The following is a 57,671-nucleotide window of genomic DNA, read 5'->3' as shown; positions in this document are numbered from 1 at the left end:
ATTTTGTTTGTTAATCCAAGCGTTTTGGGAGCAGCTGGGATGGACAAAGGGGCCGTTTTCGTTGCAACTGGTTTGATTGCTGCGATTGCAACGATCTTCATGGGGGTCTATGCTAAGTATCCATTTGCGATTGCGCCAGGTTTAGGGATTAACGCGTTCTTCTCATATTCTGTTGTTATTGGGATGGGAATTCGCTGGCAAACAGCTTTATCAGGTGTTTTCGTTGCTGGGATTATCTTCTACCTTCTGACAGTGACAAAGATACGTGAGAAAATCATCAACGCGATTCCGGCTGATTTGAAGTCGGCAATTGCCGGTGGAATTGGTTTGTTCATTGCAATGATTGGTTTAGTTGACGGTGGGGTTATTACGGCAAACAAGTCAACAATCATTGGTTTGGGAAACTTGGGCTCGCCAGCAGCATTGTTAACGATTTTTGGTATCTTGGTCACATTAGCTTTGTTTGCTCGTAACTTACCCGGAGCGATTTTTATCGGTTTGGTGGTTACAGCTTTGACGGGAATTGCGACTGGCTTTATTCCATTGCCTGATCAACTAATTGCTGCTGTTCCAAGTCTTAAGCCAACATTTGGGCAAGCCTTCATTGGTTTGAAGGATATTTGGACACCACAGATGGTACCGGTTGTTCTAACGTTCTTATTGGTAGCTTTCTTTGATACAGCTGGCTCATTAATCGGAATTGCTAAGCAAGCTGGTTTCTTGGTAAATAACGAATTGCCAAGAGCTGGACGGACTTTAATGGCCGATTCAATCGGGATGTTGGGTGGTTCAATTCTAGGAACTTCACCTACAACAGCATTCATTGAGTCTTCAACTGGAATTGCAATGGGTGGACGGACTGGTTTGACGTCAGTCTTCACAGGTTTGTTCTTTGTACTTTCTTTGTTCTTCTCGCCATTGTTGTCAGTTGTGACGTCACAAGTAACGGCTCCAGCATTGGTTGTAGTTGGAATCTTGATGGCAAGTAACTTTGCTGATATCGATTGGCAAAACTTCCCAATCGCTGCAGCATCCTTTATTACAATCTTGGCGATGCCATTAACTTATTCAATCTCAGATGGAATCTCACTAGGATTTATTGTGTACCCAATTATGATGATTGTTACAGGTAAGGCTAAGAAGGTTCATCCAATTATGTATGTACTGGCAACAGTCTTCATTCTCTTTATGTTTATCTTGCAACTAGGTACAAAATAATTAAATTAAACAGAGCCGAGGTTTTCTCCTCGGCTCTATTTTTGTTTCACGTGGAACAGAAAAGGCGCTTCGAATTGAGGCGCCTTTTCTAATAGTTATCTTGTGCATATTGAAGCGAAGCGATGAATTTCTCGACCATCCAGTGAAAGGAGTCGTTGGATAGTTGGGATTCAGTGGTGAAATAGCCAAGCTGGCGCATTGTTACATAGCCGTGTAGGATAGAGCGGAACATACGACTAGAGTGGACGGTGTCATTCTTATCAAGGTTATAGTTCGAGATGATCTGGGTAATAAAGTTGAAAATATCAAAATTAACGGCCGATAACTCGGTATTATTAACTCGTGGAACAATGTTCAATAGTTCGTACACTGAAGCGTATTCATTCGCAAAGAGTTCGTAAACTTCTGCATATTTCCGTAGCGCGTCAGCGGGTTGCAAGTCAATCAAGTTGTTCATGAGCCGGTCGAAGAGAATGTTTTCGAGATAGATGGCGGTATGGATACGAACTTGTGCCATATTGTTAAAGTGATTGTAGAGGGATGGTGGTTTAATGTTAAAGTGTTCAGCTAGCCTTGGAAAGCTGACGTTATCGATGCCAATTTCTTTAGCTAGTTCGATCGTTGCAAGAATGATCTTGTTTTTTGAAAGGTCGCGTTTTCCCATGGTGGCCTCCTTTCGTCTTTTTATAATATATACATCTTAACATATTGACTGACTTGTACCGCGACTGACTTGTTTTACAAACGCTCCGAAATAGTTCAAAATAGAGGTCTTAGAAAGAGGATGAATAAATGAAAAATCTAACAATTGATTTAAAGACTACTGCAGTGGTGGTTATTGATTTGCAAAAAGGGATTGCTGAACGAGAAGGTTTGGCTCCCTTGAGCGGCTGGGATGTCATTGAGCGTAATAATGAGCTTCTTGCGAGCCTGAAAAATACGGATGCGTTGATTACGCTGGTCCGTGTTAAGAATCAAGGTACAGAAGGTTTCTTCCCAGTAACGGATAATCAGATAACATCAAAGGCACCGTTTCCGGTTGAAATGACTGAGTTCTCGACAGCAATTGCAAATGATGCGGATGCAAAAAATGTGATCACTGTTGACAAGCACAACTGGGGTGCTTTTTACGGGACTGACTTAGATGTTCAACTACGTCGACGGGGCATTAAAACGATTATTCTCACGGGAATTGCGACTTCAATTGGTGTGGACACCACGGCTCGTGAGGCTGCGCAAGCGGGGTATGATTTGATCTTGGTGCCTGATGCAATGACGGACGTGAATGCGATTGCTCACCAGAGCACGCTTGATTATATCTTCCCACGGCTTGGTAAGGTGCGCTCATTGGCAGAAGTTCAAGCAGCGATTGATCAGGCGAAATAATCAAAGCCGGTAATTTGTGATTGATTCAGCTATAATTAAAGGGACGTAATGTAAATTTTAGTTTAGTAGAAATGGGGTTCGATATGGGAATTAAGCATAGTGACCGGCATGAAAATTTTGAGATGTCGACAGCCAGTTTTGCAATTGCAATGGTACCGATGATTATTTTGTCTAGTGGAATAACCACTTTGATGACGGCTAAAGCCTATCGAAGTATCCGCTTGACGAATGCGAAAGCTAAGCGGATCGAACGCCGTCACCGACTATAAAAACCTTGAAGCTCACCTGAGCTTCAAGGTTTTTATTTTGAAATGCTGACCTGCGTTCCGACGTTGATTGTGGAGGTGATGTTGATTTTGAAGTCTAGCTTCTCAAGAATTAGCTGACTGAGATAAAGTCCAATCCCAGATGATTTTTCTTGAATACGCCCGTTGTATCCAGTGAAGCCGTGGTCGAAAAGTCGTGGTAGGTCCTCGGGCAGAATCCCGATTCCTGTGTCGCTGATTGTAATCTTACCAGGTTGAATCGTGATTGTAACACTGCCACTTGGGGTATATTTAACAGCGTTATTGATGATTTGTTCAAGTGCTAGATTGAACCAGCGCTGGTCAGTTTTTAAAAGCCAATCTGGTTCCGCATTGATATTAACTGATAAATTCTTTTGGATAAAGAAAGAGCTGTATCTCTTGACGAGTGAGCTGGCTACTTTCTTAACTGAAAATTCTTCAAAACTAAAATCATTTGAGAGATTGGTTATTCGTTGATATTCAAGCAATAACGTTAAATAATAATTTAGATTAAAGACCTGATTTTGCAATTCGCGTGGATCAACATGCGTTTGTGACATCATGTCAATCGCTGCCATGGGGACTTTCATCTGGTGACTCCAGATTCGAATGATATCATCAAGATCTTGGCTGGCGGCGGTTAGTTCCGCTAGTTGAGTGCGTAATAATAAATTTTCATCCTCAGATTTTTTAAAGGCAATTTGAGTCTGACGCCATTTGAAGAAACCATAGGCTAGGTAGAATGCAAAGACGACAAGCATGAAGACGGTACTGTTGATAACCAGATCAAGCGATACATGCCATAAGAGGAGCGTTGCTGGTAGGAAGATGGCGATAATCATGAAGGTCAGCAAGAGGATGCTTTGTTCTTGAAAGTATTTAAATAAGCGCATAACCGACTCCTCGTTTTGTGACAATATGACTATCAAAATCAAGTGGTGCAAGTTTCTTGCGCAAACGAGTCATTTTTACATTGAGCGTGTTAATATCTAAAAACTCATCATTGTCCCAGAGCGCCTCTAATAAGAGTTCCTTTGCCACGGTAGTTCCGTTGGCACGAAACAACAAGGAGAGTAGTTTATTTTCTGAGGTAGTGAGTTCAACCGAACTGGTATCGTTTGACAACGTGTTGTCACTTAATTCATAGGTACCAAAGGTGAGCTTCTCTGATCCGGCAAAGTTGTAAGATCGGCGCAAAAGAGCGGAAATCTTGGCTTTGAGTAGTTCAATCGAGAATGGTTTGGTGATGAAATCATCGGCACCCTGGTTCATAGCGGTAATTTGGTTCATCTCATCTGAAGTGCTTGAGATAAAGATGATTGGAATCTGGCTGTTTTTTCTTAGTTCATTTGTCCAATGAAAGCCACTGAAGAAAGGAAGATGAATATCCATTAAGACTAAGTCGGCTTTGTTTTCAGCGATTTCTTGTCGAACGGCGTTGAAATTGTTAACGGAGTGAACACTGAAATCATCACGTAAGGCAAGTTTTAAAGTTTTTACGATGGTTGGGTCGTCTTCTACGATAAAGATTTTTAGCATTAGGTCCCCCAAATAAAATAATAAAAGGGATAAAGCCAGATGGCTCTATCCCTTTTATTTTGACACAATTTTATTTAGAAAGGTACTGATTAACGCTCAACAATTTTGTAGTAAACTCGTGAAGTTGCCTTGTAGATAATCCAGTAGATCAAAGCCACGATCGCAATCACAAGTGCAGATACAGCAATAATTAATATGTTATCTGACATACCAAAAATATTGATTGAGTTTTTTACCATCCGATAGGCAAAGAGGAAGTGGATAATTGTTACAACGATTGGTAAGAAGAATACAAAGCGAACTTGCGCTTTGATGCTACGTGAAATCTCACGCTTTGATAAACCAATTTCTTGTAGAATCCGATAGCTTCGCTTATCTTGGGCGCCTTCTGAGAGTTGCTTGTAATAGATGATTAGAGCAGCTCCAAGGATAAAGCCGATTCCTAATACGAAGCCGATAAACATAAAGCCACCAATGACGGCCTTTTGCATGGCATTAGTCTCACTACGATAACTCGTGTAACCAGTGATCTGCTTGTGTTGCTTTACTTCGGTATTAAAGGCTTTATCAAAGCGCTTAGTATCACTAGGCTTTAAGTCAAAGAGCGTTAAGAATGCCTTATTATTCTTCTCATAAACCCCGGCAGACGTAAGGTATTCCTTTGATGCTTGGTCAAATGTCGTAGCATTTGGAACAACAATTAGGAAAGTGTCTGTATAGACGATACTACCAGGGTAATGCTTCACTTGATCCAAATGCTGAGTAACCTGGAACTTTTGATTAAACCAAGTGACTGTTTTTAGGTCATCGCTAGCGTTACCTTGCAGGTTATAAACGGCGATTTCGCCGTCCTTGAGCTTTGGAACTTTATTTCCTAAAGCCATCAAATCATCGCGGGTGATTAGATTAGCAGTGATCACATTATTTGTCTTGAAGGAAGTATCGGCCTTGTTTGTAGTTAGGTGACCATTTTTATTGCTGGCGACTCTAAACATAAGGTCGTTTGCTACGGCGATGGTTTTAACGTTACGAACATTGACATTCGCCTTGTTAGCCGTTTGAGTGATCTCGTTACTAAGTGTATCTCGAGAGGTTCCCTGTGGGGCAACGAAGGTCGTCTTGGCTTCTTGTGGATATTGATTATTCACGGTGTTCGTTGTGCTAACGAAGATTCCAACAGTGACAACAATCGTGACCAATGCCATCGATAGCAAGATGGTGATGTTGGCTAATCCAACGGCATTTTGCTTCATCCGATATAGCATTGAACTAATCGTGATAAAGTTTTTAGGTTCATAGTACGAGTCGCGCTTTTTACGCCATTTGAGGTACCAAATTGTAAAACTAATGTAGAACGAGTAAGTACCCAAGATTACCAAGAGTACGGCAATCATGAATTTTACTAAGGCTTCAACTGGATTCTGAACAGAAAGTGCAATTCCATAACCGGCAATTAACAAGATGATGCTAATGAATGCCAGCAAGCGATTCGCTTTAGGTTCCTTTTCACCTTTGCTTTCTTCGTGAAGTAGATCAAGGCTAGAACTGCGCTTGATGATGATTGCGCCAATAAAGAAAAGAACAACGAAGTAGGCTAAGAAGATTAGCGAGGTCATTCCGATGATTTGAGGGGTAATAATCAAATTGAAATAGTTGCCACCCATCAAATTAATGAAAATTAGGAACAAGAACTTCGAAAGCGCAAAGCCGATAATTGTGCCTAGAACAATCGTAATGAAGTAGCTAAAGACCAGTTCAAAGGCGGATACGGTAATAATACGTTTTTTGCCGAGTCCTAGAATATCATAGAGACCGAATTCACGTGCGCGTTGCACTTGTAGAAAACGATAGCTATAGATGAGAATGATTGCACCGAAAATCCCGAGGATAAAGACGGCGAAATTCATCAGTAAGGCGACCGATTCGCCACCGACAAGCTTATCAAGTGAAGGTGATGCTCCGATTGAGATCACAATGAATAGCAGTGTGTACATGACAATGGTTGCCATTAGAAAGGGTGCAAAATTGCTGAGCCCTTTCTTTAGGTTACCCCACGCGAGTTTTAAACTTAACATGGATTATTCACCTCCCAAGAATGAATTCATTGAGAGGGTGATCTCCTTGGCAAAGTCAGTCGTTGTTTTATCACCACGGTACAGTTGATGGTAAAGCACACCGTCCTTGATGAAGAGCACACGCTTGGCATGGCTAGCAACTAGGCTAGAATGAGTAACCATCAAGATGGTTTGATTGGTTTGATTGATACTTTCAAATAGCGAAAGTAGGTCTTCTGAATTCTTGAAATCTAGAGCGGCGGTTGGTTCGTCGGCCAAGATTAGATCAGGTTGACTAATTAGTGCTCGAGCAACGGCAACCCGCTGTTTTTGACCACCAGAGAGTTCAAATGGCTGTTTCTCAAGCAGGTCTTGAATATTTAGTTGAGGTGCCAACTTGTCGATGCGTTCCCGCATAACGCTAACGGGTTGTTTGCTAAGCACTAACGGTAGGTAAATGTTGTCACGAACCGAAAGCGTATCGAGCAGGTTGAAATCTTGGAAGACGAAGCCAAGGTGCTCCCGACGGAAATCGGCCACCGCCTTATCGTTTAGGGTGGTGATTTCTTGACCAGCAAGGACAACCTGACCTCGTGTAGGCTTTTCAAGTGTTGATAGGATATTCAACAAAGTTGTCTTACCTGACCCAGATTCACCCATGATTGCGATATATTCGCCCTTCTCAACAGAGAAGTCAACATCAACCAATGCAGTGGTTTCTTCCTTTGAGAAGCGTGTTTTGAAGATTTTTTTGATATGTTTTACTTTTAGTAGCATAATTTTCCCCTTACAATATACGTTTAGTTAATCTACTAACGTTCTATGGTTATTATCTTAGCGGAAAACGCGGGGGATGAATCTTACACTTTTGTAAGGATTGAGTTGATGCGCTATTTATTATCAAAGAAATTTTGTGCGACAGCACAGTAATAATCAGCCATCGCCAAGAAGGTCGACTTCTCAACGTATTCATTTTCCTGATGGGCAGTATCGTTACCGGGGCCAACAATCAAAATCTCCATGTTTGGGTTAGCTTTGGCATAACGCGTGGCGTCAGTACCCATCGAAACAGCAAGCGTCGGCAAAGCATTCTCAGTGGGAAAGGCGAGCTTGGCGTGCTTTTGACCTAAGGTGACAATTTCTGAATCCGGATTTCCAAGCATAGCTTCACCCATATTGTGAACGACAAGTTCCAGTTGAGCTTGTTCTGGGGCTTGACGATTTAAAGTATCAATTAGATCAGTCAAAGCGTCCGCGAGCTTTTTAGGTGATAATTCAGGGATTATTCGCGTTAACTCGGACAATTGTGCTTCGCCAGCGATTGAATTAGGCTGGACACCTCCGTGGAACATATTAGCGCCACGAACGGTCCGACCTAGCATCGGATTGTTGATTGTAAGTTGTTGATAAAGTTCAGTTTCAGCTTGGTAGTAATCTATCAGCCGAGCGATTGCATCAACGCCTAATGCTGGCGTTGATGAATGCGCCGCTTTGCCATGGGCGATAACGTCGTAAACCAGGAAACCTTTGTGTGCATAAACAGCAAAATGCTGTTCGATTTGATGGTTATTTTTGACGGTATTAATTAGTTCATCTGGGTCGGTATTGTTGAGTCTAACGCCTCCAGAATGTAGATAATTCGTTATTTCTGAAGCGCGGACGCCGGTTGGCTCACCAATGATTAGCGCCTCTATGTCATCAACATAACCAAGCTCACATAACTGTTTGGCACCTGCTTGAGCTTTTTCCTCATTCAAGGTAACCATGAATCGGACTCGTCCAGCTAATTCAGTTGCCTGCAAATTCACCATGGCAACTGCAAAGGAAGCGAGTGCGGCCTTCATATCGGTTACACCTCGTCCGTAAAGGCGACCTGATCGGTCAGTTAACGTGAAAGGGTAGTGTTCCCAGTCCTTTCGATTGCCTTCATGAACGGTATCGGCATGCCCGGCAAAGCCTAGGAGTGGACCCTCTGTTCCAACTTCAGCGACCAAATTTGCCCGCCCGTTACTACCTTTAATAATCTCAGTCTTTACATGATGTAGGTTTAGAAAAGTTGCTAAATAAGTTACAAGCGATTCTTCATGTGCGTTGACAGTGTTGATTGCCGTTAGATCAGCTAATAATTTTAATTGGGCTTGATCACTGATAATGTTTTGGGTCATTGCGGGGCTCCTTTAGTTAGTCAAATTTAGCTTTGATATTAAAAATACCTAACCTTATGCAAAAATAGGCTAGGTATATATTGTTAGTTTACACGTTGTGAGACTTTTTGCATTAACTTTGCTACATCCGCTGATGATTCTAATTCATGAATCCGTGCATGACAATTGGGGCAGAGTGCGATTGTATTCTCGATGGTGTCCGTACCGCCTTGTGATAGATATACGATATGGTGAGCATGTAGAAATGGTACACCAGAGTTAGTGATAAATGGTGCGGGTTGCTCGCAGAGTTGGCAAACGCCATGAGCTAACTGTTTAACATAGTCGCTGATAAAACGGCTTCGCGTATAGCGATTTAGTTTAGTATGGGTTACGTGCCTGACGCCTTTATTTTGTTGGCTGATTTGGTGCGCAGTTTTTGACAATTCAGATGCCGATAAATTCGCAATATCCTTTTCGATTAAGTTTTTATTCTTTTGATCGAGATTTATATTTGATGAATCACTGTATTTTTCCTTAAGTGGGAATTTCCAAACTAGGCGGTCACTATTTTGGTTATCTGGTTCTGTTGTGGTGTAGGGTTCAGCAGCTAATTGGACGGGCCCTTTAAAACGATATCTATTGTCGTCAGTTCCTACAAATAAGAAAACGTTAACGCCGTTTGTATCGGAATTATAGAGCACCTTATTGGCAGATTCGAGTTTTTGATCGCCAGTGGCACCCGTACCGGTATAATGTAAAACATTATTAATGTATCGGTCGTTATAAGGGTTGCCTTGGTGGTCTTTGGAGAACAGAAGAAGTGAATTTGTTTCATGAGAACGAGACATGCCACTGAAAATACTACCTCCAAAGATATCTTTTATCTCTTGTTTAGTATGAATATCGCCGATTTTGATTTGATCAAGCCGATTACGCGAACGTGTATTACGCCATTCAACTACCATGTCAAAGTCAAAATCTATTTGATTGTTGTTTAGGGAGGGCATTCCTAATATTAGTAATTCGTTGAAGAATTTCGAAGTGATTTCCGCTTGCTTAATTAATTCATGCTTATTCAATAGATTAACTCCCTACAGTTATTTTATTGTGAATATAACGCTCAAAGAATTAATTGTAAACCCCATTAATAATGGTTGAAGGGTTTTTGGAAATTAAAAGGCGTACTACTTTAAGTAGTACGCCTTTTAAAATTAATAACAATTACTCCCACTCAATAGTAGCAGGTGGCTTAGCTGTAATATCGTAGACGACGCGGTTAATCTTATCGACTTCGTTTACAATTCGACGTGAGATTTCTTCCAAGATATCCCAAGGAAGCTTAGCAAAATCAGCGGTCATACCATCAACAGACGTGATGGCGCGAATTGCCAAAGTGTAGTCATAAGTCCGACCGTCACCCATAACACCAACTGAACGAACGCCGGTCAAGACGGTAAAGTATTGCCAAACCTCGCTGTCCAAACCATGGTTAGCAATTTCTTCACGCAAAATTGCATCAGAGTCGCGGACGATCTGCAACTTTGCTTCAGTAATGTCGCCGAGAACACGGATACCAAGACCTGGTCCAGGGAATGGTTGACGCCAAACTAACTCGTGAGGCATACCAAGCTTCTCACCAAGGGCCCGAACTTCATCTTTGAAGAGGGTATTTAATGGCTCGATTAGTTGGAATTGCATGTCTTCGGGAAGACCACCAACATTGTGATGCGACTTAATCGTTTGTGCGGTATCAGTTCCTGACTCAATCACGTCGGTATAAAGCGTTCCTTGCGCAAGGAAATCAATTCCGTTTAGCTTAGAAGCTTCTTCATCGAAGACTTGAATAAATTCATTACCGATGATTTTACGCTTAGTCTCGGGGTCACTAACGCCGGCAAGTTTGTTTAAGAAACGCTCTTGTGCATCAACTTTAATGATGTTTAGACCGAACTTGCCACCAAGGGCTTCCATAACCTCATTGGCTTCGTTTTTGCGCAAAAGACCATGATCAACGAAGATTGAAGTTAATTGGTCACCAATCGCGCGCTGGAGAAGCACTCCCACAACTGATGAATCAACACCACCAGAAAGCCCAAGTAGGACACGCTTGTCACCAACCTTGGCACGGATTTCGGCGATCTGCTCGTCAATGAAATCATCCATTGACCAATCACGCTTGGCCTTAACGACCTTATCAACGAAGTTGGTTAAGATCTCTTTACCAAACTCAGTGTGTTGCACCTCAGCGTGGAACTGGACACCGTAGAATCCACGTTGAGCATCTTCCATAGCTGCAACTGGTGTACCTTCTGATGTACCAACAACAGAAAAGCCAGCCGGAACTTGAGCAACGTAGTCACCGTGGCTCATTAGGACAGTTTGCTCGGTTGGAGTTCCAGCGAATAATGCTGAATCTTCCTTGACTAATTGCATTTCTGTTTGACCATATTCAGCCGAATTGTTGGCTGGTTCAACCACACCACCAGGTAGTGTGTTGGCCATCAGTTGCATACCGTAACAAACTCCCAAAATAGGGATGTTTAGATTAAATATTTCAGGATCGATTGTGAATGCGTCATCGGCGTAGACGGAATTTGGTCCACCTGAGAAAATTAAACCACTGGGATTAAGTTCTTTAATCTCTTGAGCGGTTAGCTTATGTGATTTAAGCTCAGAGTAAACACCAAGTTCGCGAATGCGGCGGGTAATAAGTTGGTTGTACTGACTACCAAAGTCGAGAACCAAAATACTTTCGTGTTCGTTTGTGTTTGCCATTAGATCCTCCTGAAAATAGTTGTTTATTATTGTACGGGAAATGCCGGCTATTTTCAATAGAAGTCCGGAGATTGTTTCTTTATAACGGATTATTGATGTAAATGCGGTTATAATATTTAAGATATTAGTGATTGAGATTGCGAGGAATATGATGACTTATACACGGAAAGCGACTGCTGATGATATACCAGCAGTAATGGAAATAATTACAGCGGCAATTGCGTATTTGGCAGAACAAGGGTCGCCACAATGGCAGGCAAATCAAGGACCTACAGAATCCATTATTACAGAGGATGTACTTGCAGAACGTGGTTATGTGTTGATTTTTGATCAGACGATTGTTGGCTATGTAGCTTTAGTTGCTGGACCAGATCCAATTTATGAAGCAATTGAGGGTACCTGGTCAGGTGTATCAGGGAAATACATTGCAATTCATCGGGTTGCAGTTAGCCAACAAGTCCGTGGTCAAGGATTGTCACAGACTTTGATGAATGAATCCGTGAAGTGGTCCCAAGAGCTTGGCTATACGGATATTAGGATTGATACATATCCTAAGAATATGATTATGCAAAAAGTGATTCAAAGAGCCGGTTTTAGTTATCAGGGGATGATTCATTTTCCCTTTGAGCATGGAGAACGCTTTGCATATCAACTAATCAAATAATCTTTACACTGTAAAAGAAACTTTTACCAACGCTTACAACATCGTTACATCTTTCCCGCTAATTTTTTACAAAGTTCTTCTAACATATAAATTGTAGTTAGGACGCCAGCGAATCCTATAACTCAACTACTATTAACCACGGCGGCCTAGCTACATTAGTATGCAGATCAGTTACATTTAGAATGGAGTGGGACTTTATGATGGCTAAGCGAGCACTAGTGGGAAGTATTCTAGCAACAATGATGATCGGTGCAACGACTTTGAGTGTTCCGGCAATTGCGTCGGCCAATTCAAATGTATTGGCAGTTGGTTCAACCGCTTTACAACCGTTGGCCGAACAGGCTGGGGCGGCTTTTCAGGATGCCAATCCAGGAACAACTGTCAATGTACAAGGAGGCGGTTCAGGTGCTGGTTTGAGTCAAGTTGGCTCAGGTGGCGTGACAATTGGTAATTCGGATATTTTCGCCGAACAAAAATCGGGGATTGATGCAAAGAAGCTAGCTGACAATAAAGTCGCAGTTGTCGGAATTGCGCCAGTTGTTAATCAAGCGGTAAAGGTAAAGAACTTAACGCATGATCAGTTACAGAAAATCTTCACTGGCGAAATTACGAACTGGCAACAAGTTGGTGGTCAAGATCAAGCAATCGTCTTAGTAACACGAGCTGACGGATCTGGGACACGGCTAACGTTTGACCAGGCGGTCATGGATGGTAAGAATGAGACCCAGGCACAGTCACAAGATCAAAACGGAGCTGTGCAGAAGATTGTTGCACAGACACCAGGAGCGATTTCCTATTTGGCATTTTCTTATACACAAGGGAGTGCCGCAAAGGGACTGAAGACGGTTAAATTAGATAACGTTGCCCCAAATGATAAGAATGTGACTACTAATAAGTGGAAGATTTGGGCTTACGAGCACATGTATACGACTAAGCATCCTGATAAGGGAACCAAGGCTTTTGTTAAATATATGAAGTCAGCACCTGTACAGAAAACCCTCCTAAAGAAGTTGGGTTATATTCAGGTCGATCAGATGAAGGTCCAAAAAGACGCAAGTGGCACTGTTAGCAAGGTAAAGTAAAAAAACGCTTCTTTCAATTTGATGAAAGAAGCGTTTTTCAATTATTTGATTTTCGTTAATTTAACAACGCCTTCCCAGCGAGCAGTTTGTGGGAACATGTCGATTGATTGAATGTATTCGACACGGTAAACTTTCGCCAAGTCAACTAAATCACGCGCCAAAGTAGACGGGTTACAAGAAATATAGACAAACTTCTCTGGCTTGGTAGCCAAGATCGTTTGCCGTAATGGTTCACCCAAACCGGTTCGTGGTGGATCAACAACTAGTGCATCCGCAATCCAGCCTTCACGAGCCCAATTGGGAATTAGACGTTCAGCAGCACCAACGAAATATTCAGCATTGTTTAATCCGTTATCAGCAACGTTCTCGTTTGCATCATCGATTGCTTCAGGAACTGTATCCATACCGCGGACTTCACCGGCAAGATCAGCCAATGAAATACCGATTGTTCCAACACCTGAGTACGCGTCGATCAATTTATCCGCATGGGTTAAGTCAAGTGCCGAGATGGCTTCTTGATATAAACGTGCGGTTTGAGTTGGATTTAACTGCAAAAAGGCGCGTGGTGATAGCTTGAAGTCTTTACCATTAATTGTTTCGGTGATATATTCGTCACCCCACAACAACTTAGTGTCGTCACCCCAAATCAATGAAGATGTACCAGGGTTAATGTTTTGACTAATTGAAACAACTTCGGGTAATTCGGCATTAATAGCTTGGATTAATTCGTCAACACCATAAATATCATTTTGGCTGGTGACGATCGTTAATTGAACAAAGCCAGTTGATGAACTGACACGAGCAATCAGCGTTTTGACCATCCCGCGGTTACGTTTCTCATCATAAATCGATGTTCCGAGATCGGCCATGATGTCTCGAACGGTCCGAACAACTTTTAGGGTGATGGGATTCTGAGTTGAAATTGCGGGCAGATCAATCAACTCATGTGATTGACGGCGATACATTCCGACGCGCAACTTGCCGTTGACCTCGCGGATTGGGAATTGTGCCTTGCTTCGGTAGCCGGTTGGATCATCCATCCCAATGGTTGGACGCAAATCATAATATTTGAAGCCACGAGGTTGATACTTTTCTAGCGCTTGTCTGATTAAATCAGTTTTAAAAACTAACTGTTCGGAATAAGCTAGGTGGGCTAGTTCAACTCCACCGACATCTTGGTTATCAATTGGCTTGATCCGATGTGGCGAACGCTTCTTGATTTTATTGACCTCAGCTTCGATAAACTTATCGGTAATGTTGGTAACTGTTACATCAACAACTTCATCGGGCAAAGCACCTGGAATAAAGGTAATCTTGCGCTTATAGTAGCCGATACCTTCACCGTTGATTCCAAGACGCTTGATTGTAATGAGTAGCTTGTCACCAAGCGAGACCTTTACGTCGTTGCTACGAAAGTTTTTGTTTGTAGGACGTGTTTCATGTGAAACACGTTCCTTTTTTGGTTTACTAGGATATTTTTGACCATTCATATTCTTCCTACAATTGAGATTAAATCTCAGCTCCTTTTCATTAGATAGTTAATTCTAACATGATGCAGGATATAAGCGCTAAATTTATCATAGGACAAGAGAATGAATGGTACAATGAGTGCATACTCACTTGTGAATTGGGTAGGTTTGTAGGTAGGGACAGTTCGGCACGGTTGTTTTTGGAGGCAAGCGAAATGGAAGCAGCGGTTATAGATTTAAAACATTTAGAAAAGAGTTTTGGTAAAAAGCAAGTTTTGCTGGATGTGTCTTTTCAGGTGCAACCTGGCGAAATTGTTGGCTTAATTGGACCTTCTGGTTCGGGTAAGTCTACGATTATCAAGGTAATGTTAGGCATGGAAGTGAGCGATGCTGGAGAAGCAACTGTTTTTGATTTACAAATGCCTCAACGAGCACTTTTGGCCAATATTGGCTACATGGCTCAATCGGATGCCTTATACGAACAGTTGACGGCCAAAGAGAATTTAATTTTTTTCGGGCAGATGAAAGGTCTAAAAAAGCAAGAGCTTAATGCTGAGGTAACTCGTGTGGCTGAAGTTGTTAAGTTAACTGATGATTTAAATAACAAGGTTGAAGGTTTTTCCGGTGGAATGAAGCGCCGGTTATCGCTTGCGCTGGCATTGTTAGGTGATCCGGCATTACTTGTGCTTGATGAACCAACGGTTGGGATTGATCCGGCATTACGCCGACAGGTTTGGGCAGAGTTAAAGCGGCTCAAGGAACTGGATCGAGCAATCTTGGTCACAACTCACGTAATGGATGAGGCAGAATTAACTGATCGAGTTGCATTGCTGTTAGGTGGGCGATTAATCGCAAACGATCAACCAGCCGCACTAAAAGAGCAGTATCAAGTTTCATCAATTGAAGATGTCTTTTTGAAAGCAGAAGGTGAATGATTATGCGGACAATAGCTGTTGCTAAGCGAGTTGTTTTAGAGTTGCTCCGCGATAAACGGACGCTAGCACTAATGTTCATCGCACCGCTGTTGGTTTTAACATTGATGAATTATGTTTTTTCAGTAAATGACACAACCACGGCACGAATTGGGGTGGTCAATGTCAATACTAAAGTGTCTCAAAATTTGAGCGATACCAAACATATTGCTGTAACTGATTTTTCGTCTAATGAAAAGGCGCAACAAGCTCTAAAGGATGACAATTTAGATACTGTGATTGTTAATAAGGACGAGCAATATTATCTAACGAATGCGAATGTTGACGCCGGTAAGACAAATTTAGCTAAGGCGGCCTTACAAGGTGCCATTACCAAAGCAAATGTGAGCGATACACAAACGCACATTGCAACGCTGGCGGCGAACTTGAAAAATGTCCCAGGGATTAATGTTGCTAATTTAGCCGGAAGCACGACTCTGGCAACCATTCATAATAAATATGTCTACGGTGATGCCAACACAACTTTTTTTGCCAAAATTATTCCAATTTTAATGGGGTTCTTTGTATTTTTCTTTGTGTTCTTAATCTCGGGCATGGCGCTGTTACGCGAGCGTACTTCGGGAACGCTTGATCGATTATTGGCAACGCCGGTAAAACGTTCTGATATTGTCTTTGGCTATATGCTGGCGTATGGCGTGCTTGCAATTCTCCAAACGTTATTGATTGTTGTTTATACGGTTTGGATTTTAAAAGTTGAGGTATTAGGATCCTTAGGATTGGTATTGTTAGTTAATATTGTTTTGGCATTAGTCGCCCTGGCATTTGGGATCTTAATGTCAACTTTTGCAAAATCCGAGTTCCAAATGATGCAGTTTATTCCGTTAATTATTGTGCCACAGATTTTCTTTTCAGGGATGATTCCATTGAATACAATGGCGAACTGGGTACAATGGATTGCGGCAATCTTGCCGATGAAATACGCTGGTGACGCAATGACAAATATTGTTATGCGGGGCGTTGGCTTTGGAGAGATTGTTCCTGATTTGCTGGTGTTATTACTTTTCCTTGTTTTGTTAACTTTGATAAATATAGTTGGTTTGAAGCGTTATCGAAAGGTTTAAGATTGTTCAATTCTTAGCAAGTGATTGTTCAGTTGCTAAATAAGATTTATAATTACTTATATAAAGAAAGAAATGGGGTTAAATTACATGAATGAAATGAATAATTTTACTTTCCAGAATAAGACGGATATCCGTTTTGGACGTGATTTGATTGAGGGACAATTGCGTGATGCAATCACACAATTTGGTAACAAAGTCCTATTTGTTTACGGTGGTGGCTCAATCAAGCGTTCAGGCTTGTATGAACAAGTGATGCGCCTTTTGGCAGGGATGGACGTGGTCGAATTGGCTGGCGTTGAACCTAATCCAAAGATTGAAAGTGTTCGTGCCGGACAAAAGTTAGCCAAGGAACACGATGTTGATGTTGTCTTAGCTGTTGGTGGTGGCTCAGTTATTGATGCATCAAAGGTTATTGCCTCAGCAAAGTTCTATGAGGGTGATCCTTGGGAGTTAGTTGAGAATTCTGCCTTGCGTAACGATATTGATCAACTACCATTGGTAGATATCTTAACGCTTTCAGCAACGGGAACTGAGATGAACCGTGGTTCAGTTATCTCTAATATGGCTGAAAACAAGAAGTTGGGAACTTATGGACCTAACACTCCAGCAGTTTCATTCTTGGATCCAGCTAATACGCTAACTGTTTCTAAGTGGCAAACAGCCGCAGGATCAATTGATATCTTCTCTCATTTGACAGAGCAGTACTTTGATCGGGCTTACACACCAGTAACTGATGGAATGATTGAAGGCTTGATGCGGACAGTTATCTCAAATGCGCCGGTTGCTTTGGCGCATCCAGATGATTACAATGCACGTGGTGCTTTGATGCTTGCCTCAACGATGGCTTTGAATGGCTTGGTTGGTTCTGGTAACGAAAACGGTTGGACAGTTCACCCAATTGAACATGAGTTGTCAGCTTACTACGACATTACTCATGGTGTTGGACTAGGTATTTTAACTCCACGTTGGATGAAGCAAGTGCTTGATGAAACATCACAAGCTAAGTTTGCTAAGTTCGCACGAAATGTTTGGGATATTCAAGCAACCGATGATTTGGAAGCTGCTGAACAAGCAATTCAAGCAACGTACAACTGGGTTAAGAGTTTGGATGTTCCAACGGTCTTGCAAGGTGTTGAGATCATGGACAACCAAAAGTTCCAAGTAATGGCTGAATCAGCTGTTGAGGTTGGATCATTAAATACACGTGGTTATAAGAAGCTTGCGCCTGCAGATGTAGTCGCAATGTTTGAGGCTTCAATGACTACGGATGGTTTTGAATAAATAGAAGAAAGGCGTCCGTCTTAAACTAGTTTTAGTTTAAGACGGACGCCTTTTTTGTTTATGTTTCACATGAAACAGTAAATTTCTAGAAATCGGTTGTATCAGGGTCGATGTGGGTTCCAATTGTACCGTTTAGGGCATCCAACGTACTCATATCTGCGTTTGAAAGCTCGAAGTCGAATACTTGTGTATTTTGCTCGATATATTTTCTATGCGTTGACTTAGGCAGTGGTAAAAAGCCATGTTGCAATGACCAGCGAATTGCAATTTGAGCTGGTGATTTACCAAGACGATCAGCAAGATTCAAAATCGCAGGAGTTGCCAAAAGGCGTCCCGTACCAAGTGGTGAATAAGCTTCTGTTAGAATCTCGTGTTGTTGATTTAGTTCAACAATGCTACTCTCCAAGTCAGAAGGGTTAATGAAAAGTTGGTTAACCATTGGTTTGATTTCAGCGGTCTTCAGCAATGCCTCGAGATGTTGAACTTGGAAGTTGGAGATTCCAATTGCGCGAACCTTGCCAGAGCGATAAGCCTCTTCCATTGCACGCCAAGTTTCAGCATTCATTTCCGCCCAGTTCGCACGGTAATCAATGGGATTTGGCCAGTGGATTAGATAAAGGTCTAGGTACTCTAAACCTAGTTTATTTAGTGATTCGTCTAGGGCAGCTAAGGTTTCATCATAGCCGCGAACATTGTTCCATAGTTTAGAAGTTACGAATAGATCTTGACGATCAATTTTACTATCAGCAATTGCACGTCCGACAGAACTTTCATTACCATAAATGGCCGCCGTATCAATGTGACGGTAGCCTGATTTAAGGGCATCTAGGACAGCTTGATACGCTTCGTCACCATCAGCTGATTGCCAAGTACCGAAACCGATCCCTGGAATCTTAACGCCGTTGTTTAATGTATAAGAATCTGTGAGTGAAGAAATTGTCATAATCATTAAGCTCCTTTTAGTAAAAGTATACCTATACTCTAGCGCGTTAATCGAGAATTTGGTAGTACCCACTAAAAGGTGCCTAATGAAAAAAACGACCGTTTTGTATTATGACGCCGATTCTGGTAAAGTAGCATCATTAATAACAGGAGGTCATGTGCAATGGAATATTTTAAATTCATAACATGTGTGGCCGTAGATGATTTAGGACGTTTTTCTTTAAAATAAAATCTTATTTAGGAGTTAAAAATGAAAAACGTCCAGAAAATGGTTCCATCAATTATCTTAATGATTGTTTTGGTGGGATTTCCACAAATCAGTGAATCAATCTTTACACCCACATTACCAGCGATTAGCCAAAATTTGCATGTCACGGCGCGGACTGCTCAATTACTCATGGGCAGTTATTTTATCGCATTTGCCTTTGGCGTCTTATTTTGGGGCTGGTTGTCAGATCAATTTGGTAGACGACAGAGCATGCTTTGGGGTATCTTAGTCTACTTGTTGGGGAATGTTAGTTTGGTGGTTGCCCCAAGTTTTAGTGTTCTATTGACTGCCCGCTTGGTACAGGCTTTTGGGGCAAGTGTTGGATCAGTTGTGACACAAACAATCATGCGTGAATCCTTTACGGGCAAGGACGCAGGAAAAGTCTTCGCCAAAGTTGGAGCGGCGATGTCATTAGCACCGGCTCTCGGACCGCTTATAGGCGGTATTGTACAAACCTATCTAGGTTATCGAAACGTATTTTCTACTCTGGTAATGATGGCAGTTTTGATTATGCTATATACCTGGTTGCGGTTGCCCGAGACTAAAGGTAGTTCGCGGAGTGAGCTTTCAGTATCTGTATGGCGAGTAATGCGTCGATTGCTGGTTGATAAAAATGTTTGGGTATTCGGTATTCTGATCAGCGGAGTTAATGGTGTTTTATTCAGCTACTATGCTGAAGCACCGTTTATTTTCATGAATCATTTTAAATTTACTGCCGTTGCGTATGGTTGTTCGGGATTGATTATTGCAGGTGCTAGCGTTTTAGGTGCACTAATTAGTAATGTAGCCTTAAATTATTGGCGTAACCGCACCATTATGAATGTTGGCTTATTGATTGCGATGATTAGCAGTTTTGGCTTTCTTCTTGGAACGTGGAGTGATAATGTTCTGCTTATCTTGGTAGCGATTTTTGGAATCTTTTTAGGTTTGAACATTGTTTTGCCTCTTGCATTGAGTCAGGCGTTGATTAGTTATGGTGATGTAATCGGCACGGCAAGTGGCATGTTTAGTTTTGCGTACTATTGGTTAATCAGTGGATTAACGTATGGAATCAGCCTTTTGCATAACGGCTCAATCCATATCTTGCCAATCTATATTGTTAGCCTGGTGTTTAGCATGTTGATAGTCTTTAATTTGCGCGAGATAAAGCATTAATTGAAAGAAATGACGGCTCACTAAAATTGTGAGTCGTTTTTGTGTTGTTGTTATCAAGACGTGCGATAATTAAAGGTATAAGTATTTATGAAAGATATAGTTAGAGGGTGGGTTATGCTAATTCGAGCGATAAATACAAATGACTATCAGAGAATCAATGATTTGATTTTTGATGCATTTTCGAACACACAACATGGTTATAATGATGAGAATGAGCTTGTTGAGCGTTTGCGATTAGAAGACAATTATAACCGACAGTTAGAGTTGGTTGTTACTGAGAATGAACGATTACTTGGTCATGGATTGCTAAGCCCAATCCAAGTCGCTGATAATCAGGATGGTTTGGTGATGGCACCGTTAGAAGTGGCAACAGATGCTCAAAGACAGGGAATTGGTGCTCGCTTAATTAAAGCACTTGAATTGAGAGCATGTGCTGCTGGGTATACGTATATTAGCGTGCTGGGGCATGCCGAATACTATCCCAAGTTTGGCTATCTGCCAGCAAGGGAATATGGCATCACAGCGCCGTTTGCAGTTAAAGATGAACTGTTTATGATTAAAGAATTGGTCACAGGTGTCCTAAGTAACGTGCGAGGAACTCTACAATACAGTGATGCGTTTAATCTTTAGATAACGGATTCGAGAAAGTGAGGAAAACAATGGCGAAAGTTAATCAGAGAGAAATATTTTTGGCAGCCCGACGTGCGTTAGCCGAAAAGGGTGCTGATAAAGTACGCTTAGCCGATGTTGCCCGTGAACTTTCGATTACATCAGCCGCTTTATATAAGCATTTTTCAAATAAAGACGATTTGTTTATTTCGATGAATCAGGCATGGTTGGACTCAGTTGATCGTCCAATTCTAAAAGCGGCCACGCGATATGTGCCGAGTGAACGTGTACAAGCCTTGCATGATTGGTTATGGGATTTAGTGATCCAGCGGCGTGAAGCATATAAAAGAGAACATGAGTTGATGACATATTATGAGCAAAGGCTAAGAAATGAAGAACAGCTGATTCCTGCAAGGTTGATGGACTTTGCAAAGGGAGTTGAGACAATTATGGCCTGGAATACTTTTAGAATGCATCGAGGCTTGACGATTATGCAGGCGTTGACGTATTTTTATCATCCTTTTTTTGCTGATAAGTGGGACGATAGTTTGTTCCAAACGTTGTTTGAATCAACTTGGTTAGAGTTACTGCCAATTGTGGAACAGGATATCAAAATCGAGGGAGAAGGTTAATGACGAACCTAAGTGTTAGTCAATTAGGGATGAAGTTTGATGATTGGATATTTCAAGGAATATCCTTTGATCTAGAAGCAGGCGCTTGGTTAACAGTGGTCGGTAAATCTGGTAATGGTAAGAGTTTGATGTTGAAAGTGATTGCCGGTTTGATTGATGCCAGTAAAGGAGCAGTCTATTTAGATGGGAAGTTGCAATCGGAATATGAGATTAGCACTTACCGCCAAGCGGTTTCCTATGTCACTCAGTCGGCGCATTTATTTGGGCAGACCGTCCGAGATAATTTGGACTTACCGTTTATCATCCGTAATCTGACTCCAGATGAATCAACTCAATTAACTGGGCTAGCTCAAATGGATTTACCAGCGGAAATTTTGGACCGCGAGATTAATGAGCTTTCAGGTGGTCAGCGTCAACGGGTAGGATTGTTACGAAACTTACTTTTTCCACCTAAGGTGTTGCTTTTGGATGAGATATCTACAGGTCTCGATGAGGCAACTAAGCGGATTATCTGGCAGGTACTAGCTGAACTTCATGCAAAGACAAACAATATTATGATTTCGGTTACTCATGATAGTGATGAGATTGCCAATGCAAAAATGCTTTTAACAATTGAGAATGGTCGCGGGGTGCTTAGTGATGAAAGTTGATGTTAGTAATTGGTCACTTGCCCTGGCGTTCGTCTTAGTTTTGATTTCTTTGGCAATTAGCTATAAACAAAAGCTTAAATTAGAAAAAGACACAATTATTTCAGTTGTGCGGGCGATTTTACAATTGATTGCCGTTGGTTACCTGTTAACGGCGATCTTTAAAGTTGATAATCTGATCGTGACGTTGATAATGCAATTATTTATTGTGTTTAATGCTGCTTATAATGGTAAGAAGCGTGGTCGTGGGATTCCAGGTGCTTTTGGGATTGCATTGGGAGGATTGTTATTATCAACAACGCTTACCATGGGTATTCTAGTGCTGACGGGCGTGCTGAAAATGGTGCCATATCAAATGATTCCGGTAACCGGAATGGTTGCTGGTAATTCAATGACCGCAGTAGGTTTGGTTTTTCGTAGCCTCAAGCAACAATTCCATGATCAGCAGGATCAGGTCTTTGAACGACTTGCCCTGGGTGCACCACCTAAAACAGCTTCAGGAGAAATCTTCCGTGAGGCAATTAGGATTGGAATGCAACCAACGATTGATTCTGTCAGGACGTATGGCTTAGTTTCCTTGCCAGGAATGATGTCAGGGTTGATTATGGCGGGAGTAGATCCAATCAAGGCAATTAAATATCAGATTATGGTAGTCTTTATGCTATTGGCAGCAACGGGAATTGCCTCAGTCTGGGCATCCTATCAGGCCTATCGTAAATTTTTCAATCAACGTTGGCAGTTGGTTTTGCCAGATGAAGATAAATAAAAAGAACGCCGATTTCTCGGCGTTCTTTTTACTCTGTAAACTTGTAAGCATTTAAGAAATGTTCGATTCGTTCCGTTGGATGATCGAAGAAATCTTCCGGCGAGCCATCGAATTGAATTGACCCATCTTCTAAGAAAATCATGCGATCCGCGGCGGCGCGGGCAAAATCCATATTGTGGGTAACGATAATCATTGTTTGACCGGCTTTGGCAAAGTTATTTAAAATATGCAACACCTGGGCTTCAAGCTCTGGGTCTAGCGCACTGGTTGGCTCATCGAGTAAGAGATACTCAGGATCCATGGCAAGTGCGCGGGCAATTGCAACGCGCTGAGTTTGACCACCAGAAAGCTGGTAGGGATAGCGATTCGCGGTGTCATTCAAGCCGACTTCGTCCAAAAGAACTAGGGCGTGTTTAATCGCGTCCGACTTCTTTTGTTTACGAACCTGAATAGGAGCTTCGATAATGTTCTTCAGGACAGTTAAATGATCAAACATACGTGGTTGTTGGAAAACCATCCCTGTTTTGCGTCGAGTCCAAAGGAGCGTCTCTGTTGTGATGGGCTGACTGAAGTCAATCGTCCGCTCGTCAATTGTATATAGGCCACTATCTGCCTGTTCCAACAGGTTCAAGGAACGGAGTAGAGTTGATTTTCCAGATCCAGAGGGTCCGACAATCACTGTTGTCTCATTTGGCTTGAACGTAACATTGATATCTTTTAGTGCGTGATGATCAGCGTAACGCTTATCAATTTTTTCTAATTTAAGCATTAGTATCACCCTTGAACCTTTATAAAACGGTCCGCCCAGCGTTGGATATAGCGCTGAGGGATTGATAGAATTGTGACAAAAATTGCGTATAATGCGCCAACTAAGGTATACATTTGCAATGTGTTATAACTAACGGCGGCTAGTTGCTGTGAAAGGTAGAACATCTCAACCAAAGTTACGACGGAGGCCAGTGATGTGTCCTTAACTAATGAAATAAAGGAATTAGCAAGTGTTGGAATCGAAACACGAGTCGCCTGTGGCAAGATGATACGGACGAAGATTTGAAGATCGGTCATACCCAAAGCGGCCGCCGCCTCACGTTGTGTGTCCGGGATAGATGATATCGCCGCGCGAATTGCTTCAGAGGCATATGCCCCAGTGTTAAGGGACAGAACCCAGATCGCTGAAGACCATGCAGATGGTGATAACCAACTAATACCAAGCTTAGGTAATCCGTAGAACACGATGAATAGTTGTACCAGCATTGGCGTTGAACGGAAGAGCCAGACGTAAAACCAAGCAATAAATTTGATGATTTGCCAGAAAAGGCGCTTGATCCCGCTAGTATGTGGTTGATATGAACGAATTACAGCAACGATCACAGCGATGATCACCGCTAGAACGAATGAGATCAATGCGAGCGGGATAGTATACTTAATCCCCGCTACAATCAGTTGCGGGGCATAAGTGGCGATGAATGAGAACATAATCAGGACTCCTTTTTGCAAAAAGTGCATAAAAAACCGCGCTAGAGTTATGAGAATAGCCTAACGCGGGATGCTTTTAGTATCGATTTGAAGACCACCAAAACGACCTAACGTGACAAACGCGTTAGGCGTACACAGTATCCAGAATTAAATGGGTTGTGTAGCATGATGGACCTCCTTGTTTAACTAACAATTATTTATAAGTAAGTGTATTGTTTTTAAGACAAACTTGCAAGCTAATTCCAGAAACTTCTAAAAAATTAGTATCTTTGACAAGTGGAATGTTTTCGTGTATTCTGACGACAGAATAATACGGAGGACCGACAAATGCGTAAGGTGTGTAATTGCTAATTTAAAGGGCTTTATTCGATGTTAATCTTGCTAATTTTGGAAGGTTGCTATCGAATAAATTAAAATGGAGAAATACTAATGAGCATGTTCAAAAAAATAGCAGTTGCCACAATGGCGTTTGGGTTAATGGGTTCGAGCTTGCTATCTGTTACAAGCGTATCGGCGGCAAGTTACCAAAGCGAGTTGAAAACCAAGGGGACATTAACAGTTGGGCTGGAAGGTACCTATAGTCCATTCTCTTACGTGGGTAAGGATGGCAAACTGACTGGTTACGATGTTGAAGTGGCGACGAATGTTGCTAAAAAGATGGGTTTGAAGGTCAAATTCGTTGAAACAAAGTTTGATTCATTGCCAGCTGGTTTGGATGCAAATAAATTTGACGTAATTTACAATGATATGGGTGTGAATGCTGAACGTCAAAAGAGCTATACTTTTGCTAGTCAATACCTTTACACCAAAGGGGTGATGATTGTTAAAAAGAACGCGAGTCTGAAGGATCCGAAGAAGGTTAAGGGTCAGAAGATGGCGCAATCAACATCATCGGATTATGGTGAAGTTGCTAAGCAACTAGGTGCTGATATTATTGCATCGCCTGGGTTCACTGAATCACTTGATCTAGTTGAGTCAGGGAAGGCAGTGGCAACGTTTAACTCGGCTGATTCATGGGGTGTCTATAAGAAGGCGAACCCTAAAACTGATTTGAAGGCGATTGATGCATCATCAGTTTTGCCAAAATCTGGTGCGGCACCAATGTTAAGCAAGAAGGATCAAAAACTTGCCAAGGCAATTACAAAGGCTCAAGCAAGTTTGAAAAAAGATGGCACTTTGAAGAAGCTGTCAGTTAAGTATTTTGGCAGTGATCTATCAGTAGATAAGTAATTTTGATGAAAAGTCGACGTAAAACTACGTCGGCTTTTTTTCTTTGCTATAATATGAGTGAAAATATCGAATAATGTGGAGGTGTAGAGATGCGAGCTGTTAAAGTACTTGTGACAGGACGTGTACAGGGTGTCGGATTTCGTTATTTCACACAACTTGAAGCAAAGAAACGTGGGATTACCGGAAGGGCTAGTAATCTACGAAATGGTCAGGTCGAAGTGATCGCACAGGGTGGGGCTGATGCCTTGGCTGAATTCTTGAAAATTTTACGGCAATCACCGTCACCCTATGGGAAGGTAACTGACGTTTCAGTGCTTGAACTAGCGGTTGACCCTGATTTAACAAGCTTTGATACACATTGATTAGTGAATTTCACAAACTTTTTCAACTTATCCACAACCCTGTGGATAAGTTGAAAACAAAACCGCTTTAGCTTTGTCTGAGGCGGTTTTTATTAGCTTTATTTGTTCGTGTTACATTCGTTACCGGTAAAGTTAAACCTAATTCAATAGTGAAATAAATCACTTGGCTTTCTATCAAGGAATGCGCGACTTCTGCTATAATAGAAATTAGTTTATAAGTTTGAAGTGGAGTGAAACTATGTTAAAGAGATTGCAGGACTCAAAGATCCTGTTTTGGACGCTGGAATTACTGGCGTTAGCCATTTTGATTGTAGTAGTCAGTCAAATGACGTTTATCTTAGAGCCAATTGGAAAGTTTATTTCCTCGATTTTCGTGCCAATTATCATTTCGGGTTTTTTGACCTACTTGTTGTTGCCATTTATTCGTTTGCTTAAGAAGATCAAGTTTGGCAACGGTCGACGCATGCCGCATTTGTTGGCAGTTTTTATCGTTCTGATCGTATTCTTAGTAATCGTAATTGCATCATTCATAGTGTTGATTCCTAGTTTGGTTACTCAAATTGCTAAGCTAGTTGAAAATATTCCTGGTTTGGTACAAAGCAGTCAGCATATGATTCTAGAGGCAAGTCATTGGCAATGGGTCCAAGAGATGGGAATTAAGGACCACATGGGGGAGTTACAGAGCCAGTTAGCCAAGTTTATGGGAAGTTTTGTACAGGGAACAGCTAACTCGTTATCAACTTTGATTGGAACTATGACAAGCATTACGATCACTGCAATTACTGTTCCAGTGATGACCTTTTACATGTTAAATGACGGCGATCGTTTGGTTCCTGCCATTCAGCGTTTCTTTCCAGCAAGCCGTCGGGACAATGTTGCAGATGTTTTTAGTCGACTTAATAAAACAATTTCGCAATATATCAGTGGTCAGGCAATTGAAATGCTTTTCGTAGGTGTCTTTACAACAGTTGGGTATTTCACAATTGGTCAAAAATATGCGTTGCTACTAGGTGTGATTGCCGGGATTACCAACCTGATTCCATACGTTGGTCCATATATTGGAATCGTGCCGGCATTGTTTGTGGCGATCTTCCAGGGCCCTTGGCAGGTTGTTTGGACAATCGTAGTGGTCATAATCGTGCAGCAGATTGACGGAAACTTGATCTATCCTAAGATCATTGGAAACTCGTTGAATATCCATCCGTTGACAATCATTATTTTGTTGCTAGCCGCAGGGAATATTGCTGGAATTGGTGGGATGATTCTGGCAATTCCAGCCTATGCAATTGTACGAACATTGACGATTTATGCTTGGGAGTTATGGCATTTTGATGACTCAGAAGTATTAGAATAGGCTGATAATTTAGCTTCAATCTTTATTGGTTGGAGCTTTTTTTGCGCAAAAAAACTGAGACCTTTTACAAGATCTCAGTTAATTATGGCGTACTCACTCGCCGGTATTGTCAATTCGTAGCAGTGCGATCATAACAAAGATGATATTTGAACGATTTGAATAAGCGATATAGTAGGGATGCCAATCTGAGGCGAATTTACTCTTATAGCGTCGAAGGCCATCGAAAGAGTAGATGCTTGAACCGTATTGATAAACCATATTGGCAATTCGCTCACGAATGAAACTTTGGTCGTAGACCCCAACATTGGTCAAGGGCGCCATTCCCAGATTGAAAGTTCGATAACCTTGTGACTTAGCATATTCGAAGGTCTTAACGAACAGCACATCCATTGTTCCGTTAGGCGCTTCCTTGGTAAAGCGCATTAGATCAACCGCCATCTGATTTTCGCTCTCAGAGCGGATCAAAGTGGCGAAGGCTTCAATTGTGCCGGTGGGGCTCTTCAATAGAGCGACTGCATCACGTTGGATATATGATTCTTTGAAATAACCTAGTGAGAAGCCCTTTTCTTCGCGGCCATTTAGCCATTCATCAGAAACTGCCCGTAATTCTGCCATTTGCTCTGCTGAGAAAGGTGGTTGAATGACTTCGTAACGATAACCGGCCTTATCGACTTGGTTGTTGACACTGCGAATATTTGCAAATTTCTTACCAGCTGTTTTGAAGTTTTCTGTATCAACCCAGGCCTCTTCGCCGAGCTTGAAGAAATTGTAACCAAATTCGTGGACGAACATCGCAATGTCTTGTGAGACTTCGTAAAAGACTGGTCGGTAATTAAGACGATCAGCTTCCTCGATAAAGGCGTTTAGAGCGGCATGGAAGTCGCTTGCCAAGCCAAATGGATTACTCATGACGATGGCTTTATCGTTAACCAGGCGGAACTGGATGGCAACAGTATTTGTGCTACCTTCATCAGGTCGGTAATAATAAAAGCGCTTGTCGCCAAGATAGGCTAGGCTACTGTAGTGATTATCGCCGAGTGCAAGAACAGCGGCTAGTTGATATTCATCTAAGGGCTCGCCCAGTGGAATGATCGCTCCCTTTAAGATCCGAAGCATAACTACTAGCACAACACCTAAAAGCATAATTGTAATGAAGCCGGTCAGCCACCAATGAAAGGAGGGAACCAAGAAAATATGATTTTTAGGTAGATGAAGTCGCGCGGAGATTTGAGGTTGTTGTACAACCCCAGTAATAATGTAAGCAACAACTGTTGCTCCAATAACGAGACTATCTAGGGTTAGAGCCTCCCAACCATAGATGAATTGAGCACGGTAGTTGGCCTTATAGGTGACGATTAAGAGTATTAAAAGAATGTAGAAAATCAATAGGATCCGCCAAGAAAAATGATCTAGGCTTACATAGATAATTGTCAAAAGGATTACAGCAATGGCTGGAATCACGGCGCGGCGAACCTTACTTGCAATTCCGCGACCTGAGAATAAGAGTAAAAATCCCAAAACGATAGCTGGGAAATGATTAATTAGATTTTGTGACCAGGGCAATAAATCAGTTGCAAAATCAAATTGATGAACGAAGCCTGGCAGAGTACTAGCTAAAATCAACGCTAAACCGGTCATGTAGAGTAAAAATGATGTAATACTGTGGCCAAGCGATGTTAGAAAGGTCTCAGGCAGACTACTAGGCTTGGCGTTTAGATTAAACAAACTGATTGCCAGGGCGAAAAACAATGGAATGATGTAGACGGCGAGACGATAGATTAGCACCCAAACAAAGGCGCTAGAGCTAGTTAGTCCGAGAATTTGTAGGCCAAAAACGGTCATGACATCGAAGACACCCCAAGCACCAGGAACCATCGTAACTGTGCCATAGGCTTGTGCAATGATAAAGAGGATGGCAATTGGAATTAAGAAGTTATTTGTAATGCCACCAAACCATCCAATCGCCGTGAAAATAAAGGCGTTTAACAACCATTCAAGACTGGAAATACCGGTAATTTTCAATCGTTCTGATAATGAGAAGCCTTCTTTAATTTTTAGTCCACCAAAGAATGGTGCGATGAACCATCCAATGAATGGTAGTAGAATACCGGTAATTAACCAATGTGAATAAGGAAAGTCGGGAAAGCTATTGTAACCAATCCATAAGATCAACAAACTGATTAGACTGAAAATGCTCAAGCCAGTTAGACGCCACCAATACATGTGCCGACTAAGCTGATGTAATTCACTTTTTTCATTGCTAGCATATAAGTTATTTCGCAAAATGGCACTTAAGTACCCAGCAATTCCAATGTTTCGATTGATATTAGATGCGCTCCAAGTTGCAGTCCAAAAGGCCGATTCTGACAGGTTACTGTTCCGGTGGAATCTACGACGTAACAGACCATCATAACCAAGGGGCAATGTTGCTAGAACAAGTCCTAGGAAAAAGATGATGATTAAACTATAGGTCGGAATTGTATTGAAAGTATCGACAAAGGCATTGTTTGGTAGGCGGGTAAACAATAAGCCTAACTCATAGAGTCCAATGAAGGCCATTGCAATAATGAAAAAGCGCCGGAAATAAATTGATTTCTGTTTAATGAAATTAATCATGAATATGGTTCTCCTTATTCAGAAATTGTTTGGTCAATTTTGTGAAATAGTGAGGGGCTGTGAAAATAACCAGATGGCTCCGATGAGGTAGCGTTATTAGTTGGCTGTTTGGTAAATGGTTGGCAATGGTTGCGGTATGACTAGAACTGATAAAGTCATATTGACCAACGATGATTAAAGCCGGTTGTTGAATTGTTTCGAGATCTTGCCAACTTAACATGGGTGTCTCAAACATGATCTTCAAGCGACGCAATTGTCGTCTAACTGGCGGAAGCCAACGAAAGATGGTTAACAACCAAACGGCAAACAAAGCCAAAATTCTGATTGGTAGAATGATGCCGAGAAAGTTCAGATTTGGGGCAGACAGAACTAGCGTACGTGTACGCATTGGATATTGGTAGGTGAAACGCAATGCAACATTTGCGCCATCGCTGTAACCGAGAATGTTCCATATGGGGATTGCTAAATGTTGTCGTAATTCTTCAAGATCGGCGGTTAATTCTACATATGTGATCTTAGTTTGTGTATTCGTGGACGCACCATGACCACGATCATCATAGGTTATTACCCAGTAACGGTCTTGATAATCGGCAACATGTTTTTTGAAATTCTTTTGGGAACCACTATTGCCATGAATGATTACCAAAGGTGGGTTAGTTGGATTGCCATAGGTATTGTAAGCAATTCGGCTATTATCTGCTGTTGTAAACTCCATAAGCCAGCCTCGTAGAAAAATATAAAATCTATTCTTAGTATATCATGCTGTTGTATGTGCGGAAGATGTCAGCAAGTTTGTTGAGTGTACCTGACTAAAAGTAAGTGATGTGTTAAAATGATTTAATAAATTAGGTGAAACGAACGGGAGGAAATGAACATGCGCAAAGAACATCCATTTGATTTTGCTAAGTGGGACGATTTTTTGACCAAAATTGAAGGGCAAACAGTTCGCTGGGAAGTGGGCGTTGGGACGCAAGGGCATCCACAATATGATCCGCAAATGTTTGACCTAGCAAGAGAATTTGAATGGTCTGATTATTATGACCAGAATTATGATCGCACTCTTAAGCAGTATGATCATAGTGAGTTAGCAGAAGAGCAAATTAGTGAACTGGCGCGGACAAGCGATAATTTCCGTGATTTGCGGGCAATTACTTCGGTAGTGATTCACGGTGAACGGCGCCTTGAGGGGATGTGGGCGGCCATGACCGAAAAAGGGATTCTGCGACAGTTGTTACGTCGTTTGCAGGCTTTGACACCTGATGACTTTCCAGAACAGTATTAAATAACCATGAACGAGTTGTTACGTTGCAACTCGTTTTTTTGTTGAGTAATTATTCGTATTAATTAAATTTAGCTCATAAATATCTCATTATATCTTGAAAATCTGCAAAAAAAGCCGTAAGCTAATTGTTACCGAAAGTTTAATGTACTTATTTGAGTATTGAAGGGAGCACGGAGTATGGCTGAAGGCAAGAAGCCAACCCTTGAGCGGGGGCTGTCACCACGACATGTGGAAATGATTGCCCTTGGGGGGACAATTGGGACAGGGCTATTTTTAGGGGCAGGAAGTTCAATTAGTATTGCAGGACCCTCGATCCTGATTGTTTATATGGTTACTGGGTTATTCATGTTTTGGATGATGCGCGCATTGGGTGAGTTGTTGCTAACTGATACGAGCCAGACTACATTTATTGCCTTTATTGAGAAGTATTTGGGTAAGCGAACTGGTTTTGTAATTGGTTGGACTTATTGGATTGGCTGGATCACAATTGCGATGGCGGAGCTAACAGCCGCCGGCCTTTATATGAAATTCTGGTTTCCGTCGGTTCCTGTATGGGTGTGGGAATTGATATTCTTGGCCGTTTTATATGGAGTCAACGTGATTGCAGTTGGTTTGTTTGGAGAAATGGAATTTTGGTTTGCGATGATTAAAATCATTGCAATTATTGCCATGATAATAACTGGAATTATTATGCTACTGGGACATGTTAAGACCAGTGCAGGAGTTACTCAGGTATCAAATTTATGGAATCATGGCTTTGTGGCATTTCATGGACATAAGCTCTTAGCAGCTTTTCAGATGGTATTTTTTGCCTTTTTGGGAATTGAGTTTGTGGGGATGACTGCCGCCGAGGCTAAGAACCCATTGAAGACGATTCCAAAATCAATTAACAATATTATCTATCGAATTTTGATTTTTTATATTGGAGCGCTAATTGCAATTATGTCAATTCAGCCTTGGACTAATTACAGTGCTAATGAGTCACCATTTGTCCAGGTCTTTGCTGGGATTGGGATTACGGCTGCTGCTGGCTTAATTAACTTCGTTGTGTTGACTGCGGCCGCTTCGTCATTAAATTCATCGCTGTTTGCAACCGGTCGGATGCTGTTCGCACTTTCTGGTGCAAAGGGGTATTTCGGAAAGTTGAACCGAAGGAACGTACCGATGAATGCGATTAATATGTCGGTGGTCTTGATTGCCTTGGCGGTTTTGGTGAATTACTTATTCCCAACCAATGCTTTCGAGCTAATTACTTCAGTAGCTTCAGCAGCCTTCATTATTATTTACGGGACGTTGATGTTGGCGCATGTTAAGTATCGGAAATCGACCGACTTTTCTACTGGAGAACAACTATTTAAAATGCCTGGGGCGCCGTTCACAGACTATTTGACAATCCTTTTCCTTGGTGGGATCTTCTTGATCTTGCTTTCAAGGCAGGAGACGCAGATGACCACAATTTTGGCGATTGTTTGGTTTATTGGTATGACGACGATCAGTTTTCGGGTTAAGAAGCTAGCCTAAATAGTGTAAAATATAGGGGTGGAATCAGTTTGATTTCGCCCCTATATTTTTTGGAGGTAGGCCGGATGGAACATTTTATTGACCGACAGGTTGCGTATATCCCAGCTCAGACAGCTGGGGTATTGCATCAATGGCATAATTTAGCCTATATGGACTTGGATCAGCAATATCCAGAGCGCCATCAACTGGACATTTACCTACCAAATGACGGGGCGGGACCTTTTCCGGTGGTTGTTGATGTTTTTGGTGGAGGATTGTACTTCGGTGCGAAAAGCTCCCATAAGTTAGAACCGGCATTGAAATTGCTACAGCAAGGATACGCAGTGATTAGCTTAAACTATTCATTGATTTGGCAGGCTGACTTTCCACAACAAATTTGGGAAATTAAGGCGGCTATTCGTTGGCTTAGAGCGCACGCCGCTGAATATCAATTAGATTCGAAGCGCTTCGCTTTGATGGGTGAGTCATCGGGAGCGCATCTAGCACTATTGGCGGCGACAACTGCTAATACTACCGATTTTGACAAGCGTGTATTTGGTAGTGATGAAACTGAGTCGGAAGCTGTGAATGCGATAATTGCGATGTATGGTCCTTACGAATTTAATCAGTTCCAGGATCAATTTGCAGCGAGTGGTGTTACGCCGAAATATCAAGAAACGGGGCAAGGGATTTCCTTTGAGGGGCAACTCTTTGGTGGAAACGCGCCTAAGGAGCGCCTCGATCTTGTGCGACGCTACAATCCGGTTAATTATTTTAGTGAAAAAACTCCACCAATTTTGGCCTTTGTCGGAACAAAGGATCCAGTAGTACCTTATCAGCAAACAATTAATATGATTACGGCTGCCAAGGCGGTTCTTGGCGAGGAGCGAGCAGATTTAGTAGTTGTTCCGGGTGGCGTACACGGACCGGCTGACTACATGACATTGGAAAATACGATGATTAAAACGAGCTTTTTAGAAGCATGGGTGTAAGCGAGGTGAGGAATGTCGATATTTAAATATTCTTTTTTTAGAGCAAAACCGAGACTGTTGTTTATTCAAATGCTCATCGATTGGATGTGGTGGTTTGTTTTTCAACCGCAAGAACAATGGACGATAATTGTCTTTATTGCCTTTTTACCAGGAATTGATTTGGTTTCTGCAATTGGGTCATTTTGGAACTATCTAAAAGATCATCAGCTTCAGACAAAGTAGTGTTTCACGTGAAACAAAAACGTATCAATGAAAAATGAGGTGGCCCTTAAAAGTTGATTTAACTTTGTGGGTTCACCTCATTTTTCATTGATATTTTTTAATTTAGATTGTTGTATTACTTGCGCTTTGTGTGGCTTTAGCGGCCCATTGACGATCAAACTCATCCAAGACTTCGCGAACCTCTGCAGTGGTTTTAGTCTCCATTAATGCCAAACGTAGGTCTGAAGCATAAGAAAAGTTACGCACATAAATCTTGAAGAAACGCTTTAGTTTTTGGAAGTGCATGGGTCCAAATTCAGCAGTGAACTGATCATATAAATCAAGTTGCAAGCGCAACAGTGCCAATGTTTCGTCAAGTGAATGATCAGTAGTTGTAACCTCGAAAGCAAAGGGGTTCTCGAAGATTCCACGACCAATCATAATACCATCGATACCAGGATGTTGGCGGGCAAGCTCAAGACCGGCTTGACGATCTTTGATATCGCCGTTGAATTGGATTAAGGTATTTGGGGCGATTTCATCACGCATTTTAAGGATTTCATCGATGAACTCATAATGAGGTTCAACCTTCGACATTTCCTTACGTGTTCGTAAATGAACGGTTAAGACTTGAACGTCCTGTTCCAAAAGGAAAGGCAGCCAAGTTCGGAAAGTCTCGAGATCGTTAAAACCAAGACGAGTCTTAACAGAAACTGGTAGTCCAGCTTTTTTGGCACCTGTGATAACCTCTTTAGCTGAATCAAAATGTCGAATTAAATCAGATCCGCCACCGTTCTTGATAACCGTGCTATCTGGGCAGCCCATGTTGATATCAATAGCCTCAAAACCGCGATCGCGGAGTTCAAGAGCGGAACTTTCAAAATCAATTTCGCGATTGCCCCATAGTTGGACAATGGGCTTTTTTTCGTCTGCCACATAGGCTAGACGCCCTTGAACGGTGAATTTTGCCTTCGGATGCGAAATACTACGCGCATTTGTAAACTCAGTATAGTAGGCATCTGGACCGGCAGCCTTCTCAACCACACGCCGAAAGACAGTATCGGTTACAGCCTCCATCGGTGCAAGAGTGAAGAATGGGGTTTGATCTAATCCGGTTGCAGGGTTTGCTTGGGCATCATCGACAACTTTTTGCCAAAATGCAGACTTTGCTTGAATCATTTGATTTCCTCTCTTATCTTTAATACTTATTTTTAGGATGTTACGCACTTAAAAGTTCAGGTACTAATATAAGTCCATTTGAGGCTCAACGCAAGCTTTAGCGTACTGATCAGAAAAACCGTCCATGACATATCATCATGAACGGTTGAAAGATACTTATTTTTTGAAAATATTGTGAGCGATATCTTCAGCGTCCTGGAGATTTTTATCATGAACGCCAGGTCGTGAGGCAAAAGTAGTAAACCAAGACCAACCCTCTGTTGGCACTCCCCAGATATAGAGGCCGGGGATGATTTGATCATCGATATTGACCACTTGTTTCGTTTCACGATCCATCTGAGCACCTTTAACAATTAAGTCAGGGCCTTGTGGACTCGTAAAATGACCAGGTGCCAATATACCGCGTTCACGTAGCTTCATAATCAGTGGATTAGTACTGGTGTTTAGATCCGGTGTTGATAGACGTGCCTCAACAAGACTTTTAGCTGACCAAACACCATCACGATTATCATGAGCGGTGAATGTATCATCAGTAGCTGTGACCGCTAAGCCGGGGCCGGCGATCGTGAGTACCTTTGCTTTGATGAGGGCCCGCATTTGTTCAACACGTAATAATGGCGGACCAACAGATAGTAGTGAATTCCAAGGATTGAAAGTTGCTAAAAACTTTGCATATTCATCGCCTGATAAGTAGCCAGCAGTGATGTTGTAGCGAATAACGCCGCGGACATCCCGTAGGAGGTCAAAAGCGCCGGCATAAGGTGCCTCGATATTTCCTTTGTTAGCATCAGCAATATCCCAGGCTAGATAATCAAGCATGAAACGATCATAATTAACGTCCTTGGTCATTTTTGCAACAGGATTTAGAAGGCTATCCCAATCAATGATATATTGGTCCGCAAGACCAAATGCCTTTGCTGTTAGGTTCAAATCCTCACTATCACGAAGTGCATTCATAAAGTGATTCACATTAAAGGGCCAGGTTACGGCTAAATCGTTGATTGTATTCTGGTAGTGTTTATATTCTAGTTCTTTGCGCACTAATTCTAGAAAACTGTCGAAGGTGGCGTGACCATGATTGGCTTGAGCAGCTTTATCAAGATTTTCTTCTGTGAAAAAGACCGGCTGATAACTCTCAGCGTGCACCTTTTGATTAACGCCTCGAGCATGCATTGGTAATCCAGAACGTGATCCAGCAATCATATGTGGTTCTAGGCCGGATGGTTGATAAGACAGCTCGCCAACGGTATCACGGACGAAATGGCCACCACGACCGAGCGTAAGTTTGGCAATGTAATCAAAAAAGCTCAAACCAAGACCACGTAAGATAACGTCGTCTTTGGCTGGGATTTGTTCCAACTTGGCTTCATTTGGATGCGTAGGTGCCAAATAATTGAGTGAGCTATTAGCATGTGCTGCATCTGCAAAAGTCTGTTCTTCTAGATTGAGTGCATGATCAGTATTTCCTAAGGTTAAGATGACTTGATCGGCACGAACCTGCTCTTCATTGGCTAAACTAACAATGAAACCATCATCGGTACGTTCGACATCGGTTACGGCAAGGCGTTGGTAATCTATTTCTAAATTACTAGGTAGTGTTGCTGTGACCCTTTCGAAGTACCAATGTGCATAGACGCCAAAGAGTGCGCGTGATGAAAAGCGGTTTGGACTAATCTGAGTGAGTTCGTCAAGGAAGGTATCCGTGTTTTTAAGGTTTTGCGCAATGATATACTCACGGCCGTACTTGGTTGCCCATTCGTAAAAATTTGGTCCCTCAATGCTTTGAGCGGTTGAATGGTTAATTGAGGCGTCAGTGAAGAGAGTTAATTGTTGTGTGACAGTATTCATCAGGAAGGTTGGATCTTGATCCGGATTCCAGACTCTACCGCCAATTGGGAAGGGATCATACATTGTAACAGTAATTGATTGATCCACTTCATAAGCGTTTGAAATCAAACGTTCTAATAGTGACAGGTTACGAGGACCAGCACCCACTAAAACGATTTTCATAATTTACACTTCTCCTTGTAGCTCTTCTGGTGAATATATACCAATATCTTTGACATAAATTGCACCAGAACGTTTAATCCCCTCATTTTGAATGAGGCCTTGTTTAGGGTAGGCAAATGTAACTGTTGCGGCAGCCCGGATGGCAGAGCCCATAATCTCACCAGTAGTTGCATTGAGGCCAGATGGAACGTCAATGGCAACGACTGGAATATTTGCTGCATTAACCCGTTTAATCATCTCGGCAAGTTTAACGGGAACAGGTTTTGATAGTCCAATCCCAAAAAGTGCATCAACGACGACAGAATATTGCCGGAAGTCACGCACGCGACTTTGAGGCTCAAGACCGTAGTTACGGGCGATTTTTAATTGAGTCGTTGTACTTTGTGAAGCACGCTTTTCGTCTCCGACAATCAGTAGATCAACGGAGATTCCTTTTTGCATTAGCAAGCGAGCAACTGCAACGCCGTCGCCACCGTTATTGCCGAGACCGGCAATAACTAGCACGTTGGATAGATCAAAGTTTCCCGCTCCTAAAACTTCATTTACCGCCAAAGCAGCTCGTTCCATTAAAACGAGACTGGGTACACCGATTTCTTCAATAGTGTAGCGGTCATATTTTTGCATTTCTTGAGCAGTTACAGCATGTACCATGCAAAAGCTCCTTTTCTTTTAAATTCTTAGTTCATAATGAACAAATCCATTATAGCATTAGGGAACTACCCTACCTAATTCGGATTTTTTAATTGTTGACAAAATATAAGTATTTAAAAGAAACAAGGTTTTATGATATTCTAAAAACACTAGGATTTTAGAGAAAGTAGGCGTGAATTAATGGACGATTTCAAAATTCCAGAGGATATGCAGGCAGTTGGACAGCGTGTACAGACGATGACAGAGCGTGGTTTTCCAGTTTCTGAAGTTGACGTGATTAAAGAGGCGTTGAAGGACGGTTTACAGTCGATTGTTGATGAACGAATGGAGGGAAATTACTATTATGTTCGATGGGATAGTGACTTCACTGGTTTAAGTATTTTTGACGCTGTGAACGACCTGGTTGGTGAGATTAAGCCACAAGATGGTCAAGCAAGTTTTATTGAACAATTTAAGGATAACGCTGAGCAGGTTTGGCTTTTGTTGGATCAGGAAACTGGCAAATTTGTTGGTCGTTAAAGAAAGAACTATAAAAATTCTTGGTTTTATCATTGTTTAAGTTGGGTTTAATTCGTAGAATGTACTATAAACAACATTGATTTATGTTATTATTTTAGGTAATACATCTATGTTTTTTAGATTAAAGGAGAAATTATTTATGCGTAAGTATATTGCGGAGTTCATCGGAACAATGTTACTTGTTCTTATGGGTACGGGAGCAATCGTTTTTGCTGGTACTAGTTATGGTCCATTGCCAATTGCTTTGGCCTTTGCTATTGCTGTAATTGCTGGGGCAGCTGCCTTCGGTAAGATCTCAGGTGCTCACTTTAACCCAGCTATCTCATTGGGTGCAGCCATTGTCGGCCGTATCACATGGGTTGAATTTGCTGGTTATGTTGGTGCACAATTCCTTGGTGCAATTGCTGGAACTGGAATCTTGTACGGCTTTATGAGTGCCTTTGGTGCCAAGGCTGCTACAATTGCCCAAGTTGGTTTCGGACAAACATCATACACTTCAACTTTGAACTTCTTCTCAGCAAGTGCAATTGAATTCGTCTTGACGTTCTTCTTGGTTCTTGTTGCTTTGATGACAACTGCCAAGTTGAACGAAGGCTCAAACATTGCTCCAGTAGCAATTGGTTTGGTTCTTGGTGGCTTGATCATGATCGGTTTGTCATCAACTGGTGGTTCATTGAACCCAGCTCGTTCATTCGGACCAGCTTTGGGAATGGCCTTGGTTGGATCAACGACTGCATTGGCTAACTATGCTGCCTACTTGGTAGGACCTTTGCTAGGTGGTGCTTTGGCAGCCGTTATTGCAAAGTTCGGTCTTGGATCAGAAAAGTAAAAAATACGGTTGATAGGTATTCTGCCTATGAACTTGGAAAGGCGGATGCAACTGGTTGGTTGCCTTCGTCTTTTTTTAATCATTCCGCTTACATTTTATTAGTGTATAATCAATTAAAAAAGGGAGCGTAAGTCATGGAAGCAATTGAAATTAAGTCATTTGGCGATGTGGATGTTTTACAAGCTGTTGAATTGGCGCAACCAGCTTTGAAGGCGAAGCAAGTATTGGTTAAAAATCGTGCTGTAGCAATCGATCCATATGATGTTAAGTTTGTGATGGGACAAATGGGTGAAGCCGATAAATTGCCACTTGTACCAGGATCGAGTGTGGTGGGGGATGTTATCGCAGTTGGTGAAGCGGTCACGGCTTTTAAGGTTGGTGATCGTGTTGCGGCTACGCGACATCATCACACTTACGCAAGCGAAGTTGTTGTTGGCCAATCAGCATTAGCTTTAGTTCCTGAGGCGGTTAACGATGCAGTGGCCGTTGCTGCTACTTTAGGAGCGGCGATGGGTTATCAAGCAATCGTTGAAGATCTGGATGTACAATCAGGACAGAAGGTTTTGATTCAAGGTGGTGCAGGTGCAGTTGGTTCAGCTGCAGTACAAGTTGCCCTTTTGCGGGGTGCTGAAGTATATGCTACTGCTTCGCCAGCTGATTTTGCTTACTTGCAATCTTTGGGGGCGGTTAACGTCGTTGATTATCATAGCGACTATGAGGCGGAATTGAGTGAATTTGATGCGGTTCTTGATACAATCGGCCGTGACGTTTCAATCAAATCAGCAAAGGTCTTAAAAGCCGGCGGTATGCTGCGAACGGTGCAGGCTTATGACGAGGCGTTGATTGCACAGTATGATATTGATGCCGAATTTATTTTCTTGCAAGGAACAGGGGCCCAATTGGCCGCTTTATTGGACTTGATTGCGGCAGGTAAGGTTGACATTCGAATTGCTCAAGTTAGTCACTTTAACCTAGCTAACTTGCGCCAAGCGCACCAAGAAATGCGTAAGCACGCACCGAAAGGGAAGCTTGTGTTAAGTTTTGTAGATTAGTTGACGATGCTTGATGAAAGAATAATAAGAAAATCCTTGTAATATATTGAATAAAATGATAAAGTTCTAATCAACGAAAGAAAGGGAGAATCTGACCATGAATAATCAACTTACTTTGAACACTATCACCTCCCGCTCAACCATTTTTATAATTGGTTGAGAGCTTTTGCGTGACATAAAAGAACTCTAATTTAAGCCTTTCAGCCAACTTTACCGGTAGGAGTAATCCAGACCGGTTGGCTGAAAGGCTTTTTGTTTTGATATAGAAAAGGAGCTAGGTTATGGATAAGAATGGCAAGGAACTGAATCGGACGATGGGCGTGGCGACTGGGGTATCAATTGTAATTGGTACCGTCATTGGGTCTGGAATTTTCTTTAAGCAAGCGGAGGTGTTGACTAAGGCAGGTGGCACAACTCAGGGATTAATGGCCTGGATTATTGGTGGATTGATTACATTGGCTGCTGGTTTGACGATTGCTGAGGTGGGAGCACGAATTCCAGAAACTGGCGGAATTTATGTTTACATTGGACAACTTTATGGCAAGTTTTGGGGCTTTCTAACTGGTTGGACACAGGTGGCTATATATGCGCCAGGGATTGTCGCCGCACTAGCATCGTATTTTGCATTGCTGTTTGCAAGCTTCTTTGGAATCTCAACCGCGTATGTTCCATGGATTGCACTAGTTACCATTGCATTAATTGCGGGGATGAATTCACTTGAAAATCGAATTCCTTCGGCTTTCCAAGTAGCTACAACAAGTATTAAGTTGATCCCGATTGCTGGTTTAATTATTTTTGGAATTTTCTTTGGTAAGGAGCATGCCCTTAACCATGCGATTACGGTCGCAAGTAGCTCAAACAGCGGTAATTTAGGAATGGCAATTTTAGCAACATTATTTGCTTATGATGGATGGGCAACTTTGACGAATCTGGGTGGTGAATTGAAGAACCCGCGTAAAACAATCCCGCGGTCAATCATTATTGGAATCTTGGTCGTGATGTTGGCCTATGTTGGAGTTTCATATGGTGTGTATCGTTCATTACCAGCCAATGAAATTGTTCGCTTGGGCGATAATGTTCCATATAAGGTCGCAATCACAGCTTTTGGTAATTTGGGTGGACGTTTACTTTCAATTGGAATTATGATTTCAATGTTGGGAACATTGAATGGGAAAATGCTGGCATTTCCACGGATGGTGTTTGCGATGGCTGAAGACGGCTTTTTGCCACGTGCCTTTGCTAAGTTAAATCGATACCAGGAACCGTTTATGGCCTTGTGGATTACTGCTGGTCTTGGAATGGGATTGGTCTTTACGGCGGCAGCTAATTGGTTGTCAGATATGGTTGTATTCATTATCTGGATGTTTTACTTGGCTGTCTTTGTGGGGATATTTAAGTTACGGATGCAAAGTAAGCGCGCAGGATTAAATGATGATCCGGAGATTTTCCAAGTTCCGCTGTATCCGATTATTCCTTTGATTGCGATAGCGGGAGCGATTTTTATTGGAGTCAACACTTTGTTGTCTGAGTTTACGATGGTGATGACGTCATTTGTCTTCGTTATTGTCGGAATCCCAGTTTACTTCTATTATGCACATAAGAACAAAAATTAAAATTCTTTCATAAAAATAAATCTGGTATATTCGACCCTTACTGCTAAACTTGACATTGATAGTGGGAAATTATAGAATTATCACATTAAATTTTAATGAAAATTTGCAATAATGATGTGATGTTGAATGGAGAGAGTTTATGGGACAGAGAAGTTTTTTTTCACAGTTTTGGATGAAAGAAGATCCCCAGACATATGCGGATAAGGATGGTAAGTTAAAACCAGTTCTAGGCACCAAGGAAATGATTGCCATGGGTATTGGAACGGTTGTGGGTGCCGGAATCTTTACGATGCCAGGGATTGTGGCCGCTGAGTATGCTGGTCCGGCAGTGGTGCTGTCGTTCGTTGTGGCGGCGATTATTGCTGGATTGTCGGCATTGGCTTATTCTGAGTTTGCATCGGCGATGCCGTTTGCAGGGTCTGTCTACACATGGGCAAATGTAATCTTTGGTGAATTTACTGGCTGGATGGTTGGTTGGGCAATCTTGGCCGAGTACGTTGTGGCATTGGCGCTTGTTTCATCGTCATGGTCAGCTTACTTTCAGGGCTTTGTGGGTAGTTTAGGGGTTAAAATCCCGACAGCCATTAGTGCTTCATTTAATTTATCAACTGGAGCTTGGTTTGATTTGTTTGGTGCACTGGCGTTGATTGGGGTTGGATATCTAGTCGCACGTGGTATGAAGGGTGTAGCAATTATTGAAAACTGGCTGGTAATTGGTAAAGTAGCCGTTATTTTGATCTTTATTGCAGTTGGACTAACAGCTGTGCATGTGCAAAACTGGCAACCATTTATTCCGGCTCATAAAGCCGGCACTAACTTTGGTGGTTGGCATGGTATCTTGATGGGTGCCTCGCAGGTATTCTTTGCCTATCTTGGGTTTGATATGTTGGCGGCTAATTCTGCTGAGGTCAAGAATGCTCAAAAGACAATGCCCAAAGCAATTATTGGAACGTTAATTATTGCAACACTGTTGTTCGTCGCAGTTGCGGCTGTTTTGACCGGTATGTTCCATTATTCGATGTATGCTGGTAATGCTGAGCCTGCTGCATGGGCCTTGCGACAATCAGGACACATGTTTACGGCTAACTTGCTATCGTTGGTTGCTCTAGTGGGGATGTTTGCTGGTTTGATTGGTTTAATGGTCGGTGGTTCACGACTAGTTTACTCATTTGGACGTGATAGCATGTTGCCAAAAGTGCTGGGCAAGCTTGATAAAAAAGGCCTACCAACAAACGCAGTTTGGTTGTTGACGGCGGTTGGTGTGATCCTAGGTGCGATCTTCCCAGTTGCTGTTTTAGCTAATTTGGTATCAGCGGGGACGTTGATTGCTTTCGTTGTTGCTTCGATTGGTGTGATTTTCTTACGACGTCGTAAGGACATTGATCATTCAGGATATAAGTTACCGTTTTACCCTGTATTACCAATTTTGGCGGCTTTGTCATCATTTGGGTTGTTATTGTCACTTAATATAGATGCACAGCTCTTGATGATAGCATGGCTAATTGCCGGCGCAATCTTTTATCTTTTGTACAGTCGAAGGCATTCGGCTAATTACCAAAAAAATTAACGGAAAAAGGCTGGATTATGATCCAGCCTTTTAATTTGAAACTTTGTATGTATGACACGTTGTTTAGAATGATAATATAAGCTACTCTAAGAAGAGGAAAGCGATGCGGAGGGTTAAATATGACAATGGAAGTGCTGGTCTTAACTACGGGGGGGACAATTGCCTCGATTCAGACAGAACGTGGACTTGCTCCCAATATGGCTGATGAAGTCTTGATTTCATATTTTGAGCGTCGACCAGGTGTGAATTTATCGATTGAATCAGTTATGAGTAAGGACTCGACTAATATGCAACCAGAAGATTGGGTAGCGGTCGCAGAACAGATCATGGCCTATCATGATCAATATGACGCCTTTATTGTTACACATGGAACAGACACGATGGCGTATACGTCAGCCGCGTTGGCTTACCTTCTTTACGGGATTGATAAACCGGTTGTGTTAACGGGGTCACAGGTTCCTTTAGGTGTGTCAGAAACGGATGCGGTACGTAATCTCCATGATGCACTGACTTTTGCTAGCCAAACGACACTTACAGGGGTTTTTGTGGTGTTTAACGGCTTGGCGATGGTTGGGACACGAGCGGTTAAGACAAAGACGCGAAGTTATAATGCATTTGAAAGTATAAATTTTCCATATATTGCTAGCATTTCAGATGGAACGATGGTGCCCTTGTATGAACCAGAGAAGGCGAACCTTGCCATTAAACGGCATATCTCAGTTAACCCGAATATCTTTGTCTTAAAGGCATATCCAGGCTTGGATACCGGTATTTTTGATTACATTATTGAACGAAAATTTGAAGGTGTAATTATTGAAAGCTTTGGGAACGGTGGGCTACCATTCGAACGTCGCAATTTAATTCCTAGTATTGAGAAGCTAACGCAAGCTGGAATTCCAGTTATCATTACGACTCAGATCTTGGAAGAAGGCCAAGATATTTATCGTTATGAGGTCGGACAGCGGGTTGCCGAAGCTGGGGGAATTACAGCTGGGGATATGAATACGGAAGCGATTGTAGCTAAACTAATGTGGATTCTAGCGGTTACTAATGATCGTGAGACGATTTTGGAAATGATGCAAACTAAGATTGCTCATGACCTGGATTTTGTATAATGCAACTTATGTGACAACTGCGAAAGGTGGATGATGATGGCGGATTTAAAGTATGAGATTTTAGAAAAATTTGGCGTGCTTTCTACGAGTAAATCAGGTTGGAATTTAGAGTTGAATTTTGTGCAATGGGGTGACAGTGTCCCTAAGTTTGATCTAAGAAGCTGGTCACCAGATCATAAAAAGATGGGGAAGGGCTTAACTTTGACTCATGATGATCTTGTGGCGTTGAACGGCTTGACCGATCAGATTCTAGTAACTGAGCAAACCGGATCGGTGAACAAGTCGGCTGAACCTTTGGTAGCTGTAGATCAAGATTCAGATGATGATTTCGGTGTACTTCGACGACTATAAAATTTAATTAATTCGGCGACTTCAGCATCTTGAAGTCGCCTTTTGTTTTGGATGATTCTTTATGCGTAGAAGCATAATTATATATTAGTCTTTTGAAATCTCTGTTATGCTCGAAATGTTTGGGGAGCAAACGGAGTAGCAGTGATGAATATATTGATTTTGATGGAACAGATAGCGGTTGATGACTGGCATCAGTTGATGGAACAGATTATTGTAGCGAATATTGAGGTTGTGATAATTACAAAGGATGTAGCTGAACAAATGAGTGTTGAGCGGGAAGGTTGGGATAATTTCTTTCAGACGTGTTGGCACAACGGTTTTGTACATGCATGGCCTGAACCCTCAGCAAATACGAGCAGTGACCGGATGGCCAAGGTGTTAACAAGACGCCCGTTTGAACATGCGTGGAAAAGAAAGCTAACGATTGATGTTGCACAGAATGCTTGTCATGAGTTACATGTACTTCAAGGACTGGGAATAACCGTCGCAATTGCGGAGATTGGTCCGCGAAGATTGGCAATTGCTAAAGAAGGTGAACAGGTTTTAGATTATTTGCATTGGCAGATCAATCCAACGTTACTATTAGCACCAACAAAGGCAAGAAACTTAGTTGAGAGGGCAGGCTGGCTACAACTGACTAATTCGCAAATTGGAGTTAAAGCAGATGCTTGTTATGTAGAAAACTACCTTTTAAAGGAGAGCGTGAAGACTCTAAACCATATTTTTGCTTATGACAGAATTGGCCTGAAGAAGTTTATCTAATCTTGATCTAATGGAAAGTGTAATACACAAATGCTGTGACGGTTTTCTTTTTGGATATTAGTGTGGTTGGCACTTGGGTATTTTTTAGAAACGTTGTATAATAGTAAGTAATCTAGGAAAGGGGGTGATACATTTTGGTAGATTTTAGCAATCAACAAAATGTATCGCCCTTGTAAGGAAACAAGGGCGATACGATTTTGTATAGCTTGATAGGTAACTATCAAACAGCTTATCCTTTATTGCAAATTTGATTTGGATAAGTAAAGAGGGTCTTGGTGGCGAGCCAAGGCTCTTTTTTTGTCTAAATGTGAACATTTTGTGACTATTTAGGATTTTAAGGTTCAGTGAACCTTAGCTGATTAACTTTATAGTAGAATATGGATAGTTAAGTAAATGAATAATTATAAGAGAGGCCTAGCTTATGTCTGGAAATACAATCAAGTTACTAGTCGTCGAGGACGATTTTGCCTTGAATGATACGATTAAAGAAACCATTTTTGACCTAGGAGAAGTTACACAAGTTCATGATGGCGATGAAGGCATGTTTGAAATAGAATCAGGTATTTATGATGCGGTTGTATTGGATGTAATGCTGCCAGGTCGTGATGGATTATCAATTCTAAAGAGTGCTAAGGAACAATTCCCAAGTCTACCAATTTTAATGCTTACTGCTAAAGGTGAATTGACCGATAAAATGGCAGGCTTTAATCTAGGGGCTGATGAATATATCACAAAACCTTTCTATAAAGAAGAATTGTTGGCGCGTTTGAAGACCCTTTTGCGACATACAGGTGTTTTGGGTCAAGATGGGGCCTTGGAAGTTGGAAATGTTGCAATTTACATTGACCAACACAAGGTAATGGTTGATGACGTAGAAATTAATCTCCAGGGGCGTGAGTTTGGTTTATTGGTCTACCTAATGCAACACGTGGGCCAGATTGTAACCAAGGATCAGATTTTTGATCGTTTGTGGGGATTTGATTCTGATACTAGTTTGACGGTCGTGGAAGTTTATATGAGTAATTTACGCAAGAATTTGCGCAATGCGAATGCCAAGGTGAACATCAAAACATTGCGTAACGTAGGATATACATTGAATGAAGCTGTGGAAGATTAAAATTATGGGCCGCAAAAAGAATAAGCGGAAACAATTGGACAATGAATCGGGTGATCTGATTCCTCAGATGAGGTTACCTAAGAAACTGCAGAAGATTCGTAACTCAATGTCGCAACAGGTTAAGATGACCATTTTAACAATCTTTGGATTTGCATTTGTTTTTGGTTTGGTTGGAGTATTTGTTTCTAGCCAATTTCAAGAGGTTCTTTATGCGCGACCACGTAATCAGATTATGGCCCCCTTTCAGGCGGCAACAAATGGTAATAATAACCAAGTTCAATTTAATTCCAATAATACAATTGACTATACAGACACAATTAAGTCAAAGGTTAGCCTACCAGAAGAGAACACTGTTTATGTACGTGAATTAGATCAGCGTTGGTTTATGTTTTATCGGCAGAAGGAAACAGTTTCATTTGTTGATATTACTGTTGAACATCAAACCGTTGAAGTATATCAGGCGCGTCTAATCTGGATCTTTTCGCTGTCGGCAGTTGCATTGTTATTTATGTCCTTGGCCTTGTCACGTGCCAATATGCGACCGATTATGCGTTCGTGGCGTCAACAGCGAACATTCGTAGCTGATGCGGCGCATGAATTTAAAACACCAATGACGGTAATTCAAAATAACATGGAACGAATGTTGGAGCGACCAAATGATACTGTGATGGATCAGGCAGAGAAGGTTGCCAATACATTGACAGAGGTGCGTCATTTAAATCAATTAGTGGGGGACTTATTGACGTTGGCACAGGCTGATGCTGATATTCCACTGTTTGCATTTGAAGATTTTGATTTGGCGAAGACAATGACAGAAGTTGCTGATATTTTCCGCTTTAGTGCGGAAGAACACGGTCAGAAGCTTGAGTTAGAGGTTCCTGAGACGCTGGAAATCACCGGTGATGAACAGCGGTTACGTCAGTTATTAGTAATTTTGACGGATAATGCACTAAAATATGCCGGTGCTGATTCGACGGTTGTGTTGAAGGCCGAAAAAAATGGTAATAATGTTCGGGTGTTGGTTTCGGATACTGGTAAAGGTGTTTCGGATGCAGATAAACAGCATTTATTTGATCGCTTTTATCGGGTTGATAAGGCACGTTCGCGTTCAACTGGTGGTCATGGCTTAGGTCTATCAATTGCTAAATGGGTTGTTCAAGGTCATCGAGGCACGATTACAGTAACAGATACGAAGCCACATGGTACGACTTTTAGAATTGTGCTACCAAGAAATCAGAAAAAAGTGGTTGATTCAAAGTAGGCGGGTGAATGGCTTATCTTTGATAAGACGAACTAAAGGCATTTAACGCTCAGAATGAGTGCTAAATGCCTTTTTATTTGTTGTGATCCAATTCTAAGACGAGGTATGTTAATCAGAATTATGAGGACCTATTGATAGTAACTATAGATTGCATCACGGAAGAATTCCGGTAACTTTGGATAATTTCTATCATAATTCTTTCGGAAACGTTCATCAGCGCAATACATATCAGCAAGGGCTTTATGACTGACCTCGTTAAGTAAGTCTTGTGGCCAGAAGATCTTCAAGAATTTGATGTGTAACGTGACTGCTTGATTTGCTATGGCTTGGTCTTGATCAAGGTAAGCGGTCTCGAGTAGTTCAAGCATTTGTTGATGGATTGTATTGGCGTCTGTAAGTTCTGTTTGGGTTGCGGCTAGATATTGCTCGTTTGAGCGGGCAAAAGTATCGGTTCCCCAACGTTGTTGGACTTCTTCGCCGTACTGAGTGGTATTTTGTGCTAATTGAGCCTCCTTGAAAAGCTTAAAGTCGTGATCATTCATTTGATATTCTCCCATGGTTAGTTTTTTTTCTAAATTAGTAATTAATACATTTAATTGTGTTCGCGCCGTTTTTAGACGATTGAGATGCTTATTCAGTGTTGCCTGTTCAGAAGTATTGTCGGCAAGGATGATTTTAATCTCATCAATTGGTAAATCTAGTCGGCGCAGACTCATAATATAAAAAATCCTGGTTAGATCATTTTCGGAATAAAGCCGATAATCATTTACATCTCGTTGGGGATTAAGTAGGCCCTTTTCTTCCCAATGCCGTAATGTCTTTGAGGTTAAATTGGTCATCTTAACAAGTTGTTTGATGTTCATTAATTTAGGCATTTATAATTACCTCCGTTCGTTGATATTTACTATATACCTTGACCTAAGGGAAAGGTCAAATGTTTGATTGCAATAAAAAGATTCCAAAGATTAGGATTAATCTTTGGAATCTTTTCTACTATTTAAATTTAGCGTTCTTTTAAGACATCAGCCATTGTCCAGAGTGGATCGTCGCTGCGATCACGGTTGGCATCACTTGTATCCAGCGGACGCAGGATCGCTGCTGCCTTTGCTTTAGCAGCTTCGCCGGCTGGGAAGAGGTGTGGTGGTAAGCTCAGATCAGTACCGGCCTCGTCCTTGGTTTCATCGATCCAGAAACCAGAGGTAATTAGTGCCTGTTCATAATTGTCGATCTTTGCCAAACCAGCTTGCACGTCCTGAAGGGCACCGACACCTGGTGTGTCAGTGGCAATCTCAAATAGGACGCCGGGTGCAATCTGGAAATATTCTGAAGAGAAGTAATAGCGATCAACTAAACCTGAATGACGGAAACGATATGCATTGATTCGTTCGACCCAATAATGAAGCGCTTCGGGATCGGCGACTCGTAGTGCCATATGATGAATTGAACCGTAAGCTTGGAGGGCGAATTGCTTATCATCTGATTCTTCTACAATGACGGTTGCGCCGTTACCACCAGCGCCAACTTCGAAACGATGAAAAGAGCCATCAGTACCAAGGTATTTAAAGCCAAGGACTTCTTCTAGAATTCCTTTGACATTTTCAACTGCAGGAAGCTTGATGAAAGTAGGACCAAGGCCGATGATTGCATGTTCTTTGGCAACGTTTGACTTTTCCCAAGGAATTCCGCCTACAACGCCTTCGTTTTGTTCATCAGAAATAAGTGCATACTGTTGATTGTCAAAGTCAACGAAATTCATAAAACGCTTTCCAAAACGTTCATTGATTGGTCCGTGGGCAACTTGCGCTTCGTCAAAGCGTTGCGCCCAGTATGACAAAGATGCATCAGTTGGCACGCGGAAAGAAGAGCGATCAATACTGTAGTTACCGTGTTGACCTTGTGGAAGCCCAGGAAAGTCAAAGAAGGTAATATCGGTACCCGCATTGCCATCTTCGTCAGTGAAATAAAGGTGATAAGTTTGATAATCATCTTGATTGACAGTGAGTTTGGCTAAGCGTAGTCCGAGAATGTTGGTGAAGAAATCATAGATTCTTTGAGCATTTGAAGTAATCTCAGTTACGTGATGGATTCCACCGATTGGGAAGCGTTCGTCGATATTTGTCATAGTTATTAATCCTTATCTTTAGTAGTTGTGTCAAACCATTCTTTGACGGCATTGACTTCGGCTTGAGTCAAATGATGACCGCCTGCGTTTTGGAAAATCGTCAATTGGCAACCAGACCTTTCCAAATTTTCTTTGAGTTGATTGAAATTATTTTCTGAAACGATTTGATCATGTTCGCCGAAACTCAAAAAGACCCGTTGACCAGTTAGGTTTTGTAAATCATCAGTAACGCTGGTTAATTGCATTGCATGCAGGCCGACAACGCCTGCAAAATCAGTGGAACGACTCATGTATATATGCAAGCCAATGTTGGCACCATTTGAGTAGCCCATGACGATCATTTTGGTCAAATCAAGTTGATAGTGGGCTGCTAAACGACGGATTTCAGCAAGCAACCAGGTGCTTTCTTCCTCCAATGACTCTAGATCAAAATCACCGAGTGCGAAACGATTAAAGTAGCGATTCATGCCGTTTTCATTGACGCGGCCACGAATTGCTAGAACCGGGTGATCTGGTGCAACTAATTCGGCCAGACCAATCAGTTCTGTTTCGTCACCGCCGGTGCCATGCAATAAAAGAATTGGAGCTAAATCCTGATTTCCAGCGCGAAATAAATGGCGGACAGGATCCTGAGCTGGTTCACTGAGTGGTTGATTGACCATATAACGACCTCCATAGGATATTTGCTAACTTAATTTTTTTAGATCTTACTAACATAATAACACTTACGAAATGTAAGTAAATAGTTTGATAAAAGTTATTTTGGGAAAAGGTACCTTTTATGCCTTGAATACTTGTGAAACATTTCCCGTGAAACATTGAAATAAGGCTATTTTTGCGGTATGCTTGAGTTTAATTGTAGATAATGTGGAGAGACAAAATGACCCCAGAAGAATTTGCGGCGGCTTTACGCGAACATCACGTAGAATTGAGTGCGCAACAAATGGCACAGTATCAGCAATACTATCAACGTTTGGTTGCTGTGAATGAACATATGAATTTAACGGCGATTACCGCGATGAATGAGGTTTATTTGAAGCACTTCTATGACTCATTGACCTTGGCTTGGGCCTATCCTGCACTACAGACGGAGCCTTTACGAATGATCGATGTTGGCGCTGGTGCTGGTTTTCCGTCATTACCATTAAAAATAGCTTTTCCGCAGTTGGAAATTACAATCATTGATGCGTTAAACAAACGGATTAATTTCTTACGCGAGTTAGTCTCGGAATTGGGGCTTGAAGGCGTCCATGTGGAGCACGCGCGGGCAGAAGAGTTTGGTGGTAAAACATCTCCAGCACGTGAAAAATATGACTTGGTCACAGCGCGTGCCTTGGCACGATTGAATGTGCTAGGTGAGCTGACCTTACCATTTGTTAAAAAAGGCGGTGCCTTGTTGGCAATGAAGGGTAGTCAGGCAGATGATGAGCTTGCCGAAGCAAATCAAGCGATCACGATTTTAGGTGGGAAAATTGCTGAGCAGATCGACGTAAGTCTGCCAAATGGTGATCCGCGCTCAGTCATTATTATTAATAAGGTTAAGAATACACCGAACAAGTATCCACGTAAGCCGGGTGATCCCGTGCGTAAGCCATTATAGGAGGAAAACATGGGAATAGTAATTGCTTTGGCAAATCAAAAGGGTGGCGTTGGTAAAACCACGACAACCGTTAATTTGGCAGCATCCTTGGCTACTAAGGGTAAAAAAGTCCTGATTGTTGATACTGATGCCCAAGGTAACGCAACTAGTGGGTCTGGTATTCAAAAATCAACGATTGAAAAGGATATCTATGATGTATTAGTTCATGATGAGCCAATGAAAAATGTAATCTTGCCAACTTCGCATGCTGGGATGGAGATTGTCCCAGCAACGATTCGATTGGCGGGAGCCGAACTTGAACTAGCCCCAGCCATGGCGCGCGAGATGCGTCTGAAGAATGCCCTGAAGGATATTCGCGATGCCTATGACTATGTATTGATTGATAATCCACCTGCAATCGGGGTGATTACGATTAATTCCTTCACGGCAGCTGATAGTATCCTGATTCCTGTCCAGGCTGAGTATTATGCTTTGGAAGGGTTGGGTCAGTTGTTGAATACGGTTAAACAAGTACAAAGTTTTTATAACCCTGACCTGGAAATTGAAGGGGTTTTGATGACGATGGTTGATGGCCGGACCAATCTATCAAATGAAGTTGTTGATAACGTTCGTGAATATTTTGGTGACAAGGTTTACGATACCTTTATTCCAAGAAACGTCCGTTTGTCTGAAGCGCCATCACATGGTATGGCAATTATTGATTATGATCCAAAGTCCAAGGGGGCTGAGGTTTATACTGATTTGGCAGAGGAGGTTTTGTTGGCCCATGGTGACAAGTAAGAAAAAATCAGCACTGGGTGGCGGTCTAGGTGCCCTTTTTGCTGAACAAGGCGTTGATACAACGGCGGCAAGTAATGATACAATTCGTCATCTTTCCTTGACTAAGGTAACGGCAAATCCCTTTCAACCACGTCACGTCTTTGATGAAGCGGCGTTGGCAGAACTGGCAAAGTCAATTGAAGAAAATGGCGTTTTGCAACCAATTATTGTGCGACATGATCCTAAGGACAATGCCAAGTACCAGATTTTGGCCGGCGAGCGTCGGTGGCGTGCAGCACAACTTGCGAGCTTAAACGATATTCCGGCAATTGTACGCAAATACGATGATGATGTAATGATGCAGGCAGCGATTTTGGAAAACTTGCAACGTGAGAATCTATCACCACTTGAAGAGGCTCAGGCATACCGATCAATGATCGATACACTGCATTTGACGCAGGAGCAGGTTGCGAAGCGTTTAGGTAAAGCTCGTTCGGTTGTAGCAAATTTCTTGCGTTTGCTGAATTTACCAGATGAGGTCAAGGAATTATTGGACGCCGGTGAGCTTTCGATGGGGCAGGCACGGACGTTATTAGGACTCCATAATAAGCGACGCATTTTGCCAGTTGCAAAGCGTGCCGTTGCTGAAGGAATGACCGTCCGTCAAGTTGAGCAGTTGGTTAATCAATTGAATGAACAAGCGGATGATAATCGACTAAAGAAGCAACCTGAGAATGCCAGTTTTATCAAGGCAACAACGAGTGCACTTGAAGATAAATTTGGTACTAAGGTTAATGTCACACGAAATCGCAAGGGTGCTGGAAAGATTGAGATCAATTATCTGTCAAATGATGATTTGGATCGGATTTTCCAGATCTTGGATCTTTCCTTTGATGATTAATAAGGATTTACAATGATAGAATATGATTTACACGACATTGTAATGATGAAGAAACCGCATGCTTGTGGTGCCAATGAATGGGAAATCAAGCGAATGGGAATGGAGATTCGCTTGGAGTGTCAAGGATGTGGTCATCAAGTTACAATGCTTAGAAATGATTTTAATAAACGTTTAAAAAAGGTTTTGCGGAAAGCTGACCAAGAAAACTAGAGAAAAAGGTGAACAAAGTGGCACTTACAGCAGGAATTGTTGGTTTACCAAATGTTGGTAAATCAACATTATTTAACGCAATCACAAAGGCTGGGGCCGAAATGGCTAACTATCCTTTCGCAACAATTGAGCCAAATGTTGGCATGGTTGAAGTTCCTGATGCGCGGTTGACGCGTATTCAAGAATTGATCCCTGCCGATAAGGTTGTCCCAACAACTTTTGAATTCACAGATATTGCTGGAATTGTTAAGGGAGCTTCAAAGGGTGAAGGTCTTGGTAATAAGTTCCTGGAAAATATTCGTCAGGTGAACGCAATTGTGCATGTAGTTCGAGCATTTGATGATGATGATATTACACACGTTAATGGAGTGATTGATCCACTTGACGACATCGATACCATCAATACAGAACTTGTTTTGGCGGATCTTGAGGCAGTTGAGAAACGTTATGCACGGGTCGAGAAAATGGCAAAAACAGCCAAGGATAAGGATGCGATTGCTGAATTTAAAGTGTTGGAGCAATTAAAGCCAACTCTAGAGGCCGGTAAACCAGCTCGTTCAATTGATTGGGATGATGAAGAGCAAAAGATTGTCCGTGGTTTGTTCCTGTTGACTTCTAAACCTACATTATACGTAGCAAACGTGGCTGAAGACGATATGGCTGATCCAGAAGCGTCAAAGTACTTCCAGCAAATTAAAACATTTGCTGCAGCTGAAGGAGCTGATGTGATCGGGATCTCAGCTCGAGCAGAAGAAGAAATTGCTGGTATGGACGACGAGGATAAGGCTGAGTTTATGGAATTGCAAGGGATTACAGAACCTGGATTGAATCGTTTGATTCGTTCAGCCTATCACTTGTTGGATTTACGGACGTTCTTTACTGCTGGGGGTAAGGAAACCCGCGCCTGGACTTTCCGAGCTGGTTTTAAAGCTCCTCAGGCGGCTGGAGTTATTCACACCGATTTTGAACGTGGATTTATTCGTGCCGAAACAGTCGCTTTTGATGATTTGGATAAATATGAGACAATGAAGGCAATTAAAGAGGCTGGACGTTGGCGCTCTGAAGGTAAGGAATACGCCGTCCAAGATGGTGATATTATCGAATTCCGCTTTAATGTATAAGGGAGCATGGAAGATATGACTGAAGTAAACGAACAAGCGACCACTCCCGAGTTACCAAGTCGGGCTGAGCTGGCAAACTCTGGATTAACCAATCGGAACCAGCTCTTTATGCATCAAGTGGTTGAATTGGCAACTGAGCCGGGACAGGCTGAACTAGCAATGAAGATTCAAGCACAGTTATTGGAAGGCCAAAAGAGTGGTCAGACAGCTAGACAAATGTTTGGAACGCCGGCTCAGGCTCTTGGCTTGGCCAAGCAGGTTGCCGTTGAAGAGGAAGGCTTAACGCCAAACCAAATTTATGCGGCTCATCCATTTTGGCAGTTAGTATTAGATAACGCGATGGCGTTTGGAATGTTATTCATGGTCATGTTTGGCTTTATGTTGGCATTTAGTAGCAATGTTTCACGTGAATCAGCCGGGGCGGCAGGATTAACGTCATTGATTGGTACGGCCGTCTTTGGAGCAATCTTCTTCTCATTGGCAACTAAGTTCTTAGCTGCTAAGGGTGGTTCGAGAATTGTGAAATTCTTAGGAGCTGCATTACTATTCGTGGCATGGTTTGGCCTATACTTGCTGTTGGCAGGTCTACCAGCCGCTGTGAATCCAATTATGCCAGGCTGGGTTTACCTTGTACTGGCTGCGATCACATTCTTTGCCTTCCGTTATTGGCGGGCACGGACTAAAATCGTTGGAGGCTTTTTGGGCGGAACACGTCGGCCAAGAAATCGTTAGACTGAAAGGGCGAAACAATGAAAATTTTGATTGTAGATGATGATCACGAGATTGCTGAACTCCTCGAGATTTATGTGAAAAATGAAGGCTATGAACCAGTGATTGCCAGTGATGGTAAGGAAGCAATGATGCATTTGCGAACGACTCCAGATATCGGTCTTGTAATTTTAGATATTATGATGCCCGAGATGAATGGTACTGAAGTTGTTAAAGAAGTGCGTAAGGACAATCCTGTGCCGATTTTGTTGTTGTCTGCTAAGTCAGGCGCGATGGATAAGATTCAAGGTTTGATTACTGGTGCTGATGATTATGTGACGAAGCCTTTCAATCCATTGGAAGTAATGGCACGTGTTCGCGCTTTGCTACGTCGTTCAACGAACGCAATGCAACAAATCACGCCAGAAGTTTTGGATATTGGGGCTTTGACAATTAATAAAGACAGTCATGAAGTTAAAACAGCCGATGGTTCAGATGTTGGTTTGACAGCCCTTGAGTTTGGAATTCTTTATTTGTTAGCATCACATCCAAATCGGGTATTCTCAGCTGACGATATCTTTGAACGTGTTTGGCAACAAGAATCAGTTGTTTCAGCTAAGACGGTGATGGTCCACGTCTCACATCTACGAGACAAGTTGGAGGCCGCAACTGGTGGCAATCAAGTTGTCCAGACGGTATGGGGTGTTGGCTACAAAATTGAAGTTCTGTAAATTAAATATAGGAGAGTAGGGATGCAACAAAGTAGAATTGCTTGGCTGATTTTTTGGGTCAAAACCTTTGTTTCGGCCCTGCTTTTTGTTTTTGCGGGTGTTGGCGTGTTGTTGGTGCTCGAACGTCGGTGGCAGTCAGAATTGTTATTACATCAATTGTTGATCAGTTGGCAACATGACCCAATGACTGTCCTGGCGGTTGGTGGTATCGTTTGTTTAATATGGCTAATATTTGTCCGTGAATTTTACAGTCAAGTGTTGCTGATTAAATTGGCTGATGAAGTTAGACAGTTAGAAGTCCACGCACGTGAAACAAAAAGCACAGGGCTGACAGTAAATAAGTACGGCTGGCGCCTACGGCCACTAACAGGCGCAATCAATAATGTCTTCGATTCAGCACAAACGGCAATGGCTGAGGAACGTGCGATAGAGCGATCTAAAGATGAGATGATAACAAATGTCTCGCATGACTTGCGTACCCCGCTTACTTCAATCTTAGGTTATTTAGGATTGATTGAAAATGATGTGGACGGTAAATTACCACGCCAGGAAATGGCCAAGTATGCTGATATTGCCTATAATAAGGCGGGACAAATGAAATCGTTGGTTGAAGATCTATTTGACTATACGCAAGTGCGCCAAGTCGATTTTCAATTACATTGGGCACCACTTGATTTAGCAGCAATGTTACAGCAATTGGCAGTCAATTATGAATTGGAAGCGCGGAATAAGGATGTGGTTATCTCGGCGGTGACAAATCCTTCAACGATTGAGATGACTGGTGATCCAGATCGTTTGGCACGCGTATTTATGAATTTGATTGCAAATGCGCTCAAATATGGTGACGGAGCAACCTTCATTCGTTTAGCAGCAAAAATTGTTGATGATGGGCGTGTTGTCGAAGTTCGGATTGCTAACAATGGTGAACAAATCCCGGCAGAATCAGTTGATCGACTTTTCGACCGCTTCTATCGTGTAGAGAGTTCACGGAATACTAAAACTGGTGGAACTGGCCTCGGTTTGGCGATTGTTAGCAGTGTGGTTGAAGCGCACGGTGGCTCAGTGAGAGCAGAGTCAAATGCGGAATTAACGACTTTTATAATTCGTTTACCTTTGCAAGATCAAGAAGCGTAATTAGAAACTAGGTGGCTTGAGGCCACCTTTTTTCGTTGATAATATAAAGCGCTTACATTAAATTCTGATATGACTTATACTTTCAGTAATCAATAAATTGTTATTGATGATGATTATGATGAGCATAGAGGAGTGAGAATTATGGCAAACGTATCGACAGCATCAGCACAATGGCAGGGCGACCTAGAGCATGGCTTAGGTTTGATTAGTTTGGACTCGTCGCAGGTATTAACAGAGACACCGTATAATTTTAAGGCGCGTGCAGAGCATAGCGCTAGCATTACAACACCAGAAGAATTATTAGGTGCTGCGCATGCCGCATGTTTTAGCATGGCATTTTCGATGGTTCTAGGCGAGCAAGGATTGAAGGCG

At 42.0% G+C, this 57,671-nt stretch carries 59 protein-coding genes (2 of these 59 cut by a window edge); 39 read left to right on the top strand and 20 right to left on the bottom strand.

All coding sequences use genetic code 11. The annotated features are described in order from the left end of the window. A protein-coding gene (locus tag ESZ50_RS07330) for an NCS2 family permease (RefSeq protein ID WP_148622910.1) crosses the window boundary here: on the top strand, positions 1-1,218 show its 3' portion. Its footprint begins 93 nt before the window's first position; the window shows 1,218 of its 1,311 coding nt (coding positions 94-1,311); the start codon falls outside the window, past its left edge; its stop codon occupies positions 1,216-1,218. Positions 1,219-1,306: 88 nt separating this feature from the next. On the opposite strand, the gene ESZ50_RS07325 is transcribed toward ESZ50_RS07330, so the two are convergent. After that, positions 1,307-1,882, bottom strand: a complete 576-nt coding sequence (locus tag ESZ50_RS07325) for a TetR/AcrR family transcriptional regulator (protein WP_148622909.1) — start codon at positions 1,880-1,882, stop codon at positions 1,307-1,309. A gap of 128 nt (positions 1,883-2,010) precedes the next feature. On the opposite strand from ESZ50_RS07325, the gene ESZ50_RS07320 reads away from it, so the two are divergent. After that, the gene (locus tag ESZ50_RS07320; RefSeq protein WP_148622908.1) at positions 2,011-2,604 is read left to right on the top strand and encodes an isochorismatase family protein; all 594 of its coding nucleotides are present in this window, start codon (positions 2,011-2,013) and stop codon (positions 2,602-2,604) included. 83 nt (positions 2,605-2,687) lie between these two features. Beyond that, positions 2,688-2,873, top strand: coding sequence for a hypothetical protein (locus ESZ50_RS07315; RefSeq protein WP_148622907.1), 186 nt, complete (start codon positions 2,688-2,690; stop codon positions 2,871-2,873). A 32-nt stretch (positions 2,874-2,905) separates the two neighbouring features. Here the strand turns inward: ESZ50_RS07315 and ESZ50_RS07310 are convergent, their stop codons facing one another. The 7 genes from ESZ50_RS07310 to guaA all read right to left on the bottom strand — a co-directional run bounded on the left by ESZ50_RS07310 (position 2,906) and on the right by guaA (position 11,406). Continuing rightward, positions 2,906-3,784 (bottom strand): sensor histidine kinase, encoded by an 879-nt coding sequence (locus ESZ50_RS07310; RefSeq protein WP_148622906.1) that lies wholly within the window; start codon positions 3,782-3,784, stop codon positions 2,906-2,908. Then, positions 3,771-4,430, bottom strand: coding sequence for a response regulator transcription factor (locus tag ESZ50_RS07305; RefSeq protein WP_148622905.1), 660 nt, complete (start codon positions 4,428-4,430; stop codon positions 3,771-3,773). Before ESZ50_RS07305 ends, ESZ50_RS07310 begins: the two co-directional genes overlap by 14 nt. Positions 4,431-4,519: 89 nt before the next feature. Further along, positions 4,520-6,505, bottom strand: coding sequence for an ABC transporter permease (locus tag ESZ50_RS07300; protein WP_148622904.1), 1,986 nt, complete (start codon positions 6,503-6,505; stop codon positions 4,520-4,522). Positions 6,506-6,508: 3 nt separating this feature from the next. Then, positions 6,509-7,261: an ABC transporter ATP-binding protein gene (locus ESZ50_RS07295; RefSeq protein WP_148622903.1), complete on the bottom strand. Its 753-nt coding sequence runs from the start codon at positions 7,259-7,261 to the stop codon at positions 6,509-6,511. A gap of 113 nt (positions 7,262-7,374) precedes the next feature. Further along, positions 7,375-8,649 carry a M20/M25/M40 family metallo-hydrolase gene (locus ESZ50_RS07290; protein WP_148622902.1) on the bottom strand — a complete coding sequence of 425 codons (1,275 nt, stop codon included), beginning with the start codon at positions 8,647-8,649 and terminating at the stop codon, positions 7,375-7,377. A gap of 83 nt (positions 8,650-8,732) precedes the next feature. After that, complete coding sequence (locus ESZ50_RS07285) at positions 8,733-9,710, bottom strand: HNH endonuclease (protein WP_148622901.1); 978 nt, start codon at positions 9,708-9,710, stop codon at positions 8,733-8,735. Positions 9,711-9,852: 142 nt separating this feature from the next. After that, positions 9,853-11,406: a glutamine-hydrolyzing GMP synthase gene (gene guaA / locus ESZ50_RS07280; RefSeq protein WP_148622900.1), complete on the bottom strand. Its 1,554-nt coding sequence runs from the start codon at positions 11,404-11,406 to the stop codon at positions 9,853-9,855. 151 nt (positions 11,407-11,557) lie between these two features. Between guaA and ESZ50_RS07275 the strand changes: the two genes are divergently transcribed. Together ESZ50_RS07275 and ESZ50_RS07270 are read left to right on the top strand one after the other, a co-directional pair. Beyond that, positions 11,558-12,070, top strand: a complete 513-nt coding sequence (locus ESZ50_RS07275; RefSeq protein ID WP_222860797.1) for a GNAT family N-acetyltransferase — start codon at positions 11,558-11,560, stop codon at positions 12,068-12,070. Positions 12,071-12,270: 200 nt separating this feature from the next. Beyond that, entirely contained in the window at positions 12,271-13,152 is an 882-nt protein-coding gene (locus ESZ50_RS07270; RefSeq protein WP_148622997.1) for a phosphate ABC transporter substrate-binding protein, read from the top strand. Positions 13,153-13,193: 41 nt separating this feature from the next. Here ESZ50_RS07270 and rlmD read toward each other — a convergent pair whose 3' ends face one another. Next, entirely contained in the window at positions 13,194-14,642 is a 1,449-nt protein-coding gene (rlmD, locus tag ESZ50_RS07265) for a 23S rRNA (uracil(1939)-C(5))-methyltransferase RlmD (RefSeq protein WP_148622898.1), read from the bottom strand. Between the two features lie 194 nt (positions 14,643-14,836). Here rlmD and ESZ50_RS07260 point away from each other — a divergent pair, with 194 nt between their 5' ends. The 3 genes from ESZ50_RS07260 (at position 14,837) to ESZ50_RS07250 (ending at position 17,955) form a co-directional block, all read left to right on the top strand. Further along, a complete protein-coding gene (locus ESZ50_RS07260) occupies positions 14,837-15,556 on the top strand; it encodes an ABC transporter ATP-binding protein (RefSeq protein ID WP_148622897.1) in 720 nt (239 codons plus the stop codon). A gap of 2 nt (positions 15,557-15,558) precedes the next feature. Next, positions 15,559-16,674: an ABC transporter permease gene (locus ESZ50_RS07255; RefSeq protein WP_148622896.1), complete on the top strand. Its 1,116-nt coding sequence runs from the start codon at positions 15,559-15,561 to the stop codon at positions 16,672-16,674. Between the two features lie 96 nt (positions 16,675-16,770). After that, positions 16,771-17,955, top strand: a complete 1,185-nt coding sequence (locus ESZ50_RS07250) for an iron-containing alcohol dehydrogenase (RefSeq protein ID WP_148622996.1) — start codon at positions 16,771-16,773, stop codon at positions 17,953-17,955. A gap of 85 nt (positions 17,956-18,040) precedes the next feature. Here ESZ50_RS07250 and ESZ50_RS07245 read toward each other — a convergent pair whose 3' ends face one another. Continuing rightward, positions 18,041-18,898, bottom strand: coding sequence for an aldo/keto reductase (locus tag ESZ50_RS07245; protein WP_148622895.1), 858 nt, complete (start codon positions 18,896-18,898; stop codon positions 18,041-18,043). Between the two features lie 249 nt (positions 18,899-19,147). On the opposite strand from ESZ50_RS07245, the gene ESZ50_RS07240 reads away from it, so the two are divergent. The 5 genes from ESZ50_RS07240 (at position 19,148) to ESZ50_RS07220 (ending at position 22,974) form a co-directional block, all read left to right on the top strand. Then, entirely contained in the window at positions 19,148-20,320 is a 1,173-nt protein-coding gene (locus ESZ50_RS07240; protein ID WP_148622894.1) for a multidrug effflux MFS transporter, read from the top strand. Positions 20,321-20,434: 114 nt separating this feature from the next. Continuing rightward, complete coding sequence (locus ESZ50_RS07235; RefSeq protein ID WP_148622893.1) at positions 20,435-20,950, top strand: GNAT family N-acetyltransferase; 516 nt, start codon at positions 20,435-20,437, stop codon at positions 20,948-20,950. A gap of 29 nt (positions 20,951-20,979) precedes the next feature. Continuing rightward, complete coding sequence (locus ESZ50_RS07230; RefSeq protein WP_148622892.1) at positions 20,980-21,561, top strand: TetR/AcrR family transcriptional regulator; 582 nt, start codon at positions 20,980-20,982, stop codon at positions 21,559-21,561. After that, positions 21,561-22,211, top strand: a complete 651-nt coding sequence (locus ESZ50_RS07225) for an ABC transporter ATP-binding protein (protein WP_148622891.1) — start codon at positions 21,561-21,563, stop codon at positions 22,209-22,211. The genes ESZ50_RS07230 and ESZ50_RS07225 overlap by 1 nt, the downstream gene beginning before the upstream one ends. Beyond that, on the top strand, positions 22,201-22,974 hold the full coding sequence (locus ESZ50_RS07220) for an ABC transporter permease (RefSeq protein WP_148622890.1): 774 nt from the start codon (positions 22,201-22,203) through the stop codon (positions 22,972-22,974). The genes ESZ50_RS07225 and ESZ50_RS07220 overlap by 11 nt, the downstream gene beginning before the upstream one ends. Positions 22,975-23,002: 28 nt before the next feature. Here the strand turns inward: ESZ50_RS07220 and ESZ50_RS07215 are convergent, their stop codons facing one another. Continuing rightward, positions 23,003-23,743: an amino acid ABC transporter ATP-binding protein gene (locus tag ESZ50_RS07215; RefSeq protein ID WP_148622889.1), complete on the bottom strand. Its 741-nt coding sequence runs from the start codon at positions 23,741-23,743 to the stop codon at positions 23,003-23,005. A gap of 5 nt (positions 23,744-23,748) precedes the next feature. Beyond that, a complete protein-coding gene (locus ESZ50_RS07210; RefSeq protein WP_148622888.1) occupies positions 23,749-24,450 on the bottom strand; it encodes an amino acid ABC transporter permease in 702 nt (233 codons plus the stop codon). A gap of 429 nt (positions 24,451-24,879) precedes the next feature. Here ESZ50_RS07210 and ESZ50_RS07205 point away from each other — a divergent pair, with 429 nt between their 5' ends. The 3 genes from ESZ50_RS07205 to ESZ50_RS07195 all read left to right on the top strand — a co-directional run bounded on the left by ESZ50_RS07205 (position 24,880) and on the right by ESZ50_RS07195 (position 27,396). After that, positions 24,880-25,680, top strand: coding sequence for a transporter substrate-binding domain-containing protein (locus ESZ50_RS07205; RefSeq protein WP_148622887.1), 801 nt, complete (start codon positions 24,880-24,882; stop codon positions 25,678-25,680). A gap of 89 nt (positions 25,681-25,769) precedes the next feature. Further along, entirely contained in the window at positions 25,770-26,042 is a 273-nt protein-coding gene (locus ESZ50_RS07200) for an acylphosphatase (protein WP_148622886.1), read from the top strand. 238 nt (positions 26,043-26,280) lie between these two features. Further along, complete coding sequence (locus ESZ50_RS07195; protein WP_148622885.1) at positions 26,281-27,396, top strand: AI-2E family transporter; 1,116 nt, start codon at positions 26,281-26,283, stop codon at positions 27,394-27,396. Between the two features lie 93 nt (positions 27,397-27,489). Here ESZ50_RS07195 and mprF read toward each other — a convergent pair whose 3' ends face one another. After that, positions 27,490-30,012, bottom strand: coding sequence for a bifunctional lysylphosphatidylglycerol flippase/synthetase MprF (gene mprF, locus ESZ50_RS07190; RefSeq protein ID WP_148622884.1), 2,523 nt, complete (start codon positions 30,010-30,012; stop codon positions 27,490-27,492). After that, a complete protein-coding gene (locus ESZ50_RS07185; RefSeq protein ID WP_148622883.1) occupies positions 30,005-30,727 on the bottom strand; it encodes an alpha/beta fold hydrolase in 723 nt (240 codons plus the stop codon). The genes mprF and ESZ50_RS07185 overlap by 8 nt, the downstream gene beginning before the upstream one ends. A 159-nt stretch (positions 30,728-30,886) precedes the next feature. Between ESZ50_RS07185 and ESZ50_RS07180 the strand changes: the two genes are divergently transcribed. From ESZ50_RS07180 to ESZ50_RS07165, 4 genes are all read left to right on the top strand, one after another. Then, positions 30,887-31,294, top strand: coding sequence for a DUF6508 domain-containing protein (locus ESZ50_RS07180; RefSeq protein ID WP_148622882.1), 408 nt, complete (start codon positions 30,887-30,889; stop codon positions 31,292-31,294). Positions 31,295-31,471: 177 nt separating this feature from the next. Beyond that, positions 31,472-32,815 carry an amino acid permease gene (locus ESZ50_RS07175; RefSeq protein ID WP_148622881.1) on the top strand — a complete coding sequence of 448 codons (1,344 nt, stop codon included), beginning with the start codon at positions 31,472-31,474 and terminating at the stop codon, positions 32,813-32,815. Between the two features lie 65 nt (positions 32,816-32,880). Next, a complete protein-coding gene (locus ESZ50_RS07170) occupies positions 32,881-33,786 on the top strand; it encodes an alpha/beta hydrolase (RefSeq protein WP_148622880.1) in 906 nt (301 codons plus the stop codon). 12 nt (positions 33,787-33,798) lie between these two features. Continuing rightward, entirely contained in the window at positions 33,799-34,008 is a 210-nt protein-coding gene (locus tag ESZ50_RS07165) for a hypothetical protein (protein ID WP_148622879.1), read from the top strand. A gap of 102 nt (positions 34,009-34,110) precedes the next feature. Here ESZ50_RS07165 and ESZ50_RS07160 read toward each other — a convergent pair whose 3' ends face one another. From ESZ50_RS07160 to ESZ50_RS07150, 3 genes are all read right to left on the bottom strand, one after another. Further along, on the bottom strand, positions 34,111-35,166 hold the full coding sequence (locus tag ESZ50_RS07160) for a tRNA dihydrouridine synthase (RefSeq protein WP_148622878.1): 1,056 nt from the start codon (positions 35,164-35,166) through the stop codon (positions 34,111-34,113). A 156-nt stretch (positions 35,167-35,322) separates the two neighbouring features. Next, positions 35,323-37,176, bottom strand: a complete 1,854-nt coding sequence (locus ESZ50_RS07155; protein ID WP_148622877.1) for an FAD/NAD(P)-binding protein — start codon at positions 37,174-37,176, stop codon at positions 35,323-35,325. Positions 37,177-37,179: 3 nt separating this feature from the next. Further along, positions 37,180-37,827 carry an NAD(P)H-hydrate epimerase gene (locus tag ESZ50_RS07150; protein ID WP_148622876.1) on the bottom strand — a complete coding sequence of 216 codons (648 nt, stop codon included), beginning with the start codon at positions 37,825-37,827 and terminating at the stop codon, positions 37,180-37,182. A gap of 180 nt (positions 37,828-38,007) precedes the next feature. Here ESZ50_RS07150 and ESZ50_RS07145 point away from each other — a divergent pair, with 180 nt between their 5' ends. From ESZ50_RS07145 to ESZ50_RS07100, 10 genes are all read left to right on the top strand, one after another. Continuing rightward, a complete protein-coding gene (locus ESZ50_RS07145) occupies positions 38,008-38,346 on the top strand; it encodes a hypothetical protein (protein WP_148622875.1) in 339 nt (112 codons plus the stop codon). A 109-nt stretch (positions 38,347-38,455) separates the two neighbouring features. Continuing rightward, positions 38,456-39,175, top strand: a complete 720-nt coding sequence (locus tag ESZ50_RS07140) for an MIP/aquaporin family protein (RefSeq protein ID WP_281282884.1) — start codon at positions 38,456-38,458, stop codon at positions 39,173-39,175. Between the two features lie 134 nt (positions 39,176-39,309). Continuing rightward, the gene (locus ESZ50_RS07135) at positions 39,310-40,227 is read left to right on the top strand and encodes an NADP-dependent oxidoreductase (protein ID WP_148622873.1); all 918 of its coding nucleotides are present in this window, start codon (positions 39,310-39,312) and stop codon (positions 40,225-40,227) included. Positions 40,228-40,508: 281 nt separating this feature from the next. Beyond that, positions 40,509-41,840 carry an APC family permease gene (locus ESZ50_RS07130; RefSeq protein WP_148622872.1) on the top strand — a complete coding sequence of 444 codons (1,332 nt, stop codon included), beginning with the start codon at positions 40,509-40,511 and terminating at the stop codon, positions 41,838-41,840. A gap of 139 nt (positions 41,841-41,979) precedes the next feature. Beyond that, complete coding sequence (locus ESZ50_RS07125; RefSeq protein WP_148622871.1) at positions 41,980-43,407, top strand: APC family permease; 1,428 nt, start codon at positions 41,980-41,982, stop codon at positions 43,405-43,407. Positions 43,408-43,526: 119 nt separating this feature from the next. Then, entirely contained in the window at positions 43,527-44,522 is a 996-nt protein-coding gene (locus ESZ50_RS07120) for an asparaginase (protein ID WP_148622870.1), read from the top strand. A gap of 36 nt (positions 44,523-44,558) precedes the next feature. Beyond that, positions 44,559-44,873 carry a YdbC family protein gene (locus ESZ50_RS07115; RefSeq protein ID WP_148622869.1) on the top strand — a complete coding sequence of 105 codons (315 nt, stop codon included), beginning with the start codon at positions 44,559-44,561 and terminating at the stop codon, positions 44,871-44,873. A 144-nt stretch (positions 44,874-45,017) separates the two neighbouring features. After that, positions 45,018-45,635 carry a hypothetical protein gene (locus tag ESZ50_RS07110; RefSeq protein ID WP_148622868.1) on the top strand — a complete coding sequence of 206 codons (618 nt, stop codon included), beginning with the start codon at positions 45,018-45,020 and terminating at the stop codon, positions 45,633-45,635. 421 nt (positions 45,636-46,056) lie between these two features. Further along, positions 46,057-46,752 (top strand): response regulator transcription factor, encoded by a 696-nt coding sequence (locus ESZ50_RS07105; RefSeq protein WP_148622867.1) that lies wholly within the window; start codon positions 46,057-46,059, stop codon positions 46,750-46,752. Then, on the top strand, positions 46,733-48,013 hold the full coding sequence (locus tag ESZ50_RS07100) for a sensor histidine kinase (RefSeq protein ID WP_246111528.1): 1,281 nt from the start codon (positions 46,733-46,735) through the stop codon (positions 48,011-48,013). Before ESZ50_RS07105 ends, ESZ50_RS07100 begins: the two co-directional genes overlap by 20 nt. A gap of 128 nt (positions 48,014-48,141) precedes the next feature. Here ESZ50_RS07100 and ESZ50_RS07095 read toward each other — a convergent pair whose 3' ends face one another. From ESZ50_RS07095 to ESZ50_RS07085, 3 genes are all read right to left on the bottom strand, one after another. Continuing rightward, entirely contained in the window at positions 48,142-48,888 is a 747-nt protein-coding gene (locus ESZ50_RS07095) for a MerR family transcriptional regulator (RefSeq protein WP_148622866.1), read from the bottom strand. Positions 48,889-49,016: 128 nt separating this feature from the next. After that, a complete protein-coding gene (locus ESZ50_RS07090) occupies positions 49,017-50,135 on the bottom strand; it encodes a VOC family protein (protein ID WP_148622865.1) in 1,119 nt (372 codons plus the stop codon). Between the two features lie 5 nt (positions 50,136-50,140). Further along, positions 50,141-50,797: an alpha/beta hydrolase gene (locus tag ESZ50_RS07085; protein WP_148622864.1), complete on the bottom strand. Its 657-nt coding sequence runs from the start codon at positions 50,795-50,797 to the stop codon at positions 50,141-50,143. A 218-nt stretch (positions 50,798-51,015) separates the two neighbouring features. Here ESZ50_RS07085 and rsmG point away from each other — a divergent pair, with 218 nt between their 5' ends. The 9 genes from rsmG to ESZ50_RS07040 all read left to right on the top strand — a co-directional run. After that, positions 51,016-51,735: a 16S rRNA (guanine(527)-N(7))-methyltransferase RsmG gene (rsmG, locus tag ESZ50_RS07080; protein ID WP_148622863.1), complete on the top strand. Its 720-nt coding sequence runs from the start codon at positions 51,016-51,018 to the stop codon at positions 51,733-51,735. A 9-nt stretch (positions 51,736-51,744) separates the two neighbouring features. Next, positions 51,745-52,515: a ParA family protein gene (locus ESZ50_RS07075; RefSeq protein ID WP_148622862.1), complete on the top strand. Its 771-nt coding sequence runs from the start codon at positions 51,745-51,747 to the stop codon at positions 52,513-52,515. Next, the gene (locus tag ESZ50_RS07070; RefSeq protein WP_425473114.1) at positions 52,505-53,395 is read left to right on the top strand and encodes a ParB/RepB/Spo0J family partition protein; all 891 of its coding nucleotides are present in this window, start codon (positions 52,505-52,507) and stop codon (positions 53,393-53,395) included. Before ESZ50_RS07075 ends, ESZ50_RS07070 begins: the two co-directional genes overlap by 11 nt. Before the next feature lie 12 nt (positions 53,396-53,407). Further along, a complete protein-coding gene (locus ESZ50_RS07065) occupies positions 53,408-53,605 on the top strand; it encodes a DUF951 domain-containing protein (protein ID WP_148622860.1) in 198 nt (65 codons plus the stop codon). Between the two features lie 17 nt (positions 53,606-53,622). Then, positions 53,623-54,726 (top strand): redox-regulated ATPase YchF, encoded by a 1,104-nt coding sequence (gene ychF / locus ESZ50_RS07060; protein ID WP_148622859.1) that lies wholly within the window; start codon positions 53,623-53,625, stop codon positions 54,724-54,726. 15 nt (positions 54,727-54,741) lie between these two features. Continuing rightward, a complete protein-coding gene (locus tag ESZ50_RS07055) occupies positions 54,742-55,458 on the top strand; it encodes a DUF1129 domain-containing protein (protein ID WP_148622858.1) in 717 nt (238 codons plus the stop codon). A 17-nt stretch (positions 55,459-55,475) separates the two neighbouring features. Continuing rightward, positions 55,476-56,165 (top strand): response regulator transcription factor, encoded by a 690-nt coding sequence (locus ESZ50_RS07050; RefSeq protein ID WP_148622857.1) that lies wholly within the window; start codon positions 55,476-55,478, stop codon positions 56,163-56,165. Positions 56,166-56,186: 21 nt separating this feature from the next. Then, complete coding sequence (locus tag ESZ50_RS07045) at positions 56,187-57,299, top strand: sensor histidine kinase (protein WP_148622856.1); 1,113 nt, start codon at positions 56,187-56,189, stop codon at positions 57,297-57,299. A 141-nt stretch (positions 57,300-57,440) separates the two neighbouring features. Then, positions 57,441-57,671 carry the 5' portion of an OsmC family protein gene (locus ESZ50_RS07040; RefSeq protein ID WP_148622855.1) on the top strand. It continues 207 nt past the right edge of the window, so the window shows 231 of its 438 coding nt (coding positions 1-231); the start codon lies at positions 57,441-57,443; its stop codon lies off the right edge, out of view.

The sequence above is a fragment of the Weissella muntiaci genome, assembly GCF_008107635.1.
Taxonomy (GTDB): Bacteria; Bacillota; Bacilli; order Lactobacillales; family Lactobacillaceae; genus Weissella; species Weissella muntiaci.
This window is presented reverse-complemented; position numbering and strand designations above follow the sequence as displayed.

Coding starts and splice junctions, on each gene's coding strand:
- ESZ50_RS07290 (WP_148622902.1), bottom strand. CDS start 8,649: ATGACCCAAAACATTATCAGTGATCAAGCCCAATTAAAATTATTAGCT.
- ESZ50_RS07225 (WP_148622891.1), top strand. CDS start 21,561: ATGACGAACCTAAGTGTTAGTCAATTAGGGATGAAGTTTGATGATTGG.
- ESZ50_RS07115 (WP_148622869.1), top strand. CDS start 44,559: ATGGCGGATTTAAAGTATGAGATTTTAGAAAAATTTGGCGTGCTTTCT.
- ESZ50_RS07315 (WP_148622907.1), top strand. CDS start 2,688: ATGGGAATTAAGCATAGTGACCGGCATGAAAATTTTGAGATGTCGACA.
- ESZ50_RS07305 (WP_148622905.1), bottom strand. CDS start 4,430: ATGCTAAAAATCTTTATCGTAGAAGACGACCCAACCATCGTAAAAACT.
- rlmD (WP_148622898.1), bottom strand. CDS start 14,642: ATGAATGGTCAAAAATATCCTAGTAAACCAAAAAAGGAACGTGTTTCA.
- ESZ50_RS07240 (WP_148622894.1), top strand. CDS start 19,148: ATGAAAAACGTCCAGAAAATGGTTCCATCAATTATCTTAATGATTGTT.
- ESZ50_RS07205 (WP_148622887.1), top strand. CDS start 24,880: ATGAGCATGTTCAAAAAAATAGCAGTTGCCACAATGGCGTTTGGGTTA.
- ESZ50_RS07325 (WP_148622909.1), bottom strand. CDS start 1,882: ATGGGAAAACGCGACCTTTCAAAAAACAAGATCATTCTTGCAACGATC.
- ESZ50_RS07230 (WP_148622892.1), top strand. CDS start 20,980: ATGGCGAAAGTTAATCAGAGAGAAATATTTTTGGCAGCCCGACGTGCG.
- ESZ50_RS07260 (WP_148622897.1), top strand. CDS start 14,837: ATGGAAGCAGCGGTTATAGATTTAAAACATTTAGAAAAGAGTTTTGGT.
- ESZ50_RS07045 (WP_148622856.1), top strand. CDS start 56,187: ATGCAACAAAGTAGAATTGCTTGGCTGATTTTTTGGGTCAAAACCTTT.
- ESZ50_RS07090 (WP_148622865.1), bottom strand. CDS start 50,135: ATGACAAATATCGACGAACGCTTCCCAATCGGTGGAATCCATCACGTA.
- ESZ50_RS07100 (WP_246111528.1), top strand. CDS start 46,733: ATGAAGCTGTGGAAGATTAAAATTATGGGCCGCAAAAAGAATAAGCGG.
- ESZ50_RS07075 (WP_148622862.1), top strand. CDS start 51,745: ATGGGAATAGTAATTGCTTTGGCAAATCAAAAGGGTGGCGTTGGTAAA.
- ESZ50_RS07320 (WP_148622908.1), top strand. CDS start 2,011: ATGAAAAATCTAACAATTGATTTAAAGACTACTGCAGTGGTGGTTATT.
- ESZ50_RS07270 (WP_148622997.1), top strand. CDS start 12,271: ATGGCTAAGCGAGCACTAGTGGGAAGTATTCTAGCAACAATGATGATC.
- rsmG (WP_148622863.1), top strand. CDS start 51,016: ATGACCCCAGAAGAATTTGCGGCGGCTTTACGCGAACATCACGTAGAA.
- ESZ50_RS07110 (WP_148622868.1), top strand. CDS start 45,018: ATGAATATATTGATTTTGATGGAACAGATAGCGGTTGATGACTGGCAT.
- ESZ50_RS07140 (WP_281282884.1), top strand. CDS start 38,456: ATGTTTTTTAGATTAAAGGAGAAATTATTTATGCGTAAGTATATTGCG.
- ESZ50_RS07170 (WP_148622880.1), top strand. CDS start 32,881: ATGGAACATTTTATTGACCGACAGGTTGCGTATATCCCAGCTCAGACA.
- guaA (WP_148622900.1), bottom strand. CDS start 11,406: ATGGCAAACACAAACGAACACGAAAGTATTTTGGTTCTCGACTTTGGT.
- ESZ50_RS07210 (WP_148622888.1), bottom strand. CDS start 24,450: ATGTTCTCATTCATCGCCACTTATGCCCCGCAACTGATTGTAGCGGGG.
- ESZ50_RS07200 (WP_148622886.1), top strand. CDS start 25,770: ATGCGAGCTGTTAAAGTACTTGTGACAGGACGTGTACAGGGTGTCGGA.
- ESZ50_RS07185 (WP_148622883.1), bottom strand. CDS start 30,727: ATGGAGTTTACAACAGCAGATAATAGCCGAATTGCTTACAATACCTAT.
- ESZ50_RS07105 (WP_148622867.1), top strand. CDS start 46,057: ATGTCTGGAAATACAATCAAGTTACTAGTCGTCGAGGACGATTTTGCC.
- ESZ50_RS07155 (WP_148622877.1), bottom strand. CDS start 37,176: ATGAAAATCGTTTTAGTGGGTGCTGGTCCTCGTAACCTGTCACTATTA.
- ESZ50_RS07195 (WP_148622885.1), top strand. CDS start 26,281: ATGTTAAAGAGATTGCAGGACTCAAAGATCCTGTTTTGGACGCTGGAA.
- ESZ50_RS07050 (WP_148622857.1), top strand. CDS start 55,476: ATGAAAATTTTGATTGTAGATGATGATCACGAGATTGCTGAACTCCTC.
- ESZ50_RS07275 (WP_222860797.1), top strand. CDS start 11,558: ATGACTTATACACGGAAAGCGACTGCTGATGATATACCAGCAGTAATG.
- ESZ50_RS07295 (WP_148622903.1), bottom strand. CDS start 7,261: ATGCTACTAAAAGTAAAACATATCAAAAAAATCTTCAAAACACGCTTC.
- ESZ50_RS07215 (WP_148622889.1), bottom strand. CDS start 23,743: ATGCTTAAATTAGAAAAAATTGATAAGCGTTACGCTGATCATCACGCA.
- ESZ50_RS07085 (WP_148622864.1), bottom strand. CDS start 50,797: ATGGTCAATCAACCACTCAGTGAACCAGCTCAGGATCCTGTCCGCCAT.
- ESZ50_RS07125 (WP_148622871.1), top strand. CDS start 41,980: ATGGGACAGAGAAGTTTTTTTTCACAGTTTTGGATGAAAGAAGATCCC.
- ESZ50_RS07255 (WP_148622896.1), top strand. CDS start 15,559: ATGCGGACAATAGCTGTTGCTAAGCGAGTTGTTTTAGAGTTGCTCCGC.
- ESZ50_RS07095 (WP_148622866.1), bottom strand. CDS start 48,888: ATGCCTAAATTAATGAACATCAAACAACTTGTTAAGATGACCAATTTA.
- ESZ50_RS07180 (WP_148622882.1), top strand. CDS start 30,887: ATGCGCAAAGAACATCCATTTGATTTTGCTAAGTGGGACGATTTTTTG.
- ESZ50_RS07145 (WP_148622875.1), top strand. CDS start 38,008: ATGGACGATTTCAAAATTCCAGAGGATATGCAGGCAGTTGGACAGCGT.
- ESZ50_RS07245 (WP_148622895.1), bottom strand. CDS start 18,898: ATGACAATTTCTTCACTCACAGATTCTTATACATTAAACAACGGCGTT.
- ESZ50_RS07310 (WP_148622906.1), bottom strand. CDS start 3,784: ATGCGCTTATTTAAATACTTTCAAGAACAAAGCATCCTCTTGCTGACC.
- ESZ50_RS07150 (WP_148622876.1), bottom strand. CDS start 37,827: ATGGTACATGCTGTAACTGCTCAAGAAATGCAAAAATATGACCGCTAC.
- ESZ50_RS07055 (WP_148622858.1), top strand. CDS start 54,742: ATGACTGAAGTAAACGAACAAGCGACCACTCCCGAGTTACCAAGTCGG.
- ESZ50_RS07160 (WP_148622878.1), bottom strand. CDS start 35,166: ATGATTCAAGCAAAGTCTGCATTTTGGCAAAAAGTTGTCGATGATGCC.
- mprF (WP_148622884.1), bottom strand. CDS start 30,012: ATGATTAATTTCATTAAACAGAAATCAATTTATTTCCGGCGCTTTTTC.
- ESZ50_RS07220 (WP_148622890.1), top strand. CDS start 22,201: ATGAAAGTTGATGTTAGTAATTGGTCACTTGCCCTGGCGTTCGTCTTA.
- ESZ50_RS07135 (WP_148622873.1), top strand. CDS start 39,310: ATGGAAGCAATTGAAATTAAGTCATTTGGCGATGTGGATGTTTTACAA.
- ESZ50_RS07130 (WP_148622872.1), top strand. CDS start 40,509: ATGGATAAGAATGGCAAGGAACTGAATCGGACGATGGGCGTGGCGACT.
- ESZ50_RS07235 (WP_148622893.1), top strand. CDS start 20,435: ATGCTAATTCGAGCGATAAATACAAATGACTATCAGAGAATCAATGAT.
- ESZ50_RS07120 (WP_148622870.1), top strand. CDS start 43,527: ATGACAATGGAAGTGCTGGTCTTAACTACGGGGGGGACAATTGCCTCG.
- ESZ50_RS07250 (WP_148622996.1), top strand. CDS start 16,771: ATGAATAATTTTACTTTCCAGAATAAGACGGATATCCGTTTTGGACGT.
- ESZ50_RS07300 (WP_148622904.1), bottom strand. CDS start 6,505: ATGTTAAGTTTAAAACTCGCGTGGGGTAACCTAAAGAAAGGGCTCAGC.
- ESZ50_RS07065 (WP_148622860.1), top strand. CDS start 53,408: ATGATAGAATATGATTTACACGACATTGTAATGATGAAGAAACCGCAT.
- ESZ50_RS07165 (WP_148622879.1), top strand. CDS start 33,799: ATGTCGATATTTAAATATTCTTTTTTTAGAGCAAAACCGAGACTGTTG.
- ESZ50_RS07175 (WP_148622881.1), top strand. CDS start 31,472: ATGGCTGAAGGCAAGAAGCCAACCCTTGAGCGGGGGCTGTCACCACGA.